55 protein-coding genes (2 of these 55 cut by a window edge) are annotated in these 57,671 nt (G+C 33.7%); 29 read left to right on the top strand and 26 right to left on the bottom strand.

Annotated elements, in window-relative coordinates:
* On the bottom strand, positions 1 to 329 hold the beginning of the coding sequence (locus N4T20_RS20810; protein ID WP_260670976.1) for an MBL fold metallo-hydrolase. The gene continues 1,090 nt to the left of window position 1, outside the view; only the first 329 of its 1,419 coding nucleotides appear in the window; its start codon is at positions 327 to 329; its stop codon lies beyond the left edge, outside the window.
* Positions 330 to 533: 204 nt separating this feature from the next.
* On the opposite strand from N4T20_RS20810, the gene N4T20_RS20805 reads away from it, so the two are divergent.
* The 5 genes from N4T20_RS20805 to N4T20_RS20785 all read left to right on the top strand — a co-directional run bounded on the left by N4T20_RS20805 (position 534) and on the right by N4T20_RS20785 (position 5,267).
* On the top strand, positions 534 to 1,124 hold the full coding sequence (locus N4T20_RS20805; RefSeq protein WP_260670975.1) for an HD domain-containing protein: 591 nt from the start codon (positions 534 to 536) through the stop codon (positions 1,122 to 1,124).
* 164 nt (positions 1,125 to 1,288) lie between these two features.
* Positions 1,289 to 2,635 carry a cytochrome ubiquinol oxidase subunit I gene (locus N4T20_RS20800; protein ID WP_260670974.1) on the top strand — a complete coding sequence of 449 codons (1,347 nt, stop codon included), beginning with the start codon at positions 1,289 to 1,291 and terminating at the stop codon, positions 2,633 to 2,635.
* 2 nt (positions 2,636 to 2,637) lie between these two features.
* On the top strand, positions 2,638 to 3,714 hold the full coding sequence (cydB, locus tag N4T20_RS20795; protein WP_260670973.1) for a cytochrome d ubiquinol oxidase subunit II: 1,077 nt from the start codon (positions 2,638 to 2,640) through the stop codon (positions 3,712 to 3,714).
* A gap of 529 nt (positions 3,715 to 4,243) precedes the next feature.
* Positions 4,244 to 4,648: a hypothetical protein gene (locus N4T20_RS20790; protein WP_260670972.1), complete on the top strand. Its 405-nt coding sequence runs from the start codon at positions 4,244 to 4,246 to the stop codon at positions 4,646 to 4,648.
* Positions 4,649 to 4,880: 232 nt separating this feature from the next.
* A complete protein-coding gene (locus N4T20_RS20785) occupies positions 4,881 to 5,267 on the top strand; it encodes a helix-turn-helix transcriptional regulator (protein WP_260670971.1) in 387 nt (128 codons plus the stop codon).
* 91 nt (positions 5,268 to 5,358) lie between these two features.
* Here N4T20_RS20785 and N4T20_RS20780 read toward each other — a convergent pair whose 3' ends face one another.
* The gene (locus tag N4T20_RS20780) at positions 5,359 to 6,144 is read right to left on the bottom strand and encodes a sulfite exporter TauE/SafE family protein (RefSeq protein ID WP_260670970.1); all 786 of its coding nucleotides are present in this window, start codon (positions 6,142 to 6,144) and stop codon (positions 5,359 to 5,361) included.
* 457 nt (positions 6,145 to 6,601) lie between these two features.
* A complete protein-coding gene (locus N4T20_RS20775; RefSeq protein ID WP_260673128.1) occupies positions 6,602 to 7,228 on the bottom strand; it encodes a Crp/Fnr family transcriptional regulator in 627 nt (208 codons plus the stop codon).
* 371 nt (positions 7,229 to 7,599) lie between these two features.
* Between N4T20_RS20775 and N4T20_RS20770 the strand changes: the two genes are divergently transcribed.
* From N4T20_RS20770 to N4T20_RS20755, 4 genes are all read left to right on the top strand, one after another.
* A complete protein-coding gene (locus tag N4T20_RS20770; protein WP_095929060.1) occupies positions 7,600 to 7,911 on the top strand; it encodes a rhodanese-like domain-containing protein in 312 nt (103 codons plus the stop codon).
* A gap of 74 nt (positions 7,912 to 7,985) precedes the next feature.
* A complete protein-coding gene (locus N4T20_RS20765; protein WP_260670969.1) occupies positions 7,986 to 9,566 on the top strand; it encodes an NADP-dependent glyceraldehyde-3-phosphate dehydrogenase in 1,581 nt (526 codons plus the stop codon).
* A 244-nt stretch (positions 9,567 to 9,810) separates the two neighbouring features.
* The gene (locus N4T20_RS20760; RefSeq protein ID WP_260670968.1) at positions 9,811 to 11,688 is read left to right on the top strand and encodes a M1 family metallopeptidase; all 1,878 of its coding nucleotides are present in this window, start codon (positions 9,811 to 9,813) and stop codon (positions 11,686 to 11,688) included.
* A gap of 164 nt (positions 11,689 to 11,852) precedes the next feature.
* Entirely contained in the window at positions 11,853 to 12,470 is a 618-nt protein-coding gene (locus N4T20_RS20755; protein WP_260670967.1) for a tetratricopeptide repeat protein, read from the top strand.
* A 53-nt stretch (positions 12,471 to 12,523) separates the two neighbouring features.
* On the opposite strand, the gene N4T20_RS20750 is transcribed toward N4T20_RS20755, so the two are convergent.
* On the bottom strand, positions 12,524 to 13,087 hold the full coding sequence (locus N4T20_RS20750; RefSeq protein WP_260670966.1) for a PorT family protein: 564 nt from the start codon (positions 13,085 to 13,087) through the stop codon (positions 12,524 to 12,526).
* Between the two features lie 155 nt (positions 13,088 to 13,242).
* On the opposite strand from N4T20_RS20750, the gene N4T20_RS20745 reads away from it, so the two are divergent.
* The 12 genes from N4T20_RS20745 to N4T20_RS20690 all read left to right on the top strand — a co-directional run bounded on the left by N4T20_RS20745 (position 13,243) and on the right by N4T20_RS20690 (position 26,765).
* Positions 13,243 to 13,647 (top strand): GNAT family N-acetyltransferase, encoded by a 405-nt coding sequence (locus N4T20_RS20745; protein ID WP_260670965.1) that lies wholly within the window; start codon positions 13,243 to 13,245, stop codon positions 13,645 to 13,647.
* Positions 13,648 to 13,831: 184 nt separating this feature from the next.
* On the top strand, positions 13,832 to 14,209 hold the full coding sequence (locus tag N4T20_RS20740) for a hypothetical protein (protein WP_260670964.1): 378 nt from the start codon (positions 13,832 to 13,834) through the stop codon (positions 14,207 to 14,209).
* Between the two features lie 180 nt (positions 14,210 to 14,389).
* On the top strand, positions 14,390 to 15,472 hold the full coding sequence (locus tag N4T20_RS20735) for an efflux RND transporter periplasmic adaptor subunit (RefSeq protein WP_260670963.1): 1,083 nt from the start codon (positions 14,390 to 14,392) through the stop codon (positions 15,470 to 15,472).
* A 107-nt stretch (positions 15,473 to 15,579) separates the two neighbouring features.
* Positions 15,580 to 18,747, top strand: a complete 3,168-nt coding sequence (locus tag N4T20_RS20730) for an efflux RND transporter permease subunit (protein ID WP_260670962.1) — start codon at positions 15,580 to 15,582, stop codon at positions 18,745 to 18,747.
* Entirely contained in the window at positions 18,740 to 20,191 is a 1,452-nt protein-coding gene (locus N4T20_RS20725) for a TolC family protein (RefSeq protein ID WP_260670961.1), read from the top strand. The genes N4T20_RS20730 and N4T20_RS20725 overlap by 8 nt, the downstream gene beginning before the upstream one ends.
* A gap of 257 nt (positions 20,192 to 20,448) precedes the next feature.
* Complete coding sequence (gene tssD, locus N4T20_RS20720; RefSeq protein ID WP_260670960.1) at positions 20,449 to 20,841, top strand: type VI secretion system tube protein TssD; 393 nt, start codon at positions 20,449 to 20,451, stop codon at positions 20,839 to 20,841.
* Positions 20,842 to 20,862: 21 nt separating this feature from the next.
* Positions 20,863 to 22,713: a type VI secretion system Vgr family protein gene (locus N4T20_RS20715; protein ID WP_260670959.1), complete on the top strand. Its 1,851-nt coding sequence runs from the start codon at positions 20,863 to 20,865 to the stop codon at positions 22,711 to 22,713.
* A 2-nt stretch (positions 22,714 to 22,715) separates the two neighbouring features.
* Entirely contained in the window at positions 22,716 to 23,669 is a 954-nt protein-coding gene (locus N4T20_RS20710) for a hypothetical protein (RefSeq protein WP_260670958.1), read from the top strand.
* Positions 23,656 to 24,369: a hypothetical protein gene (locus N4T20_RS20705; protein ID WP_260670957.1), complete on the top strand. Its 714-nt coding sequence runs from the start codon at positions 23,656 to 23,658 to the stop codon at positions 24,367 to 24,369. The genes N4T20_RS20710 and N4T20_RS20705 overlap by 14 nt, the downstream gene beginning before the upstream one ends.
* 58 nt (positions 24,370 to 24,427) lie before the next feature.
* On the top strand, positions 24,428 to 24,814 hold the full coding sequence (locus tag N4T20_RS20700) for a hypothetical protein (protein WP_260670956.1): 387 nt from the start codon (positions 24,428 to 24,430) through the stop codon (positions 24,812 to 24,814).
* A 431-nt stretch (positions 24,815 to 25,245) separates the two neighbouring features.
* Entirely contained in the window at positions 25,246 to 26,028 is a 783-nt protein-coding gene (locus N4T20_RS20695; protein ID WP_260670955.1) for a hypothetical protein, read from the top strand.
* 206 nt (positions 26,029 to 26,234) lie between these two features.
* A complete protein-coding gene (locus N4T20_RS20690) occupies positions 26,235 to 26,765 on the top strand; it encodes a hypothetical protein (protein WP_260670954.1) in 531 nt (176 codons plus the stop codon).
* A 298-nt stretch (positions 26,766 to 27,063) separates the two neighbouring features.
* Here N4T20_RS20690 and N4T20_RS20685 read toward each other — a convergent pair whose 3' ends face one another.
* The 3 genes from N4T20_RS20685 to N4T20_RS20675 all read right to left on the bottom strand — a co-directional run bounded on the left by N4T20_RS20685 (position 27,064) and on the right by N4T20_RS20675 (position 29,283).
* Entirely contained in the window at positions 27,064 to 27,546 is a 483-nt protein-coding gene (locus N4T20_RS20685; RefSeq protein ID WP_260670953.1) for a YybH family protein, read from the bottom strand.
* Positions 27,547 to 27,677: 131 nt separating this feature from the next.
* Complete coding sequence (locus tag N4T20_RS20680) at positions 27,678 to 28,487, bottom strand: helix-turn-helix transcriptional regulator (RefSeq protein WP_260670952.1); 810 nt, start codon at positions 28,485 to 28,487, stop codon at positions 27,678 to 27,680.
* A 46-nt stretch (positions 28,488 to 28,533) separates the two neighbouring features.
* A complete protein-coding gene (locus N4T20_RS20675) occupies positions 28,534 to 29,283 on the bottom strand; it encodes a DeoR/GlpR family DNA-binding transcription regulator (RefSeq protein WP_260670951.1) in 750 nt (249 codons plus the stop codon).
* An 88-nt stretch (positions 29,284 to 29,371) separates the two neighbouring features.
* Here N4T20_RS20675 and N4T20_RS20670 point away from each other — a divergent pair, with 88 nt between their 5' ends.
* The gene (locus N4T20_RS20670) at positions 29,372 to 29,911 is read left to right on the top strand and encodes a 5' nucleotidase, NT5C type (RefSeq protein WP_260670950.1); all 540 of its coding nucleotides are present in this window, start codon (positions 29,372 to 29,374) and stop codon (positions 29,909 to 29,911) included.
* A gap of 69 nt (positions 29,912 to 29,980) precedes the next feature.
* Here N4T20_RS20670 and N4T20_RS20665 read toward each other — a convergent pair whose 3' ends face one another.
* Complete coding sequence (locus N4T20_RS20665; RefSeq protein ID WP_313771882.1) at positions 29,981 to 31,486, bottom strand: ATP-binding protein; 1,506 nt, start codon at positions 31,484 to 31,486, stop codon at positions 29,981 to 29,983.
* Positions 31,487 to 31,784: 298 nt separating this feature from the next.
* Complete coding sequence (locus N4T20_RS20660; protein WP_260670948.1) at positions 31,785 to 31,967, bottom strand: hypothetical protein; 183 nt, start codon at positions 31,965 to 31,967, stop codon at positions 31,785 to 31,787.
* A gap of 544 nt (positions 31,968 to 32,511) precedes the next feature.
* On the opposite strand from N4T20_RS20660, the gene N4T20_RS20655 reads away from it, so the two are divergent.
* Both N4T20_RS20655 and N4T20_RS20650 read left to right on the top strand, forming a co-directional pair.
* Positions 32,512 to 33,141: a hypothetical protein gene (locus N4T20_RS20655; RefSeq protein WP_260670947.1), complete on the top strand. Its 630-nt coding sequence runs from the start codon at positions 32,512 to 32,514 to the stop codon at positions 33,139 to 33,141.
* 353 nt (positions 33,142 to 33,494) lie between these two features.
* Positions 33,495 to 33,857 carry a hypothetical protein gene (locus N4T20_RS20650; RefSeq protein ID WP_260670946.1) on the top strand — a complete coding sequence of 121 codons (363 nt, stop codon included), beginning with the start codon at positions 33,495 to 33,497 and terminating at the stop codon, positions 33,855 to 33,857.
* A gap of 846 nt (positions 33,858 to 34,703) precedes the next feature.
* On the opposite strand, the gene N4T20_RS20645 is transcribed toward N4T20_RS20650, so the two are convergent.
* From N4T20_RS20645 to N4T20_RS20595, 11 genes are all read right to left on the bottom strand, one after another.
* The gene (locus N4T20_RS20645; protein WP_260670945.1) at positions 34,704 to 36,056 is read right to left on the bottom strand and encodes a GH1 family beta-glucosidase; all 1,353 of its coding nucleotides are present in this window, start codon (positions 36,054 to 36,056) and stop codon (positions 34,704 to 34,706) included.
* Between the two features lie 429 nt (positions 36,057 to 36,485).
* Positions 36,486 to 36,899, bottom strand: a complete 414-nt coding sequence (locus N4T20_RS20640) for a hypothetical protein (RefSeq protein WP_260670944.1) — start codon at positions 36,897 to 36,899, stop codon at positions 36,486 to 36,488.
* Positions 36,900 to 37,083: 184 nt separating this feature from the next.
* Entirely contained in the window at positions 37,084 to 37,287 is a 204-nt protein-coding gene (locus N4T20_RS20635) for a hypothetical protein (protein WP_260670943.1), read from the bottom strand.
* Between the two features lie 171 nt (positions 37,288 to 37,458).
* Positions 37,459 to 38,358, bottom strand: coding sequence for a hypothetical protein (locus tag N4T20_RS20630; protein WP_260670942.1), 900 nt, complete (start codon positions 38,356 to 38,358; stop codon positions 37,459 to 37,461).
* 4 nt (positions 38,359 to 38,362) lie between these two features.
* Positions 38,363 to 39,631: an ABC transporter permease gene (locus N4T20_RS20625; protein ID WP_260670941.1), complete on the bottom strand. Its 1,269-nt coding sequence runs from the start codon at positions 39,629 to 39,631 to the stop codon at positions 38,363 to 38,365.
* 3 nt (positions 39,632 to 39,634) lie between these two features.
* The gene (locus tag N4T20_RS20620) at positions 39,635 to 40,030 is read right to left on the bottom strand and encodes a TerB family tellurite resistance protein (protein WP_260670940.1); all 396 of its coding nucleotides are present in this window, start codon (positions 40,028 to 40,030) and stop codon (positions 39,635 to 39,637) included.
* A 15-nt stretch (positions 40,031 to 40,045) separates the two neighbouring features.
* Positions 40,046 to 40,531, bottom strand: a complete 486-nt coding sequence (locus N4T20_RS20615) for a DUF4236 domain-containing protein (protein ID WP_260670939.1) — start codon at positions 40,529 to 40,531, stop codon at positions 40,046 to 40,048.
* 88 nt (positions 40,532 to 40,619) lie between these two features.
* On the bottom strand, positions 40,620 to 40,847 hold the full coding sequence (locus N4T20_RS20610) for a hypothetical protein (RefSeq protein WP_260670938.1): 228 nt from the start codon (positions 40,845 to 40,847) through the stop codon (positions 40,620 to 40,622).
* Between the two features lie 72 nt (positions 40,848 to 40,919).
* Positions 40,920 to 41,588, bottom strand: a complete 669-nt coding sequence (locus tag N4T20_RS20605; protein WP_260670937.1) for a response regulator — start codon at positions 41,586 to 41,588, stop codon at positions 40,920 to 40,922.
* Between the two features lie 6 nt (positions 41,589 to 41,594).
* The gene (locus tag N4T20_RS20600) at positions 41,595 to 43,289 is read right to left on the bottom strand and encodes an ATP-binding protein (RefSeq protein ID WP_260670936.1); all 1,695 of its coding nucleotides are present in this window, start codon (positions 43,287 to 43,289) and stop codon (positions 41,595 to 41,597) included.
* Between the two features lie 65 nt (positions 43,290 to 43,354).
* Positions 43,355 to 43,543 (bottom strand): hypothetical protein, encoded by a 189-nt coding sequence (locus N4T20_RS20595; protein WP_260670935.1) that lies wholly within the window; start codon positions 43,541 to 43,543, stop codon positions 43,355 to 43,357.
* A 379-nt stretch (positions 43,544 to 43,922) separates the two neighbouring features.
* On the opposite strand from N4T20_RS20595, the gene N4T20_RS20590 reads away from it, so the two are divergent.
* Both N4T20_RS20590 and N4T20_RS20585 read left to right on the top strand, forming a co-directional pair.
* A complete protein-coding gene (locus N4T20_RS20590) occupies positions 43,923 to 44,861 on the top strand; it encodes a hypothetical protein (protein ID WP_260670934.1) in 939 nt (312 codons plus the stop codon).
* A 114-nt stretch (positions 44,862 to 44,975) separates the two neighbouring features.
* The gene (locus tag N4T20_RS20585) at positions 44,976 to 45,392 is read left to right on the top strand and encodes a lipocalin family protein (protein ID WP_260670933.1); all 417 of its coding nucleotides are present in this window, start codon (positions 44,976 to 44,978) and stop codon (positions 45,390 to 45,392) included.
* Between the two features lie 96 nt (positions 45,393 to 45,488).
* Here the strand turns inward: N4T20_RS20585 and N4T20_RS20580 are convergent, their stop codons facing one another.
* Both N4T20_RS20580 and N4T20_RS20575 read right to left on the bottom strand, forming a co-directional pair.
* Positions 45,489 to 49,508: a PAS domain S-box protein gene (locus N4T20_RS20580; RefSeq protein ID WP_260670932.1), complete on the bottom strand. Its 4,020-nt coding sequence runs from the start codon at positions 49,506 to 49,508 to the stop codon at positions 45,489 to 45,491.
* Positions 49,509 to 49,517: 9 nt separating this feature from the next.
* Positions 49,518 to 49,964, bottom strand: a complete 447-nt coding sequence (locus tag N4T20_RS20575) for a response regulator (RefSeq protein WP_260670931.1) — start codon at positions 49,962 to 49,964, stop codon at positions 49,518 to 49,520.
* Positions 49,965 to 50,493: 529 nt separating this feature from the next.
* Here N4T20_RS20575 and N4T20_RS20570 point away from each other — a divergent pair.
* Positions 50,494 to 51,936, top strand: a complete 1,443-nt coding sequence (locus N4T20_RS20570; protein WP_260670930.1) for a glycosyltransferase — start codon at positions 50,494 to 50,496, stop codon at positions 51,934 to 51,936.
* Between the two features lie 75 nt (positions 51,937 to 52,011).
* Here N4T20_RS20570 and N4T20_RS20565 read toward each other — a convergent pair whose 3' ends face one another.
* The 3 genes from N4T20_RS20565 to N4T20_RS20555 all read right to left on the bottom strand — a co-directional run bounded on the left by N4T20_RS20565 (position 52,012) and on the right by N4T20_RS20555 (position 55,809).
* Positions 52,012 to 52,716 carry an AAA family ATPase gene (locus tag N4T20_RS20565; RefSeq protein ID WP_260670929.1) on the bottom strand — a complete coding sequence of 235 codons (705 nt, stop codon included), beginning with the start codon at positions 52,714 to 52,716 and terminating at the stop codon, positions 52,012 to 52,014.
* Positions 52,717 to 52,745: 29 nt separating this feature from the next.
* Positions 52,746 to 53,477, bottom strand: a complete 732-nt coding sequence (locus N4T20_RS20560) for a YggS family pyridoxal phosphate-dependent enzyme (RefSeq protein ID WP_260670928.1) — start codon at positions 53,475 to 53,477, stop codon at positions 52,746 to 52,748.
* A gap of 922 nt (positions 53,478 to 54,399) precedes the next feature.
* A complete protein-coding gene (locus tag N4T20_RS20555; RefSeq protein ID WP_260670927.1) occupies positions 54,400 to 55,809 on the bottom strand; it encodes a PLP-dependent aminotransferase family protein in 1,410 nt (469 codons plus the stop codon).
* A gap of 167 nt (positions 55,810 to 55,976) precedes the next feature.
* On the opposite strand from N4T20_RS20555, the gene N4T20_RS20550 reads away from it, so the two are divergent.
* A complete protein-coding gene (locus N4T20_RS20550) occupies positions 55,977 to 56,552 on the top strand; it encodes a Crp/Fnr family transcriptional regulator (RefSeq protein WP_260670926.1) in 576 nt (191 codons plus the stop codon).
* A 38-nt stretch (positions 56,553 to 56,590) separates the two neighbouring features.
* Here the strand turns inward: N4T20_RS20550 and N4T20_RS20545 are convergent, their stop codons facing one another.
* Positions 56,591 to 56,992: a DUF4345 domain-containing protein gene (locus tag N4T20_RS20545; protein ID WP_260670925.1), complete on the bottom strand. Its 402-nt coding sequence runs from the start codon at positions 56,990 to 56,992 to the stop codon at positions 56,591 to 56,593.
* A gap of 359 nt (positions 56,993 to 57,351) precedes the next feature.
* Between N4T20_RS20545 and N4T20_RS20540 the strand changes: the two genes are divergently transcribed.
* A protein-coding gene (locus N4T20_RS20540) for an RNA polymerase sigma factor (protein ID WP_260670924.1) crosses the window boundary here: on the top strand, positions 57,352 to 57,671 show its 5' end (the start). 367 nt of this gene lie beyond the right edge of the window; the window shows 320 of its 687 coding nt (coding positions 1-320); its start codon is at positions 57,352 to 57,354; its stop codon lies off the right edge, out of view.

The following is a 57,671-nucleotide window of genomic DNA, read 5'->3' as shown; positions in this document are numbered from 1 at the left end:
TGGCCAGGAGTGTGCAAAACTTTAATAGTCACTTTTCCGATTTTGAATTCCTGTCCGTCTTTTGCAGAAATGCAGTCAAATTCGCAGGCAGCATTTGGTCCATAAACGATTGGAGCTCCAGTTTCTTTGCTCAAATCGACGTGTCCAGAAACGAAGTCGGCGTGAAAATGCGTTTCAAAAATATATTTCAGCTTCACTCCGTCACGCTCTAAACGATCCAGATAAGGCTGAATTTCTCTAAGCGGATCAATAATGGCCGCTTCGCCATTTGAAGTGATATAATATGCACCTTGAGCGAGACATCCGGTGTAAATTTGTTCTATTTTCATGATTCAGTAATAAAAATAATGGAAGACAAAGGTAGTCTTGTTTTTTAGAAAAATAGGTGACTAATGTTACAGAAATTAGGTTTTTGTGTAAAATAATATGGATTTTGTCATACAGTGCGAGATAAATTAATTTTAGGGAGGGCAATTACGCTTTAAGCTTTAATTTTGCATATGACGAATGTCATTTCAAAACAAAAAAGAAAAATGAACACACAAGACTTATTGGATCAGATTGCTTTTATAAAAGAAATTGATAAAGTAAAATACATTCAGCGCAAGACCAAACTATTCAATAGCGATAGATGCGAAAATGATGCAGAACACAGCTGGCACCTTGCTTTGATGGCAATAGTTTTAGCAGAACATTCAAATGAACCGATTGATGTTCTGAAAGTAGTGAAAATGGTTTTGATACACGATATCGTAGAAATTGATGCGGGAGATGTGTTTATTTATGATACGGTAAAAAATCATTCGAATACAGAGGAAGAACGTTTGGCCGCAAATCGAATTTTTGGACTGCTGCCTAAAAAACAAGCCGAAGAGTTAATTGCTATTTGGGAAGAATTTGAAGCAGGCGAAACCAACGAAGCCAAATTTGCAAAATCGATGGACAGGCTTGAACCTTTATTGCAAAATACATCTAACAATGGCGGAACTTGGAAAGAGTTTGGAGTGAAATACGATAAAGTTTATGAAAAGAAAAGCGTTATTAAAGAAGGGTCAAGCTCAATTTGGAATTACGCTGAAGGTTTGATTAACGAAAGTGTAGAAAAAGGTATTTTGGAGAAATAGATTGAACCATATAAGTTATATAAGTTCATTTTAGTTTTACGCAAAAATTATATTTACTTATGTGACTTATATGGTTTAAAATTTTAAAAAGAAACTGTTGTTTTAAGAGGCAATTCGGGTTCTAATGGTTAAATTTGTGGAACTTCATAAAACAAATACCACTTATGGAAGAAATGCTCTTTTATGACCGAATGCAATTTGCCTTCACCATTACTTTTCATTATCTCTTTCCACAACTTACAATGGGTCTTTCGCTCATCATTGTGTACTTCAAGTGGAAATATCTCAAAACTAAAGAAGAACAATACAATCACGCCACCCATTTCTGGATGAAAATCTTCGCCCTCAATTTTGCAATGGGAGTTGTAACTGGAATACCGATGGAGTTTCAATTTGGAACCAATTGGGCTAAGTTCTCCGAATTAACGGGAGGAATTATTGGGCAAACGCTCGCAATGGAAGGAATGTTTTCTTTCTTTCTCGAATCTTCTTTCCTCGGATTATTTTTATTTGGAGAAAAACTCCTCGGACATAAATGGCATTTTGTAACCGGATTGCTAATTTGCATTGGTTCATGGGCCAGCGGATTTTTAATCATCGCCACGCATTCTTGGATGCAGAATCCTGTTGGCTACGAAATTCTTGAAAACGGAAAATTTGTATTGAACAATTTTCAAGCTTTATTCTTAAATCCTTGGCTTTGGCCTTCGTTTTTGCATAATCAGGCCGCTTCTTTGGTAACCAGTTCTTTTGTTGTAGCTGGAATTGGCGCTTTCTATATTTTAAGCAATAAAAATATTTCTTTCGGGAAATTGTTCTTGAAAACAGGAGTAATCTTCGGATTGATTTCCAGCATTATTGTAGCAGTTCCTACGGGAGATTTATTGGCAAAAAATGTGGTTAAATATCAACCCGTAACTTTTGCTGCGATGGAAGGAATTTTTCATACCGAGAAAAAAGGTTCTGAAATTGTTTTAATCGGGCAGCCCGACGTTAAAGACAAAAAACTGGATAATAAAATAGCCGTTCCAAATATTTTGAGTTTCCTGACGTATGGAAATTGGAATCAGGAAATTCAAGGTTTAGACCAGTTTGAAGAAGATTTGCATCCAACCAATATCTCGGGATTGTATTATGCTTATCATATCATGGTTGGATTGGGAACCGTTTTTATCGGTTTAATGGTGCTTTCTCTCTTTCAATTGATTCGAGGAAAATTGTTTGAAACCAAATGGCTTTTATGGTCGCTCATGTTCATGATGCCATTTCCATATATTGCTAATACTACAGGGTGGTATACGGCCGAATTAGGAAGACAGCCTTGGCTGGTTTATAATTTAATGCGAACAGCATCGGGAGCTTCGCCGACGGTTTCTTCGGGAAATACTTTGTTTACACTCCTTGGTTTTATTGGCTTGTACCTTTTGCTGGGAATGCTGTTTTTGCTTTTGATTGGAAAAATTATCAATATAGGTCCGCGTCATGTGGAACTTTCAACAGAAAAAATATAAATATGGAATTTTTTTGGTACGTAGTTTTAATGGGAATTCTGGCTGTTTATCTGGTTTTAGACGGTTATGATTTTGGTGCAGGAATTATTCATTTGTTTTTTGCCAATACTGAAAGAGATAAAAAAGTAATTGTCAACTCGATTGGACCGTTTTGGGATGCCAATGAAGTTTGGCTTATTGCAGCAGGAGGCGTTTTGTTTTTTGCTTTTCCAACTTTATACGCTTCGTCTTTCAGCGGTTTTTACCTGCCTCTGATTATGATTTTATGGCTATTGATTTTCCGTGCCATTGGACTCGAAATGCGTGGACAGATTCATAACCATATGTGGGAGAGCATTTGGGATAAAGCTTTCGGAATTGCAAGTTTGCTCTTAGCTCTCTTTTTCGGGATTGCTCTAGGAAATATCGTTCGCGGTGTCAATCTCGGAATGGTGCAAAATGGCGTTTCTACGCAAGAAGCGCATTATTTCTTTTTGCCTTTATGGAATCCGACTTTTAGTCCGCAAGCAAATGAATTGGGAATTATCGACTGGTTTACGCTTTTTTTAGGAATTGTAAGTGTCGTGGCATTGACGATTCATGGTGCAAACTGGATTATTTATAAAACAAATTCTGCTTTAAATCCGAAACTGAAAAAAGTGGTTTTTGCCTTGAATATTGTTCTGCTGGTTTTAGTTTGCATTTCATTGCAAATTTGGCATTTTATCGAGCCTAAACCGTTTCATAATTTTGTAGAGAATCCTATTCTTTGGTTTTTTCCTTTAATGACTTTTGTTGGAATTGCTGGATTATTTAAAGTTCGTTCCTTTAAAAAAGACGGTCACGGATTTCTGTTTTCGACTTTGTTTCTAGTAGGAGGATTTGCTTCTACAGCAGTTTCGATTTTTCCAAATGTACTGCCTTCAACTAATAATGTAAATCCGTCTTTGACAATTTACAATACTGCTGCCCACGAATATGGATTAAATGCTGGGTTGAGCTGGTTTTTTATCGCTTTGTTTCTGGTAATTATTTATTTTATCATTCAATATCGAGTTTTCAGCGGCAAAATGGACGATGTTGGGTATGGCGAGCATTGATTTTTTTATAGCCACGAATTCACGAATTTTTATTTTGATTTGAATGAATTCTGAATTTTGCAACTATAAATTACACGAATTTTAATTTCTTCAAGATTGAATCAATTGCCTCCAGCTTTAGCTGGAGGTTTTTGTTTTGGAGCGAATTGGGCTTTAGCCAAATTTTGCGATTTTTGGCTAAAGCCTTTTTTATATGCATTTGCTTACCTCCAGCTAAAGCTGGAGGCAATTCATCAATTTTAAATTAAAAAAAACTCTTTTTAACTTAAGTCTGGAGCAGATAATCCTTTTGTCACGGTGAAAACACCCAAAATGTAAAATTTTATTTTTAAGTATATATTAGCATCTAAAAGTATAGGGCAATTTTTATAAAAGATTTTATTACAACCAACAGTTATATTCTATAAGCTGTATTGTAAGAAAAAAAAGCAGTTAATGCTTAATATTGCGTATCTAAGAATTTTTTCCCCTAAAGAATTTTTAGAAACGATTTTTACTAAAGCTTAAATCTATTTTACCTACTACATTTATGCCCTTAACAATTTTTTCAGACGAGGTTAGGTTTTGTTATAAATCTAAAAACTGGCAGTATCAATTTGATGAAATCAAAGAGCTCGGACTGCTCAAAAAAAAGAAAAACTATTTTCTAGAAAATGGCGCTTTTATGGCCGTAACAGCTGTTGCGTATTATTGTATGCTGTTTTCCAATTTAATGGACTTGTATTACATTATCCCTGCGCTTTTGTGTTATGCATTTATCATAGTCGCCAGGTTTGGCAATAAGACCGAGTTTGTATATTTTGTTTTTGTTAAAGATATTTACCAAAATGAAATAAGAACTAAAATTGCGCCAAAAGACCGCGCATTGATTGGTAAACAGATCGATTATTATTTAGATCTTCAGTTTGAACGCAGTATACAAAGAACTGCTTAAGAAAAAATCAGAGATGTTTGTATTTGATATTTTCCATTATGATGTTTTTTTCATAATGGCAGCATTGATATATGGTTGTTTTATCATCAAAAAGAAAAAATTAACAAAACGCTAATTCATAGTATGTTCATTATGAAGTAGCTTAACGAATACCCAAAAATAAGTATAGTTAAGTCGTTACAAATTAACGGCTGGCTGTTTTAACTATACATGATCCCAAATCAGAAAAATTATGGCCACAACAATTAAAAGCAAGATTAAAAACATTAGAGAGTTAAAAAATTATACTCAAGAATATATGGCAGAAAGATTAGGTGTAACTCAAGCGGGTTACAGTAAAATTGAGAAAGGAAAAACTTCTTTGAGTTATGAAAAATTGGTTGAAATAGGACGGATTTTAGACGTCAGCGTAGAAGACATAATTAGTTTTGATTACGATAAGTACTTTAATAGTTTTAATAAAATAACTGGAAATAATAATGGAAGCATTTTAATTAATGCAGATAATACTTCGATCATAAAAGAACTTTATGAAGATAAAATTCAATTGCTAGAAAAACTGCTTTCTCGAACTGAAATAGAATTGGAACGCTATAAAGATAAATTTGGAGAAATTTAAAAGTTTTTAGCTTCATCTTTGTCAAAGTTTAATGCTTTGACAAAGATTACTCTACAAGTGAAACTAAAATTAACTTTTTTGGAGTGTTATTTTAAAATAGAACTTCTTTGGCGATAATATAAAATCCCATTACGAGAACAAACCATCCGAAAAGAGGTTTTAATTTGGTGCCGTCAATTTTTTTAGAAAGCTGGCTTCCGATAAACATTCCGATTAAAGCCATAGCAGAAACACTCAATAAAAAAGTATAATTTATAGGTGTTCCGATATATAAATCGCCTGCAAAACCTATTGATGAGTTAATTGTAATGATTAGCAAAGAAGTTCCAACGGCTTGTTTCATGGGTAGATTGGCAAAGAAAAGCAAAGCGGGAATAATTAAGAATCCGCCGCCAGCACCCAGAAAACCAGTTACGATTCCGACTAAAAAGCCGATTAAGCTCAGCTGCGAATAATTGGTTTCTGCAGATTTTATTTCAGGCTGATTTTTTTTAATCATTGAAATTGCTGCTGTAATCATTAGAATAGAGAAGATAATCATAATTAGAAAATCTTTCGAGACAGTGTAAGAGGCAACCGAAAATAAAGTAGCTGCAATTTGAGGAAAAATGACTTCGCGGATTATCAAAATCGAAACAACGGAAGGAACTGCAAAATACAGTGCCGATTTTAATTTCAGATTTCCCATTTTATAATGGCTGTAACTGCCAAATAAAGCTGTTAATCCGACAATAAAAAGGGAATAAGAAGTAGCCTGATCAGGATTTACTTTGAATAAATAAACTAAAATTGGAATAGTTAGAATAGAACCGCCTCCGCCAATTAAGCCCAGTGTGATTCCAATTACGATTGAAGCGAAAAATCCTAAATATTCCATTGCATTTGTTTTAATGCAAAGTTGCTTCGGAAATTAGAAATCTACAGTAACATTTATCACAGAAGATTTTTTTTCGCCACGAATTCACGAATTATTCTGTCACATTGAGCGAAGTCGAAATGTTTTGTATGGCTTCGACTACGCTCAGCCTGACAAGAGGGAATATTTTTTTTCGCCGCGAATTCACGAATTATTCTGTCACATTGAGCGAAGTTGAAATGTTTTGTAGGGCTTCGACTTCGCTCAGCCAGACAAGAGGAAATATTTTTTTTTCGCTGCGAATTCACGAATTATTCTGTCACATTGAGCGAAGTCGAAATGTTTTGTAGGGCTTCGACTTTGCTCAGCCTGACAAGAAGGGATGTTTTTTTTCGCCACGAATTCACGAATTTTATTTTTCCCAATCTAGACAGAAACAAATTGGCGCTAATTCGTGAATTCGTGGCAGAAAAAATAACTATTTCAATAACTCAATCTGGTTTCGGTTGAGTTTTACCAGACCGCGCTGTTCCATTTTCTTGAGTAATCTGGAAACTACTTCTCGAGAAGTATTCAATTCGGTTGCAATTTCCTGATGCGATAAATTTACTTCAGAACAGCCACAGGCATCAGAATGTCTTTTTAAGTAGAATTCTAACCTTTCATCCATAGAACGGAAAGCGATATTGTCGACCACCTCCAAAACTTCTTCAAAACGACTTCGATAAGTTTCAATTACAAATTCGTACCAAGAGCGGTGTTCCATCATCCATTTGTCCATCAATTGTAGCGGAATCATCATGACAGTAACATCTTCGACTACTTTTGCCATAATCTGGCTTTTTTCGCTTTTAGCAGTGCAGATCATCGAAATGGCACAGGCTTGTCCAGGCTGTAAGTAATACATTAAAAACTCTCCGCCGTCTTCGCCTTCGCGATATATTTTGATTTTACCTTTAATGATCAAAACGGTATTTTTAATATACTGCCCGGTACGCATTAAAATGGTTCCGGCTTCAAAATCCTGAAGACTTCCGTTTTCTTCAATTGTAGCGATCAGTTCGTTAGAAAAATTAGGAAATATGTTTTTTAATGGATGCTGCATTGTTTTTAATGATTTTGTCATATCGCACTTTTCGAGGCTTCGGGAGAGTTGTTTAGGTTCTCGATTCCGCTCGGACAGACAGATGTCACTTTTATCAAAAAGAGATTAATTGATATGATTTTTTACAAAGATAATGGATTCAGATGGTATTAATTGAAAGAAAACTAGATTTGCATTGTAATCTGTGTAAATGAAGAAATCCTATTTTCTATCGATTTTGTAGGCTGAATTTTTAAAAATAGTAACTAAATTTGTAATTCACTGATTATAATACTTTCTCTAAAACGTTTTCTGAGAATAATAATCGAAATCGCATTTGGTACGTTTTTTATATATAGAAACGTCGTAATTTTACAAAAACACATTTTACTATGAATTTATCACAAGAAGATTGGGTTGCTCAGCTAGAGGCTGACGAAAATGCAGTTATACTTGATGTAAGAACTGAAGACGAATTTAATGACGGCTACATTGAGAATGCTCTAAATATTGATATCAATAAAGGGCAGGCATTTATCTATGAAATAGAAGAATTAGACAAAAATAAAAATTATTATGTATACTGCCGTTCTGGGGCGAGAAGCGCAAAAGCTTGCCAGATTATGAACGAGTTAGGTATAGAAAACGCCTACAATCTGCTTGGAGGAATCCTAGATTGGGAAGGTGAGACAGTACAACCATAAAAGAAGAAGAGGCAATAAAAAAGCCTCTTTTTTCTTTTGATAATAGAATTACCAGACCATTAAATAACCAAATTATGAGTTTTATACCAGAAGAATATCAGATTAATGCGCTGATAAATCAAGATACTTATCTTGTAAATGGAGAATTGAAACAATGGACAGGGCAAACCACACCTGTGTTTTCGACTATTTCTTCAACCGAAAAGTATTCGCCGACTTTATTAGGATCTATTCCTTTTATGGGAGAAAAAGAAGCAGCAGAAGTTGTCGAAGCTGCTACTAATGCATACGATATGGGACAAGGGTTATGGCCAACTATGAAAGTAGTGGATCGTATCAAATGCATGGAAAAATTTGTGAAGCAGATGAAAGAAACCCGCGAAGAAGTGGTAAAATACTTAATGTGGGAAATTGGAAAATCATTGGGAGATTCGCAAAAAGAGTTTGACAGAACAGTAGAATATATTTACGATACTATTGCAAGCTACAAAGAATTAAACGGACGCAGTTCGCACTTTGAAAAAGTTCAGGGAGTAAACGCCATGATTCGTCGTGGACCTCTTGGAGTTGTATTGTGTCTTGGACCTTACAATTATCCTTTGAATGAAACTTTCTCCTTGCTGATTCCAGCTCTTATTATGGGAAATACGGTAATCTTCAAGCCAGCTAAACATGGTGTTTTATTTATTTCGCCATTGTTAGAAGCTTTCAGAAGCAGTTTTCCAAAAGGAGTAATCAATATTGTTTACGGTAGAGGACGCGAGGTGGCTTCTCCGATTATGAAATCTGGAAAAATTGATGTTTTAGCATTAATTGGAAACAGCAAATCGGCGATTGCTTTACAAGATCAGCACCCGAACAAAAACAGATTGCGTCTGATTTTAGGTTTAGAAGCTAAAAATCCAGCGATTATTCTTCCAGATGCCGATTTAGATTTGGCTATTCAGGAATGTATTACAGGAAGTTTATCTTTTAACGGACAGCGTTGTACAGCTTTAAAAGTATTATACGTTCACGAATCGATTAGAGAAGAGTTCAACAAACGTTTTGCTGAAAAAGTAGACAGCTTGGTTTTTGGAAATCCTTGGGAAAAAGGAGTGTCTTTAACGCCGCTTCCAGAAACAGATAAGCCAAAATATATTCAGGGGTTAATTGATGATGCGGTTCATAAAGGAGCTAAAGTGATAAATGAAAAAGGAGGAAAACATACTGAAAACTATATTTTTCCAGCGGTTCTGTATCCAGTAAACAAAGAAATGCGAGTGTATCACGAAGAACAGTTTGGACCAGTTGTTCCTGTGCTTTCTTTCAAAGATATTAAAGAACCATTGAAAGATATGGCAGAATCAAACTACGGACAGCAAGTAAGTTTGTTTGGCAAAGACATCAAAACTCTGGCGCCACTAATTGACGCTTTGGTAAACTTAGTTTGTCGAGTAAACTTAAACAGTTCTTGCCAAAGAGGACCAGACGCTTTCCCTTTCACAGGAAGAAAAGATTCAGCTGTGGGAACTTTAAGTATTCCAGATGCTTTGCGTTCATTTTCAATCCGTACGTTTGTAGCGTCAAAAGATATCGATTATAATAATGAGATTTTGCAGGAATTGCTTAACAGCAAGGAATCTAATTTTATTAATACAGATTATATTTTGTAGTTATCAAGGTTATATATTAATTGTAGATGCCGTCTGTTTCTTTTTGCAACAGACGGTTTTTTCTTTTTTTGTGAAAAGTAAATTGTGAAAAGTGAAAATTGAAAGGCAAGATCTAAAAGTAGTTTTTCACATCTAACATTTCACATTTCACAATTCTCCATTAACAATTAATAGTTAAATTTGTAACATTGCTTTAAAAGAGCAGTCTTATATACAAAACAATTTAAAGTCCTAAGAATTATTTATGAAAAAGAAATTTTTGCAATTTGCCTTAATAGCATTTGTTCTTTTTGCTCAAGATACCATTGCCCAAGAGCTTTATATGCCAAGAAATATAAAAAAAGCCTTCGAGAACGGAACGCGTTCTAAAGACGGGAAACCGGGCGTAAACTATTGGCAAAACCGCGGAAATTATAATATGGAAATTTCTGTTGACCCTAAAACCAGATTAGTTAGCGGGACAGAAACGATCATTTACGAAAACAATAGCAAAGATACGCTCAGAAATCTTGTTATTCGTTTTGTAAACAATCTTCATAAACCATCATCGTCTCGCGGAAGCGATGTAAGTAACGATTTTTTAAGCGATGGATTAACGATTACTTCATTGAAAGTAGAAAATGAATTGTATAAAGAAGACGCTAGAAATTGGGGAACAGTTGGAAACGTAAAATTGCAAAAACCGATTTTGCCCAATTCAAAAACGACTATAAATATTCAGTGGAATTATCCATTGTCTAAAGAAAGCGGTAGAGAAGGACAGATTGACGAGACAACTTTCTTTGTAGCATACAGTTATCCTCGCGTTTCAGTTTATGACGATTATAATGGCTGGGACAGATTGCCGCACACAGACCGTCAGGAATTTTACAACGATTTTAATGACTATGTTTTTTCTGTAAAAGCGCCAAAAAATTATGTCGTTTATGCAACAGGCGATTTGCTAAATCCAGATGAGGTTTTACAGCCAGAATTTGCTTCACGTTTGAAGAAATCTTATTCAACTGATGAAATTCTGCATATTGCAAACGAACAAGAAATGAAAAGCGGAATCGTAACCAAGCAATATGATTGGAACGTCTGGAAATTTGAAGCTAAAAATATTTCAGATGTATGTTTTGGTCTAAGTGATCATTATTTATGGGATGCCAGCAGTGTTGTGGTTGATAAGAAAACAAACCGTCGCGCGAGTGTTCAGGCAGCTTACAATGTTACAGGAACCGATTTTGTAAATTCAGTAAAAAATAATCAATACGCTTTAGATTGGTTTTCTAACAATTGGCCAGGAGTTCCGTATCCATTTTCCAAAATGACCGCTTTTCAAGGTTTTGCAGATATGGAGTATCCAATGATGTGTAACGATTCTGAAACAGGAGATCCTATTTTTGCGCAATTGGTTCAAGATCATGAAGTAGCGCATACTTATTTTCCTTTTTATATGGGAATCAATGAAACGCGTTATGCTTTTATGGATGAAGGATGGGCAACAACTTTTGAATATTTAATTGGAATTGCAGAGCACGGAAAAGAGGCTGCTGATAAATTTTATAAAGAATTCAGAGTTAAACATTATATAAACGACCGTTCTGCCGAACAGGATCAGCCTATTATAACCATGTCGACACAAGTTTCTGGAGCAGGTTACGGAAATAATTCGTACGGCAAAGCATCTCTTTCTTACCTGGCTTTAAAAGATATGCTGGGAGATGACTTGTTTAAAAAGGCATTGCACGCGTATATGGATACTTGGAACGGTAAACATCCAATTCCGTGGGATTATTTTAATTCATTTAGCACTGCGACAGGAAAGAATTTAAATTGGTTTTTTAACAACTGGTTCTTTACCAACAATTATTTGGATATAGCCGTAAAAGGACTCTCTGCCGATAAGAAAACTATTACAGTAGAAAATATAGGAGGTTTTGCAATTCCGTTTGATGTTGTGATTACCTACGCTGATAAATCTAAAGCAATAGTGCATCAGACGCCATTAATTTGGGAGAAAAATCAAAAAACAGCCAAAATAATTTTGAAAAGCGCAAAAAAGATAGAAAAAATTGAGCTTGATGGCGGTATTTTTATGGATGCAACCCCTGAAAATAATATTCTACTTGTTAAATAGAATGAGTTATTTTTAATGAATTTGTTAATAATGCTGTTTTGTTTTTAATGATATAACGTTAATTGTTTAGAATAATTAATAATAATCAAAAATACGGAAAACCGTAAAGATAATTATCGAAAAAAGATTAGGTTTGCAAAATAATAAAAAACCTACATTTTTTAATGAAAAATACATTTGTGCTGATTGTATTGCTAAGTACATTTCAGTTCTTTGGACAAACTGATCAAAAAACAGCTTTTCAAAAAAGCAAATATGAATTAGCTGTTTCTTATTACAAAAAATCCGATTTTGTAAAAGCAATCGATTTATTCTCTTTAGCGGCTAAGATTAAACCAGATAATGAAATTGGAAAAGATGCCTTTAGCAAAGTAGATACTTTACGCGAGGTTTTGAGAAAACAAATTTTAGATCGTGCTGTTGGAACTTGGAAAAGAACAGGAAATCAGCCAGTTTGGTCTGCAGCTTCATCAAACACCAATAATGGATCGAGCACTGATGAGTTGGTAGAAATTAAAGAAAACGAAATACTGTTTTATGAAGTAGACAAAAAAACGAAAGTAAAAAAACTGCTAAAAACAGAAAATTTAGTCTATAATAATTCAAACTGCACCGTATCTGTATTTTCAGAAATTATCCTTTCAGACGGAACAATCTGGAACTGCAGCCTTAATGAAAAATCGGATGTGCTGCACGTTATTAATATAGCAGTTAAAACAGATGCCGGGATACAGAAGATAAATGCTGATAACGAAGAAAGTTATTATGTAAAGATCCAATAAAAGGTCATAAAAAAAGGGAATCAATTGATTCCCTTTTTTTATGGTTTTATCTATTATAAAAATTTGAATCCAAGTGAGAGGTTAGTTACTCCAGTTTTAATTTCACGGTCAGAAGCATCTATATCGCTTAGTCCTGCAAGGTATCTTACATCAAAAGTGAGCCTCCAAACATCAACTCCGACACCTCCAAGCACACTGTGATTGTTTCTTTCAAATGCTATGGAGTTAAGATTATTGCTGCTGCTGATGTCTGAATAATTCTTCCAATTGTAACCCACAAAAAGCCTAATATTTCCAGCTTTTCCTAGCGGAATGAGTTTGTAACCTGCAATTAATGTAGCATCAGTTCCGGCCAGTTTAAATTCGGTTTCACCCACGCCGTCTTGATAAACGCTAAAACTATTTTTGGCATACCCAAATTCGCCCTGAGCATAAAAAAGCAGGAGATTTACTCGCGCAAATGCGGCAAAACCAACTCCAGTATTAGTATGATCGGAGCTAAAATTTTTTGTATCGACAGAAGTAATATTAGTCGAAAACTGCGGTCCAATTTGTATCAGCTGCGCAAAGCCATTAGCACAAATGCATAAAAAAGCTGCTAAAAAGAATTTTTTCATAGGGATTTGTTTTTTGGTCCCATAAAAATAAGCATAATGAATTAGAAATGAGCGATTTGTCTGATTTATTTTTTGTAAAGATTTGAAGATTAGCCTGTTTTGATTTTGGCTTTCTTTTTTAATGCGCTATTTTTGAGCAGATTTAATAAGTAGCAATGGAAATTAAAGCAATAAAAGCCTCTGATACCTGGCAGATAAGACATGAAGTAATGTGGCCAAATATGCCTTTTGAATTTGTACAGTTAGAAGAAGACGATTCAGGATTTCATTTTGGAGTTTTTGAAGGAGATAAATTAGTTTCTATAGTTTCTTGTTTTATTGAGGGAAAAGAAATGCAGTTTAGAAAACTGGCTACTTTAGAGGAGTATCAGGGAAAAGGAATTGCCAGTTATCTTTTAAAATACATTTTGGAGTTTGCAAAAAGCAGAGATTTGCAAAATGTTTGGTGTAATGCCAGAAGCAATAAAAAGTCTTTTTATGAAAAAATAGGGCTTGCAGATACTCATAAAACATTTGTAAAAGCAGGGCAGGAATTTACAATAATGCAACTTAAACTTTAAAAGTAATTTTTTGTAAATAATTGTAATGTAGTTATTTATTTTGTTGTTTATTTAGCAAAAAAATGCTTTTCTTCATCTAATCTTCATATAAAAAATTACCGAAAACGTTTTAATTTTATGTAACTGTTAAAGCTTGTTAAAAAATCTTTTTTTGTTTTAATTCTTTTATTACTTTCGCACCGAAATGAGAAAGTTAATAGTATTTTTAGTATTCATGAATATGCTTCTGTTTGGCGGAGGCCAATATTTGAATGCAAATACTTTTGGTCCTCATAATCACCATCATCTGCAAAAACATAGAGTTAAATTTACCAATCAGGAACGAGGCAGTTCAGTAATTGAAGATGCTGATATTGATCTTGAAGAGGATCTTCTTGGCGGTGATGATACTAATTTACTAACGAACAAGTATTTTACGGCTTCGTATAGTTTGGTAGACGCTTTGTATCTGGCACTTTCAGATCAGTCTGCAACGAATGATTCTAATCGTTTAAAATTTTCTACGCCTGTCTTCGGGCATTCAAATCCTATCTATATTACTCAAAGAGTATTAAGAATTTGATTTTACAGTATACATCGGTTACCTGAGTTTTGATCTCTGCGTATCATGCTGTTGTATATTTTTCTACTGCTGCTTATATGAAAGTTAAGGTCTGGACTAAGGCTGACTGATGCATTTTAACATCCAAAAGGAGTTTTCAATTCCAAAAAGCATTCAATCGCTTAAATTCCAAACTAAATCATGAAAAAAATCATTGTGTTCACAGGCTTAATTGCCTTGGTGTGCTTAACGAGCTGTACATCTAAAAAAGAAGAAAAAGAAGAAGTTGAAAAATTTACGGTTACTAACCCGGTTAGAATTGACACTTCATTTACTAAAGAATATGTTTCGCAAATAAAATCAGTTCGAAATATCGAACTTCGTGCCCAAGAAAAAGGATTTTTACAAAATATTTATGTTGACGAGGGACAGTTTGTAAAAAAAGGGCAATTGCTATTTAAAATTATGCCGAATATGTATCAGGCAGAATTATTAAAAGCGCAGTCAGAACAAAAATCGGCAGAAATCGAATTGCAGAATTCTAAACTGCTGGCAGATAAAAATATCGTTTCTAAAAACGAATTGAGCGTAGCGCAGGCAAAACTGCAATCTGCAAAAGCTGAAGTATCATTAGCAAAACTTCATTTATCATTTACAGAAATTAGAGCTCCGTTTGACGGGACAATCGACCGTATCCCTTTAAAATTGGGAAGTTTGATCGATGAAGGAGAATTGTTGACTAGTCTTTCAGATAACAGCCAGATGTTTGCTTATTTCAACGTTTCTGAGCCAGAATACATTAGTTATGAAACGCATATTAAAGACCGTGCAGATAACAAAGTGAATTTGGTTTTGGCTAACGGAGAGCTTTTTAAAGAAAAAGGAAATGTTGAGGTTATTGAAAGTGAATTCAACAACGAAACAGGAAATATCGCTTTTAGAGCAAGATTCCCTAATTCTGGAAAATTACTTAGAAACGGAGAAACAGGACAGGTTCAAATGAATGTTCCTCTTAAAAACGCTGTTGTAATTCCGCAGAAAGCAACTTACGAAATTCAAGATAAAAAATATGTTTTTGTAGTCGGTAAAGACAACAAAGTGAGCTCTAGAGAAATTACAATTACAGGTGAAATCCCTGATTTGTATGTAATCAAAAGAGGTCTTACAGAAAATGATAAAATCTTACTTGAAGGTGTTCAGAAAGTAAAAGAAAACGACAAAATCAAATTTGAGTACGAATCTCCAAAAGAGGTTATGAATCATTTACGTTTAAAAGCAGAATAAAGGAAGTATTCAGTAAATCAGTTTTAAGCATTCAGTAAACGCTGCACTTAAAATTGTATTGGCTGTGTATTGATTCTATTTAATTTAATCATTTAAAATATATTAAAATGTTTAATAAATTTATTCAAAGACCTGTTCTGTCGATAGTAATATCGTTGATTATTGTCTTTTTAGGGGTGTTGTCGGTTTTAAATTTACCAATTACGCAATTCCCTACAATTTCACCTCCGATGGTGAACGTTACCGCAGATTATCCGGGATCTAACGGTGAATTGATGATTAAGGCGGTTGTTATTCCTTTGGAAAGAGCCTTAAATGGGGTTCCTGGGATGAAATATATGGCTTCTGATGCAGGAAACGATGGAGAAGCTACAATTAAAGTTGTTTTTAATTTAGGAACAGATCCTAACCAAGCAGCGATTAACGTGCAGAACCGTGTGGCTTCTGTTACCAATAAACTTCCTCCTTTAGTAATTAGAGAGGGTATCAAAATCACTCGCGAGGTGCCGAGTATGTTGATGTACGTGAACCTTTACAGTACAGACAAAAATACCGACATGAAGTTCTTATATAACTATGCCGATATCAACGTACTTTCAGAATTAAAAAGGGTAAACGGTATTGGTTCTGGAGATATCTTAGGAACACGTGAATATGCAATGCGTATTTGGCTGAAACCAGATCGTATGTTGGCTTATAAAATTTCTGCTGATGAAATAATGGAAGCGTTATCAAGTCAGAGTTTGGAGGCCTCTCCTGGAAAAACTGGTGAGAGTTCTGGTAAACGTTCTCAAGCATTTGAGTATGTATTGAAATATTCTGGACGTTTTACAACAAAAGAACAATACGAGAACATTGTAGTAAAAGCAAATCCAAACGGAGAGCTTTTAAGATTAAAAGATGTTGCTAAAGTTGAATTTGGAAGCTCGATGTACGATATCTATTCTAATTTGAATGGAAGGCCATCTGCAGCGATTGTATTAAAACAGTCTTTCGGAAGTAACGCGAATCAAGTTATTGAAGAAGTTAAAGCTAAGCTCGAAAAAATCAAGCAAAGATTTCCTAAAGGAATGGACTATGAAATTTCGTATGACGTTTCTAAATTCCTTGATGCTTCTATCGAAAAAGTAATTCATACCTTGGTTGAAGCCTTTATTCTGGTAGGTTTAGTTGTATTTCTTTTCTTAGGAGACTGGCGTTCGACAGTTATTCCTGCAATTGCAGTGCCAGTATCGTTGGTAGGAACTTTTGTGTTCATGACATTCTTCGATATTTCGTTAAACTTAATTACATTATTTGCTTTGGTGTTGGCAATTGGGGTCGTGGTCGATGATGCGATTGTGGTTATTGAGGCCGTCCATGCCAAGATGGAAGAAGAACATCTCTCGCCATTTAAAGCAACTAAAAAAGCAATGCACGAAATCGCGGGAGCAATTGTAGCTATTACATTCTTGATGGCCGCGGTATTTATTCCTGTCGCATTTATGTCTGGTCCTGTTGGGGTATTCTATAGACAGTTTTCTGTAACTATGGCAACTGCAATTATCCTTTCGGGTATTGTAGCTTTGACATTGACACCTGCACTTTGTGCGATGATGTTGAAAAACAATCACGGTGTTCCTAAAAAGAAAACACCAGCAAATAGATTTATTGACGCTTTTAACGAAAAATTCAATTTAGCGCAAGGAAAATACCAAAATCTATTAGGTAAAATTGTTGATAGAAGAGTGGTTACCATTGTAGCGCTTCTTGGTTTCTGTGCTGGAACATGGCTGATAAGCAGTTCGGTTCCTTCAGGATTTATTCCGAATGAGGATCAGGGAATGTTCTATGCTGTAATTCAAACACCTCCGGGATCATCATTAGAAAGAACAAATAATATTGCTGAGAGAGTTCAAAAAATTGCAGAAGATATCGATGGAGTAAAATCAGTTTCGTCATTGGCTGGTTACGAAATCTTATCTGAAGGTACAGGAGCCAACTCAGGAACGTGTTTGGTTAACTTGAAAGATTGGAGCGACAGAAAAGAATCTGTTCTAGAGATTATGCACGAAATGGAGGAAAAATGTAAAGATATTACAGGAGCTAATATCGAGTTTTTCCAACCGCCAGCTGTACCAGGATATGGTGCTGCCGGAGGATTTGAGCTTCGTTTGTTAGATAAAACCGGTTCTGTAGATTACAAGAGAATGGAACAGGTAAATAACGAATTTGTGGCTGAATTAAACAAACAGCCAGAATTATCAAACGTATTTAGTTTCTACAGCTCTAGTTTCCCTCAATACATGATGAAAGTAGACAACGACTTGGCACAGCAAAAAGGAGTTTCTATCGAAAATGCTATGAATACGCTGTCAACTCTTGTGGGAAGTAACTACGAAATCAGTTTTATCAAATTTGGTATCAACTATAAAGTTATTGTTCAGGCTTCGCCAGAATATCGCGCGCAGCCAGATGATATCTTAAAGCTATACGTAAAAAATGATCGTGACGAAATGGTGCCATACTCTGCTTTTATGAGATTGGAAAAAGTGTACGGACTTTCAGAAATCACACGCCATAATATGTATACCTCAACACAAATCAGTGGTTCGCCTGCTCCAGGCTATAGCTCTGGTACAGCAATTAAAGTTATTCAGAAAGTGGCTGCCGAAAAATTGCCACGAGGATACGATATTGACTGGGCAGGTATTTCTGCCGATGAGGTGGCTCAAGGAAATCAGGCTATTTGGGTATTCTTAATCTGTTTAGGATTCGTTTACTTGGTACTGGCGGCGCAATACGAAAGTTTTATTTTGCCATTATCTGTAATCCTTTCTTTGCCAGCTGGTATTTTTGGAGCTTTCCTATTATTGAAACTAACAGGTTTAGAAAACAATATTTACGCTCAGGTTGCAATGGTAATGTTGATTGGTTTATTAGGAAAAAATGCCGTACTTATTGTAGAGTTCGCAATACAAAGGCACGCTGCAGGATTATCAGTTTTACAATCAGCAATGGAAGGAGCAAAAGCAAGGTTCCGTCCAATTTTGATGACATCATTTGCCTTTATTGCAGGTTTATTGCCACTTGCTTTTGCAACAGGACCGGGTAAAATCGGTAACCGAACAATTGGTACTGCCGCTGCAGGGGGTATGCTTATCGGAACCATTTGCGGTGTATTTGTAATTCCGGGCTTGTATTTCATTTTTGCCATAATTGCTGAAAAACACAAACTGGTAAAACATGAAGAAGAAAATCCATTAACAGAAGAAATTGATAACAATCATGTATAAAGTTAAATCATATCAATATAGTATTGCATTAGCTGTATGTCTAGCAGTTGCAGGGTGTAAAACCCCTGCTCCTGAGGCAGCAGTTACAACCAGTACGCCAGTTCCCGAATCGTTTGGAGCGACAGCTCAAACGCAGGATGCAAACAATAATACAGGAGCTTTGGCTTGGCGAGATTATTTTAAAGATCAGAATCTTATAGATCTAATTGATGTTGCGCTTAAAAATAATCAGGAACTAAATATCACTTTGCAAGAAATTGAAATTGCAAAGAATGATATTCGAGTAAAAAAAGGACTTTTATTGCCAACAGCAGGCTTACGCGCAGGGGCAGGAGTAGAAAAAGTGGGTAGATATACCAGCCAAGGTGCGGGTGATGCTACAACAGAGATTAAACCTGGTAAAGAAATGCCAGATCCGCTAGGAGATTTTACAATTGCTGCTTATGCAAATTGGGAAGTCGATATCTGGAAAAAACTGCGTAATTCTAAAAAAGCTGCTTTAAACCGATATTTGGCTACAGTAGAAGGTAAAAATTTTGTTATTACAAACCTCATCGCTGAAATTGCAGATTCTTATTATGAATTAATGGCTTTAGACAATCAATTGGATATTGTAAAACAGACCATTAAATTGCAGAGCAACGCTTTAGAAATCGTAAAAGTTCAAAAACAAGCGGCAAGAGCTACAGAATTAGGGGTTAAGAAATTTGAAGCAGAGGTTTTGACTTCGCAAAGCATGGAATTTGATATTTTGCAGCAGATAAAGGAAAACGAAAACAAAATCAACTTTTTGCTAGGTAGATATCCTCAAGAAATAAAAAGAACCAGCAGCACTAACTTCTTAAGTTTATTGCCAGCTGCTGTAAGTTCTGGAATTCCTTCTCAATTGCTGGCAAATCGTCCAGATGTTAAGCAGGCAGAATTAGAATTGGTTGCAGCAAAACTAGATGTGAAAGTAGCTCGTGCAGAGTTTTATCCTTCGTTGGATATCACGGCTGCAATTGGGGTAAATGCTTTCAAACCTTCTTATTTGTTCACCATGCCAGAATCGCTTTTATATTCATTGGCAGGAGATCTTGTTGCGCCATTGATTAATAGAAATGCAATTAAAGCGGAGTTTGCAAGTGCAAACGCTAGACAGCTTCAGGCGTTGTACAATTACGATCGCACAGTTTTGAACGCTTATTTAGAAGTATCAAATCAAATGTCTAAGATCGAGAATCTTCAAAAAGGATATGATCTCAAATCGAAACAAGTAGACGCTTTAAATACTTCTATTGATGTTTCAAATGATTTGTTTAAATCAGCTAGAGTAGATTATTTTGAAGTTTTGATGACGCAGAGAGATGCATTAGAAGCTAAACTGGAATTAATTGATACTAAAAAAGAGCAATTAAATGCTGCAGTTCATGTTTACAGAGACTTAGGCGGCGGATGGAAATAATTTTGCCTATTAATTTGTAGAGAAAAAGCCTTTCGGAAGTAAAATTCTGAAAGGCTTTTTTTTATGTATAATTTTTTTGAAGATTTTTTTTAAAATTAAAAAAAAGATTATTTTTCTTACAAAATACAGAAATTGTGCTAAATTTACTGATTATTAAGTGTAATACTTTATTTGCTTAAATACCACTTCTCATATTATTGATTAAGGTTATAAACATTACTACTTCAACCTTATACTATAATCAATAATTTATATATATGAGTTTTTTAGCAAAATTAGAATTAAACAATCAGATTTTTAATGTGTTAGAATTTGATATCACTTTTACTCAGAGTACAGACAATAATGGAAAGCCTGCTAATAAAGCGAAAGGAGGACAAATACGATTAGTGGTCGAGAGCACAAGTATTGATTTGTTCTCAGACTGGATGGTTTCTTATACCAGTACCAAAGATGGCAAAATTATTTTCTACCGTCGAGATGCCATGAGTACGATGAAAAATGTAATTTTTAAAAAAGGCTATTGTATTTTTTTTCATGAAAGTTTTCGAAGTGAAGGTATTGCTCCCATGACAACCGAAATTCTTATTACTTCTAACGAAATAAAAGTTGGAAACACCTTATTTGAGAATAACTGGAAGAATTCTTAAAAAACTTAAAATTACTGCATCATGGCATTACAAACTATAACTACCATAAAAATTGGTGAAATAATTATTACCAATTTCAGCCATTTAAAAGTGAATCAAAAAATTCACGATCATCATACTTTTTCTATAGAAGTTCGTCAAGACTTATTAGTAAGCGAATTTCAAAGTGTTATGCCTGTTTCACAGCAACTTTACGGCGAAAGGATAAGTATCGAAATAAAACCTCTGCCAGGTCTAGAAGATGTTATGATCATCAATAATCCTAAAGACTATCTTTTTCAGTTTTATGGAATTGTAACGGAGGTATCGCTTAAAAAATCCCGAACAGATGATATGGAAGAAACCATATTGATAGAGGGATGCAGCAGGTCTTTGGTTTTGGACAATGGCCCGCAATCCAACTCCTTTACCAATATGACAATGAAAGATATTGTCGATAAAGTAATAGCAGGATATGATATTGATATGGAAGTAGTTCCTTTTTTTAAAGATATACTGGCTTACACGGTTCAATATAACGAAAGCGATTTTGATTTCCTGAATAGATTGGCAAAACGTTATGGACAATGGTTTTATGACAATGGGCGCGTGCTGGTTTTGGGAGATCCGCACGGAGTGGTTTTACCAGAATTGGTTTATGGAGGCAATATGTATGAATTTAATTATCGCATGAAACTGATTCCGTCTTTATTTAAAGTGCTTGAAAATGACAACAAAAATGGAGAAGTCTATACTGATAGTCCTATAAAGTACAGAAAAGAAACAGACGGGACACATCAAAACTACCTCAATAAATCGAATGAGGTTTTTAGTAAAGAAACCATCATACAACTTAATCAAAATGCGGTTGGCGGTCACGGCGGAAGCAGTGTCGAGGAATATTCAAAAAACAAAATGCGTTCCTCAATGGGTAAAATGATGGAAATAAGGGGTTCAAGCGAAGTTCCCGGTATTGCCGTGGGAAGCTGGGTGAATATTAAAGGAGTTGATAAATGGCTGGAAACCACTTACACGATTACCCAAATAACGCATACTTGCGACGACGGAGGCGATTATATGAATCATTTTACAGCAGTAAACTTAAGTGGTTCCGTATTTTCGCCAGAGACCGATCCTGATTTGGTGCCAACCTGTAAAAGCCAAACCGCTATTGTAACGGCAAACGCAGACCCCGACGGACTCAGCGGTGTAAAAGTTCAGATGCCGTGGCAGGAAGCCAAAGGCGAAACCACGCCTTATATACCGTTATTGCAAAAATATGGAGGACAGGCGAGAGGACAGCATATACTTCCCGAAATAGGCGACACTGTTTTTGTAGATTTTCAAGGAGGAAATGCTGAACTGCCTATTGTAACGGGAACGATGACGAGCAGGAAAGAGAAATCGGGTTTCTCTACTCCAGACAATCGAGTAAAAGCTTGGAAGTTTAGGTTTGGACAATTGCTCAAGTTTGTCGAGAAAATTGGTATTTGGCTTTCTGACCCGAGCGGGAATGAGATTCATTTGGATGAACAGGGCAAAAATATAAATGCCACAACGCCAGAAACTTTTACCATACGCGCAAAGAATATTATTTTTGAAGCAACTGAAAGTATTACTTATACGGCAGGAATGAATATTTCTGAAAATGCAGGGGTCAATAAATCGACAGTTGTAAGCGGGATTTTAAGTACTCACGTTACGGGTGATAATTTTTTGCATGTTGGAGGTAATCATGATGAAAACATTGAAGGAGATTTAAAATCGCACACCGAAAAAGAACGATATGAGACTGGTTTAAATGGTATTCAAAACAATAGTGAAAAGAATGTCAGCAAGCATGCAAAAAACAATATTGAGAATAACAGTGGAGAAAACACAACGCATAATTAATTATGAGAAGAAGATTTGTAAAAGGAACTATAATAAAAACTACTGGAGGAAGCCATTATATGTTTTCTAACGGTAGTATTATTACTAATGCCATGGGAAAAATAATAGAAACCGCTGATGGCGAAATTATTTACGGTGAACCTATGGATGCACCTCCAAAAAGACTTGATGACAGAATAGTGTATGTAAATGGGCATTTTTATAATAAAGATGGAACTTTTGAAGGAAAAATAAATGAACCCGATTTTGAAGGAAGTGTTGATGATGTGTATATATGTGATGGGAAATCTACTCAAAAAAATAAAAATGGGGATGATTTTGTTACATATAACAATGCTAAGGCACTAAAAGAAAACAATGTGAATATAACACATGAAAAGTTTATCAGTTTAAGCTCAACTGTTTATGGAGAAAGTTCAGCTTATAAAAACAATATTGGTTTCATAACAGAACTATCAATGGAAATGTTTGCGATAGCAAGTGTTCATAGGATTAATAAGATTGCTTATGGCAGTGATAGTGATCAAGCAAAATTGTTTAGAAAAACAGAAATTGAGAAAAGAAATGGTACCAAAATGCAGTTAGCTGTTGGCGCTTTAATATATTCTCTTGCATCTGAAAATGATGCGAGTAATGGAGCAACTATGTGGGATGGGGCTGAACAAGCACAATTTTTAGAAAGTGACGATAGATTTTCTACTGGTAAATTTGAAATTCATATGAACACGATGGGATGGACCATTTCAGATGAACATTACAAAAAATGGAAAGAGGGTGTTGAAAAATTGGGAGGGAATTTTAATGCCCCACAAGAAAAATATACCCCTGGAAAAAATCCTAATAATAAATTTTCTACTTCTGGAACTATAGCACTTGAATCAACAGCAGTTTATTTAGGAACTATTTTTTGGAAAGAATTAAAATCAAGAAAAAAGAAAGTAAATGAAAAAAAATAAACTAATTATAGTTTTTGTTTTACTATTGGTAATTTCTTGTAAAAATCATAATAAAGGTTATATAATAATTCATTCTAATAATAAAGATATGAAAATTCTTCATTATTTTAATGCAAATAATGAAGAATACGCACGAGTTTATGGCGATAGTAAGGAGGACGATTCAATTAAATTTACAATAGATAAAAATGATCTTTTGGTCAGTGAATTTGTCTACAATCAAGAACTCAGAAAGCGCATTGTTAGAGGAACTATTCGATATGTAAATTACACTACTTCAATTACGGATATTAAATATTCTTTAAATGTGGATGGATTTATGAATATAAAACCTATTATGAATTTAGATTTTTTGGAAAAAGATAAAGAAATTGAAAAAATTATAAAAGAAAACTGCAAAACAAGTATGAGTAATAAAGAAAAAAAAATCTTTAGTGATTGTAATTTCATCTTTCCTCAATTAAATAAAATTGATTATTTACCTGATAATTCTAAGATTGTTTCTATTGAAATTGTGAAAAACAAAAGAAAACAATTTCAAAAAATTAATTTACAAGCCAATTATTTTAATATTAAAATTGATTATGAAAGATGTTATTACTATGACGGTAAAAATATTCAAAAGATAAAAACATTCATTAAGGATAGTATTTCAACAGATATCATCATGGATTATTATTCGAGAATTAATTTAGATTAGTTTGTGTAATTATATTTTGGAAAGAAGTTAATATTTCAAAACCTAAAGAAAATACCAAATGATAAAGAACTTATTACTTTTAATGATACTTCAAATTAATATTTGTTCATCACAAAATAAAAACTGCTTTTGTGATGAAAATAAATTGATGAATGAAAGTAGTATAAATTGCGATACAATCAAATTAAAGAATAATTATAATCTTTATTGGCAATTTAATTGTGATAGAATATGGTTAACCATAGAAAAACCAAATAAATCTAAAATTGTAATAAATGAAGTAGATGTAAATCTATATCCATATACATATAGATTAGGTTATCAACTAATCAAAGATTACTCAAATAAGTCGCTATTTCGCAGTGGTTGTTCAGCAAACGGGCTCTGTAAGTTTATATTAATTAATAAAAAGAATGGAAAAAAAATAAAAGAATATTTTGACTAAATTCTGTAATACTATTTTTAATTATTGAAAAGATGTTAAGATGTAAATGTTTGTAAGTTAGTGTGTTTTATCTTTAAAGTAATGTTTTGACTTGCTGCGTAATAAATGTTTTGACAGATGGTCAAGACTATAGTAATGGAGCACGTTATTGGGATGGTAAAGAATTTGGAATAAGTATAACGTTACAAAAGCACTAAGTGGAGATATCTGTTTAATTTTTGATAAAGATAGTGTTCGCGTAAAAGCAAGTAAGGATAGGAAAATGATAATAAAAATGGTGAAAAATTAAGTGTAAATATGCAAACTTTTACAGGACGAGACTAAGCTAATATGGGTGATGTAATTGATAAAACATTTTACAGAATAGCCAGAGGAGACGAGAAACAGTATATAAATTATAAAGGGTGGCAACCAGGTGAAAATATTACTTTATGAAAAAAATAATTTATTTAAATATAATTATTTTTAGTTTTTTTTCATGTACTAAAAAGCAAAAAGATCTAAAAATAGAATTGTTAACCAATGAAATTGTTTGTGTAGATAATTTAAAAAGCTTTGATTATATTGAAACTCGATATCAACCAAACAAAGAATATGATAGTTTATCAAAAAATATACTTCATTATAGGATAATTAATAATTCTGATAAAAAATATTTTATAATGTTTAATGAGAATTCAATTGGAACATTAGAAAGGGATCTTTATAATGAAGCTATAGGGAAAAAGGATCTTTCTCCATTAAATTCGTTAGATTTTAGTTTGTATAAAAATAATTCTGTCCTAGATGGTTGTTCTACCAAAATTGAAAATGCATGCGGTACTATGGTAGACTTTGAAATCAAAAGAGGAGAATTTCTTATTAACAAATATCTTGAAGAAAATAAACTTGAACGAATGTATGCCTTAAAACGAGTTGATCTTCCTAATGAATTATTACAAAGTTTTGTTCTTCATCCAGGAGAAATAAAATATTTCACTTCAATAGTCAATTTGCCATATCGAAATGATAAAAAATGGTTTTCAAATGTAGGTAAGCTAAAACCAAATGAAGGGTCAATTTCTTTAAAAAACGATTCCATATTTACAAAATCAAAAATAACTGACGATCAAAAAAAGGAAATCAAAGAAAATGGATATGTTTTATTCAATGATAAAATATATTCAAATAGAGTTCCTGTCAAACTAATTTATTTAAGAGCTAAGAAAAAATAATTATAGAGTAGGATTTGCCCCTCGCTAGCGCTAGCGCGAGCGTCTCGCTCGTGAATGCAATCTAAATCAATTTTAAAACTATACGGGCATGAGCGAGACGCTGGCAGGGGAATAAAAGAGTATCCTCAAAGATACTTAGATAATTAGTAGTTATGCGTCAGTTTTGAATTGACTAAAAAAGATTAAACCATTTAAAATTATAAAATATGCAAATTAACACGTTTTGGAAAATACTACTTAAGATTATTGGACTTTGGTTACTGTTTAGTTGTATTTCAATAATTCCCCAATTTTATTCAACGTTATCTTTTACAAACGGAAATTTAAATACCGAAAGTTTATTAATGATTTGGTTGATGTTAATTGTTTCGATTATAATTTACATTTTAATTATTAGATTGTTTCTTTTTAAAACAGAATGGCTAGTTGAAAAATTAAAACTTGAAAAGAATTTTAACGAGGACAGAATTGATTTAAATATTAAAAGCTCGACAGTTTTGACTATCGCAATAATCGTAATTGGTGGCTTAATGATAGCAGAAAGTTTTCCTAATTTTTGTTCAAGATTATTTAATTTTTTACAGCAAAAAGCATTGATTAAGGATTATCCAGATTCACATTGGCTAGTTTATCATTTCTTGAAAATTATCATTGGTTATTTGCTTTTGACGAATGGAAAAAGATTGGCGAAATATATTGAGAAAGAAAGTTCGGAAGAAAAAAAACCGAACGCATAACAGCTACTACAACAGATTTGGGCAATAAGCTTAATAGAAATATGGCTTTGTATTTGGGATGATTTGGTAAATCCCAAGAATGGGCTTAATTTAGTCCCAAACCCGCTGTAGTACCAGAACGTAATAGCAATTTAACTTAGAAAACTAATGATAGCTAAGTTAATCCCCTCGCTAATGCAAGCATCTCACTCGTGAACGCAATCTGTACAGGTACAAGCGAGACGTTAATGTTAGTAAAAAGAAAGCCTTTCAGAAGTAAAATTCTGAAAGGCTTTTTTAGTGTTAGAAAAATGTTTTTTTATTTGGCTTCGCGATTGCTGCTGAAAGAATCTCTAAACATTTTCCAGCCTTTAGGCGTTTTTTTCCAAAGAACAAGAAATTTGCCATCGTCCATAAGTTCGCCTTTCGAATTTAAGGATTGCCATAAACCTTCTTCGGTAACGTATTCTACACCATCGCCGTATACAGCTGTGGTAATAAATTTGCCGCCTCTTAAGCCATACTCATCATAGGCTTTTCTAAAAAATTTGGCAGCGCCTTCTTTTCCATAAATTTGCGGCGCATTTGGAAGTAATATTGAAGCATCATCGGCATAACGATCTATGAAAATGGATGGATCATTATTTTTAAAGGAATTAAAATAAATCGCATTACTTTCCTGAATTGCTTTTTTTGCTTCGTCTAAATTTGCTGTTTCGTTTTTTGATGCCGAATTACAGCTGTTTAATAATATGGTAAATACAATTAATGTTGAAATTGTACAAAGAGCATAATTTTTCATAACAATAGTTTTTAATTAAAAGAATAGATTGATATTATTTTAATCAAAGGTATGGCGTCTAAAAACGTTTAAATTGTACAAATCGGAACTGTTTTTTCTGAAATGCTAAAGAAGTAGTGTCGAATATAGATTTAGATGATTAAATTATTTATTGGAGATAGATTTTCTAAGTATGAAGTAGGCGTAGTCCCTGTAAAAGCTTTAAAATCTCTTATAAAATGCGATTGGTCAAAGTAGCCAGAGTCGTAAGCAACTGAAGTTAAAAGCGAGTCGCTGTTCACAATAAGTTTGAGACTGCGCTGAAAACGGATGATCTTATTAAACGATTTTGGAGCAAGACCTGTATGCTGAAAAACAAGTTTATGCAGATAACGCGGCGTCATTCCGTATTTGGCTGCAATAGTATTGATGTCATTAACTGAAGGATTTTGGACTAAACTAGATAGAATATGAGCCACTTTCTGAATTTTTTGAGACTTATTGTCATTCGTTATCAGTTTCTTTATTAAGAAAGATTCAATAAGTTCAATTCGTTTTTTTATATCTGGCGTTTCCAAAAGCTGCAAATGAAGCGTTGTTATGGGTTTGCCAATAACATCCTCTAAATCTAAAATCTGATCATTAAAGATTCCGACTTCATCATTAAAAAAATAAGCTGCAGAATGTGTGTAAAACCGAATGCCAAGCATGGTATGTCTGCCTTTTGATTGTATGGCAAGCGGTTTTGTGATTTGTCCCCACAATTCGATTTTGGGTGTTCTGTGAAATTTTTCATCAATCAAGGATTCCCAAATGCCATCGCCGAGGTTAAAAATCATTTCCATTTCGCCACTCGGAAATACAGTGTCCTGAAATTCTATATCAGAATCTGACTCAAAAATATAATAATGTTTTATATAAAGTTTCAGAATTTCTGATGGCAGAAAATATTGGAATTTCATTGTTCTAGATTAATGTTAATTCATTGTCTAGACCAAAGTTATGAAATTAAAGAATAGTCAAACCAGTATTTTTGTACGGCTTTAAAATTTCATCTTCGGGAGAAACGTTCGTTACCAAAACATCAATATCATTTATCGGGCAGACAAAATACGATTCGGCAGTTTCGACTTTTTCAATAGAACTGAGAGCGATGACAAAATTGGAGTTCTTAATCATATTTTTTTTGAGCACAGAATCGTCGTATAAGATTCCCGTAATACCGCGTTCGTGATGAATACTGCAGATTCCTAAAATGAAAATGTCTGCCCTGAAATTCCTAAAAAAGTCTATTGTTTCAATGCTCGAAGTTGCAAAAGAAGTTTTGCACATTTTGCCTCCTGCAAAAATGAGATCAATATTGGGTAAATCTTCAATCAATGAAGCGACGGGAAAACTGTTGGTAATAACCGTCAGTTTTAAATCGTAAGGAAAGCTGGCAACCAAAGCCAAAGAAGTGGTTCCTCCGTCAATAAAAACAACTTGTCCGTCTTTTAAATAGGAGATAGCCTTCTGGGCAATAATCTTTTTGTTTTCGATGTCGTGTTTTTCTCTTTTTCTATAATGAAGCGGAATTGGAGAAGGAGCGACGGCACCTCCGCGAACAGCTTTTAAAAGTCCCTGATCTGAAAGTTCCTTTAAATCGCGACGGATGGTATCTTCCGAAACGTTCAAATAATCACTTAATTCTGCCGATGAAACGCGATGTTCTTTAGATAAATATTCTAAAATTGCCTTTTGACGTTCTTCCTTTTTCATTTATGTTGCGGTTTTATATTGCAAAAATAAGTTAAAAATTGCAATATTTTGCAATTTTTGCATAATTTTACCGCAAAATAAAATTATCATGAGAAAGAAAACCATTGCAGTTGATATGGATGGGGTACTAGCCGATATAGAGTCCCAATTGATAGAAGAATATAATAAAGAATACGGAATGAACCTTTCGAAAGAGGGAATTCAAGGATTAAGTGAAGAAGAAGCTTTTAAAGAAAGAGAACTTTTACACGGAATTTTGAATAAAGGCAACTTTTTTAGAAATCTGCCTGTAATGCCAGATGCAGTCGAAAGTTTGCAGGAACTCCAAAAGAATTTTGAGATTTTTATTGTTTCGGCAGCAACAGAATTTCCAATTTCTCTTGCTGAAAAAGTGGCTTGGCTCGGCGAACATTTCCCTTTTATAAAGTGGGAAAACATTGTTTTATGCGGAAGCAAAAGAATCATCAATACCGATTATCTGATAGATGATCACTGTAAAAATTTAGATTACTGCATGGGCAAGCCTATTATGTTTACTGCCTTTCACAATATAAACAAGACACACCATTTGAGAGTAAATAACTGGAAAGAGGCTGTGGCTGTTTTAAACGAAACATTAGAAGCCTAAATCAGGTTATAACATTTATTGTTTTTGAAGAAAAAAGTCTTTCGGATTAATTCTGAAAGGCTTTTTAAATTAATAAGCGAATTTTTCTTTTACTTTAATCTGAGTTTGCTCTGGCATCACGATTTTTACTTTAAAACCTTTATTGGGTTCAGTATCAATGTCAAATGTGCCGTTTACAGCTAGAATGCGATTGGACATATTTTGAAGGCCATTTTTTACAATAATGCTTTTTTCGCAGCCTATGCCATTGTCCATATAACTTATTGAAATTGATTTTTGGTCACTTTCAAATCGAATTACAACAATGCTTGCTTGGCTATGTTTTTTCATGTTTACCATTAGTTCCTGCAAAATTCGGCTGATGGTAATCTTTTTGATATCGTCAATGCTTTCCCAATTTATATTCTCTAAATTGGTTACCATAATGTTTCGCTCCCTTGTGTTATAAGCAGAAAGCATTTCTTTTATGCTGCGCGTGAAATTCGCGCCTGTATCAATGCTATTGTTTTCTCTTGAAATTCCTCTTACGCGGCTGTAAATATCATCTAGTTTTTGAAGCAGATTTTCTTTGGTGTTTTCTGTAGATAAGGGTTGAGATTCTGCAAAAGCAATTACTTGAAAAACATCGTTTGCCAGCTCATCATGGATTTTTTTAGCAATACGGGTTTCAGTGTTATATGAAGTTTTAAATTCGATGGCCTTGTTTTTATTCTTATAATAGCGGATCAAAATGAATATTAAAACAACTAAAAAAGCAAAAACGATCCCAAATACAATTTTTAAGTATTTGGCTCTTTGAAGCGATAATTGATTTTTAGCGCTTTCTAAACGAAGTTTTTCATTCTCATCTTTTTCTTTTTTGGCGTCGTATTTAATTTTGGCAGATTTGTTTTTGAAATTATTTCGAACTTTAATAATACTGTCATTTAGAGTAAAATACTTTTGGGTGTATTTGGCAGTATTAGGATTATTGTCGTTTGAAATTATTATTTGCAGGGCTTCGAGTCTTTCGTCAATACTGTTTAGTGCTGTAGCAACTTTGTAAGCTAAAAAAGCATTCTCATCCGATTTTTTTAAGTCTTTTTTAGAATAATAGTCGGCTAAGTGAAGATAGCTTTCAATGCTTCCATAAGTATCTTTAGTATTAATTCTAATTTTTAGACCTTCTGTCATTAACTGTAATCCTTTTTTATCTAATCCTTTTTTAAAGTAAGCATATCCTAAGTTATCTTTTATTAAGGATTCATTATAACTTTCATTTTTTTCTTTTAATATGCTATTGTTTAGCAGAGAATCTAAAAGAAAAATGGCATCATCGTATTTTTTTTGTTGAATGTATACAGCGGCAATGTTATTTAAAGGGATTTGTTTTTCAATAGGACTTTTATAATTGTTTACGGATTTTTTGTAATAAATTATTGCGTCATCATATAGAGAAAGTTCCTTGTCCGCAATACCTAATATATTATTTATGCAGGCTAAATGGGGTTTGCTTTTTTCCACATAAGATAATGCATCAGTTACCGTCTCTTTACTGCCATAATAATCTCCATTGATCTGTTGAATAGATGACATTTGTATAAGTGTATACGAAATATTGGCACTGTCTTTTAAGGTTTCAAAAAGTATTTTTGATTTATTGAATTGGTAGAAAGCAGTACCTAAATTTTGCTTTGCAAAATTTTCATCTGCTTTGTCTCTTAGATTTAAAGCTTCTTTTCGTATTGATTCTGTTCCAAGATTATTACTCTTTTTTTTATTACAGGAAAAGAGAAAAAATAGTACGAAAAAATATAAAAACGGGGACCGTAACATATAAAATTTACTTTCCCCGAAAGTAGTAATTAATTAGATACTAAAAATATATTTTAACTTATGGTTTTGTTGGTGGGTTAGTCTTCCCATCACCAGGACCATCAGGATTAGCATCTCCAGCGTATGAAGGCTGGATAGTTTTTTCAGTTTTCTTAACTGTTGGTGTCTCATACTCGTCAGGAGTGCAAGAAAATATCGTGAACAATAACGCAAAAGCGATAAATAGTATTAGTTTTTTCATTTTAATTTAATTTAGAAATTAGACATAGGTATGGCTGTCCGGAGTTGATCCAGATCTTGGAATGCGATACCAAAATTGTTTTAGGAAGTAGATCGTGTAGAACTGTAAGACGTAATTTATACTTCCCGAATAAACTCGGTCTTACGGTTTTCCACAATGTTAATTAGAACTAGTTTTATATTTTTGTTTTAGTCTGCAGACAAAACTTGAACTAATTTCTTGATGCAAAGTAAAGGCGCTTTTAGATCACTGTTGATAAGGGATTCCCGGAATTCCTGCGTATTCCTGAGATTCCCATAAATTCCCGATGAGATGAAAATGCAAAGCCTATTAATTCTAAACAAATCTTTATTATAATAGATGCAATAAGTCCGTCAAAAGTTGGTTGCGAACAATTAAAAAAAATATAGAAATAATATAGAATTGGAACAAAAATTGAAATGCTGAAAAGGATTTAATTGTAGAAGTCGAAAATAAAAGCATAGAAAAAAAATTGGTGAAAAATGAAAATAAAGAGTCTAAATCAGTTCCTAAAAAAGGCAAGATGAATAACACATTAGAAGCATATAAAAAGGCAATTAAGATTAAATACGAAATCGAAAAAGAGGGAGAATATTTTGATTTTTTAGACCATCCTTCCCGCGGAAAACTTCGCGATTTGTGCTGGCTTATCTTTGAAGATAACCCGACTAAAGATGATTTAAACGTTTTTAGGAATTTATTATGTTTGGATTTTGACCATACTCAAAAGCATAAGTTTAAGGATCAGAAAGATAAATTTAGGCCTATTGAAACTTTCTTTAAAGGCGAAACAGATCCTTCAAATATTGATGCCATAAATCTTGCCGCAGTGCTAGTCGATTTTCAGCCGCGCCCTTTTAAAAAATTCAACGAAAAATGTAGAATTGAAGAAGCCAAACAAATTAAAAGTGTCGAGAATAAGATAACTGCTGAAATCGATAATACTGGCATAGAAAAATTGGTTTTGGTAAAAAATGAAAATGAGGAGTCAAAAGAAATTCCCGAAAAGAGAAGTCTTTTATTGAATTTTAAAGGCTTATTTTCTAAAAAAATAGTTCAGAAAATATATCCTCGCAAAATAATTACGATTGCGGTTGGAGCAGTTGCTCTTGTTTCTTCTGCGTGTTTATATATTGTGCAGAAAAAAGATTAAAGGGAATAATTTCGGAAGCATTTTGAAAAATAAAATGCTCAAAGAGATAAAAAGAATAATTTTTTGAAGTGAAATTTTGGCGTTTAAAAAGTGTGTTTTTCGGCATATATTTACTGTTATTTACATAATAAAGATAAGAAAAAAATCTCGATAAACCTAGTGAAATCCAGGAAAATAACAGATTTTTTTGTTCTTTTTTTTAGATTTTTTTTCAACTTTGTTGCCTTCGTTTTTTATTACAGAAAATTCTAAAATCTTTTTTTTTAGCGGGATTGAAATAAAATTATTTTATATTTATAAAAGACTAAAAACAGTTTTGATTTTTAATAACAATCAGTTTAAAATACCCCTTTATGAAAAAGCTCTTAGTACTATTTATTGTTTTATGCACTGTCAGTTGTAAAAAGTATGTTGTATCGTTTGAACAGCCAACCAATATGAAACTGGATAACTTGAAACTAGAAGTATTTCTAGATAAAGAAAAAGTGCAGGAAATTAATTTAAAGGCGACAGAGGCATTGCCTACTTATGAAACTGTTGGACTGTCGGTATCTGGAGAAGGGAAACACCTGCTACAGGTTAAAGCAAAAGATACGACCTTCAATTTTGAGGTAAAATATCCGGAAGAGAAATATGTCAGAATTATAACTAACTTAAAAACCAATGGAAAAATCCATGTCGGAATTTTAAAGCAGAATTATAAATACAAATCGTAATGATTATTTGGCTCTAAATAGAGTTTTTTAACCGCAAAGAGCACAAAGATCAACGCAAAGTTCGCAAAGCTATTTATACATAGCCTTGCGAACTTTTTCAAATGAAGTTGTCTCAAAAAACTTAGCGGCCTTTGCGAAAACTCTTTGCGTGCTTAGCGTTAAACTTACAACAAAGACAAAGATAGACGCAACAAAGTTCGCAAAGCAATTTATAACAGCCTTGCGAACTTTTTGAATTGAAGATTGTCTCAAAAAGACTTAGCGTCCTTTGCGAAAATTCTTTGCGTGCTTAGCGTTAAACTTACAACAAAGACAAAGATAGACGCAACAAAGTTCGCAAAGCAATTTATAACAGCCTTGCGAACTTTTTCAATTGAAGATTGTCTCAAAAAACTTAGCGCACTTTGCGAAAACTCTTTGCGTGCTTAGCGTTAAAATTAGAACAAAACAGAAAGATAGAAACAACAAAGTTCTTAAAGCAATTTATAACAGCCTTGCGAACTTTTTCAAATGAAGTAGTCTCAAAAAGACTTAGCGCACTTTGCGAAAGTTCTTTGCGTGCTTAGCGTTAAAATTACAACAAAGAGAAAGATAGAAACAACAAAGTTCGCAAAGCAATTTATAACAGCCTTGCGAACTTTTTCAAATGAAGTAGTCTCAAAAAGACTTAGCGCACTTTGCGAAAGTTCTTTGCGTGCTTAGCGTTAAACTTACAACAAAACAGAAAGATAGACGCAACAAAGTTCGCAAAGCAATTTATAACAGCCTTGCGAACTTTTTCAAATAAAGTTGTCTAAAAAAACTTAGTGCCCTTTGCGAAAATTCTTTGCGCTCTTTGCGTTAAAATTAAGATAGGAAATCTTTAAACCACAAACCTGAGTTTTTAATAGTTCTTTTTTGCGTATCAAAATCCACATGAATTAATCCAAATCGGGCATTATAGCCTTCAGCCCATTCAAAATTATCGGTCAGACTCCATACAAAATAGCCTTCGACATTTAAGCCTTCTCGTTTGGCTTTTAATATCTGCTCTAAATTATCTTGAATAAAATGGGTGCGTTTAATATCATGGACTTTTCCGTTTTGGACCGTATCTGGAAAAGCGGCTCCGTTTTCGGTAATAATTATTTTTTTGATTCCGTCATACTCATTAAACTTTTTAAGAATATGGTACATGGCGGGCGGATAAACTTCCCAGCCCATTTCGGTTGAGATTACATTTCTTTTCTCGGCACTTACCAATTCGGCACCTATGTACGGAATTAAGATAGACGATTTTACCACTTCTCGCGTGTAACACTGTAATCCGATGAAATCGAAATCAAAATCTAGATTGCTCAAATCGTTTTCGAGAATGTAATTATTGAGTTTTTTAAGAACCGGAAGATCTTTCTGCGGATAGCCTAATCCTAAAATTGGCTCAATAAAAGTTCTGTTTAATAAAGTATCAACACGTTTTGCGGCTTCAATATCTTTTGTGCTTTCAGTTGCAGGTTCGATATGCGTACAGGAGAATGTGGTTCCGATATTGGCATCTGGAACACGTTCGCGAATTATTTTGGCTCCAGCAGCTGTTGCCAGAGTAACATGATGCATTGCTTTTAAGTAATTGGTAATTCCTTTTTTTCCAGGCGCATGAATGCCTAGAAAGTAACCCGCTCCAGTAAATACAGAAGGTTCGTTAATTACCATCCAGTTTTTGACACGATCGCCAAAATACTGCACACAGACTTCGACATACTCTTTAAACCAAGCAACCGATTCACGATTAGTCCAACCTCCTTTCACTTCTAGTTCATGAGGCAAGTCCCAATGATAAAGCGTGATCCAAGGCTCAATTCCAGAGGCTCGAAGCGAATCTATAATTTTGTTGTAATAATCAATGCCTGCTGGATTTATAGGGTGGATGCCAGTTGGCATAATTCTCGGCCAGCTGATAGAGAATCTGAAATTCGGAATATTTAACTCCTTGATTAAATTAATATCATCCTCATATGAGTTGTAAAAATCACAAGCAGTTATGGCATGATGTCCGTTTTTGATTTTTCCTTTTTGAGAAGTAAAAACATCCCAAATAGAAGAACCTTTTCCGTCGGCATCATGTGCCCCTTCAATTTGGAAAGCAGCGGTAGAAACACCCCACAAGAAATCTTCACCAAATTGGTTTCTGTTCAAAAATGAGCTTTCAATTTTATTCATTCAATAATGCTTTCCTTTATTTATAATGGTTTATTAATGCAGGAAAGAAGATTGCATTGCTCTTAAAAAAAGCCACTCTTTGAATGATACTAGGAATTTTAGATTAAAGAATTTCATAGCGATTAGTTTTATATCAAATTAAAAAAACTAATGTGAAATTATTGTAAAGTGATTATTATCAAATGATTAAATATGTAAATGGAAAGATGCTAATCTTCCCATCCGCATAGTGTCAAGCCTAAACCTTGAGCTTTTTTAAGCGATGTCTTAACTGTTCCATGACTGCAAGAACTTAAACCGCGACAATTTTCATTATAGTGATATTTTTTTGCGCCAGTAGGACCACAAATAAAAACGTTGTTTTCGGGTGGTCGAAATGAAGTTGCAAAAACAAAAAGTAATAGTAGCGTATATTTCATTCGATATTTTTTATTTAACAATTAAATGGTATTCGTTTCCTTGTTTGTCGATAGCTTTTAATTTCCCGTAAGAAATCCATTCGGTATTAATTTCAATTTCAGTAATCGTATCGTTCGTTAAAATTCCAGCACCGTATTTTCCTTGAACGTTAATATTCCCACAAACCGAATCGCCTCTGTTATTTATTCCTTTTACATCATAATTATATTCGTAATTTCCGGGATTTCCTGTTCGGTATTCGTATTGATACGTTTTATTAACATGATACGTTCGGGCTTCTTCAGGTGTAATTGTCTTTCTGTCATCTGCCGTAATTGCCGATTTATAAAATGAATTTGTCGGCGGTAATGGAGGTGGAGCAGAAGCCTTTTTGCAGGAATAAAAACCAAGTAAAAAAAGTAAGATGAGGTAGTTTTTTCGCATAGGCGATACACTGTCTAGTTAGGTGTGATAAATCTAATTAGAATTAAATTCTTTAAAATGAGTACTTATACGGGATTGCATTTTTTATAGTTTTTAATTGTTTAAACTTGGAGAAATTATGAATTTTACTAAAGTTCATTTTAGGTCTTTCTCCAGGTTATCTTTAAAGAATAAAAAAATATTTCTAACTAGTATGACAACTTGGAGAACATATTTTACATCCATTTGCTTTAGAATAAGTTTTTTTTGCTTCATCCACAGCAGGTTTACAACTAGAAAAATCACCTAAGTATTTTCTATTTGCAATAGACGGCAAATATTGACAATTTTCTGTGTGAACTTCATGGTCTCCATTTTTCTGTGCATTTTGGTTTACGTAATACTTCATAATGTTTTAGATTTTAATTAAATTAATATATCAAATGTAAAACCAATTAAAGTCAGTGTATTATGGTAATCCGTAATGGGGTAAAAATTTTAGAGGAGTTTTTTTGGAAGGGATTTAACGGGGAAAAAGAGGACAATGAAGTTCCTCTTTAAAAAACATTAGTTTGCTTTGTTATTCTTTTTCTAAAATAAAATCTTTTATAATTTTGTCCATGTTTGAAGGTAAGTCGGCATTTTTAATTTCGAAATGCTTTATTTTCATTTCAGAAAGCCATTTCGTCCAATATGCCTTTATAACTTTTTCTTCAAACGGATTATTTTTGCTTGGATTTATTCCTAAGACTAAAACTTCAAGATTTGATAAATCGGTATCAATTTTAATGAAGCCAAAATTTTCGGAATCAAATTTTTTCTGCCAGTTGTTTGTATTTAATCCATTTTGTTTAATTAGCTGAGGTGTTAAATAACTGGATAAATTTCCGTCTTTAATTTCCGTTCCTTCATAAAACAAATATCCATCTGTTAAAATAATTAAGATATTTCTAAAATCTTTGTCAATGCATTGATCCTGAACTTTGCTGTCAAAAAAGTTCCAAATGTCTGAACCAATATATTTATCATCTTTAATCGCCGATTCATATATTTTTGATGTTTTTGAAGAATAAGTATCATTGATAGAATTAAGGAATTTCTTGGAAGCATTATCTTTATTTACCATAATTCTCAATTCTTTAGAAATAGAATTGATTTCATGATTTTCGGGTTCTGGATTAAAAAACAATTGCATTTTGTCATCAATCTGTCTCATTCTTTTTGATTTCAGATGATCTGTAAAAGCTTCAGAAACTGATTTGATGTATCCTAAATCTCTTTGATAAATTTCCATTGTTGGGTTTGGATTTTTTTTGAGACTAATTCGGTCTGATAAATCTACCAAAATACTAATGTTATAATTCTCTGAAACATAACTTTTAGTTGGGGTTTCTTTGTTTTCTGTTTTGTTTTCTTCTTTACATGAAAAGAATAAAATAAACAACAATGACATTGAAATTTTAAGTAAAGTGTTTTTCATAATCTTAATTTTTAAAATACACTAAATGTTGAAAATCAGGATCAATTAAATTTAATCTTCCAAGGTGTTCTTCAGATAAATTTTCACAGTTTTCCAGTAATTCTACTTTTTCTTTATGAGGCAAGGCAATTTCTGTATTGATAGCTTGAAACCACCCTTCTTTATATTGGTGATGATAGTGCAAATACTCTTTTACAGGAAAAACAAAACCGTCAATTTTGGCTTGTAATTCTGAAATTTTTCCATTGACAGTAACAATTTGTTGTTTAAAATCATTGATTTTATTAATGTAATCAGCTTTTAGTTTCTCAAGATTTAATAGATTTTCTTTTCGTCCTCTTATAAAAGCTCGAATTTTATCAATGTTTTCAAATTCTTTCATTACAAAATCAAATACCAATCCCCAGATAATATACACTACGAAACCAGCAAATATGATCATCCAGAATTCTGGCTCGCCCAAAGCGATATTTAAATTGTACGGAGAAGATTCTGGTGTTTTATTAAACTCATATATTTTTTTCTCAATGATGTAAGCTAAAAGACCATCAAATAGAAATGTAATAGTAAAAAGTGCGACAAGTCTAAATATATTTTTAATTCCTTTTCCTTTTTGCACCATGTGAATAACATAACCCAATCCCATAAAAACAAACGGGATAGTAGTAACCAAAACGCCTTCGAGCCAACTCGCTTTGAAAGCATTTGTAAAAGCATCAGCATCAAAAATGGCTGCAGTTAAACTATCATTTGAAAACTCTTTGAAAAAAGCAGAATAAGAAGCCGAAATATAAAACACCAAGACATAAAGCGTGATAGGCAGTAAAAGAATCAAACCAATATAAAATTGAGCTTTAAGTCCTTTTCCTTCTTCGATTCCGTATTTGTCAGGATTTCGTTTTACTTCAATAATTTCGTTTTTTATCTGATCGATATTATCATTGATATCCTGTTCTTTTTTCTCATAAATACCAATTGCGGCTTCAGATTTTTTTAGTTCAGTTCTATTTTTTTCCTGTTCTTCACGGTAAGGCTGTTTTAGTTTATCCTGTTCCATTTTTTGTTTTCGGCATTGATCTTCAAAACTCATATACAAATTTTGCAAGCACGCCTTTAGAACAATTGGTTTTCCTGTTGCTTTGACTGATGCTGCAAAACCGCTTTGATAATACGTAATTCTGATTTGTTCTCTGTCTGCTTCATTTTCTTCTAAAACTCTAAAAGGAGAATCTTCAGATTTTTTTAAACTAAATAATTGTGAAAGTGGTTTCATAACTTAAGCGTTTAGTTGACTAATAATTTCTTCTTTGCCAATTTTTTTCTGAACACAATCAATCAGATAATCAGATAAATCATTGATGTTTTCTTCGATAAAATCAAATTTTCTACAATACTTTCTCAGCATATTTAATTCGTCGTCGGTTATTTTTCCGTCAGCCCAAATAATTCGGGTAAGATCGTATAAATATTCAATTTTTGTATGCAAAGCTTCGGGAACAATAAATTCAGCATTAATCGGATTCAGAAAGAGTTTATCGAGTTCTTCTTTTGGAATTCCTCTTTCGTCTGCAAAATGATATAGCATTTGAAGTTCTAAAACATCAAATTGATCATCAGACAATGCCATTTGATATAATCTTAAAAAATGGCTTTTTAGTTCTAGTGTTATCATGGTTTTTTGGTTTGTTTATTTCATATTTTCACATACAATTCCGTCTCCATCCGCATCAAGGTTTTTGTAACAACTTTTGTTACTATTATATGCTGCTTGTGCCTGAGCTCTAGTTGAAAAATCACCACAGGTTTTTGTCGGACAATTTGAATTTGAACCAGAATTCGAACTTGTTTCTCCCGAATCTCCCGAATCTCCTGAATCTGAACAAGAAATTATAATGCCTGTAAGTATTAATAAGGAAATAGAAATTGTTATGATTTTTTTATACTTCATGATTAGATTATTTAAATTGATAAATGCAAGAATTCCTGTGAAGGCAAATATTATAAGGCATCCGCTATTTTGATATCTCACGCCAGGGATGCCAGTTTTTGTAGAATAACCATTCTTGCTGAAAGTTCCTATTTTTGTTCTAAAACTTGGAGAGATTCCGGATTTGCTAATGTTCAAACCAAGTCCTCCTCCAAGCTTTATTCTTTTTTGAAATCGAAAGCCCATCTTTTAAGATTTAGTTAATTAAAGTTTTTGTGACTGAGAAACTTCTTTTGACTTAATCTTGATTTAATGTCAATCGAAGTTTTAAGTATTATTTTCTTTTTTTGTAGTGATTATTGGTACTTGAGTTTTTGTACTTTCCTCCTTTATGAGAACTTCCTTTTCCTCCTTTGTAATGTCCACTTTGAGCTTCAATGCTTCCTCCAAGAACTAAGAAGAATAAACTAAATAAAATAGCTAATTTTTTCATGTTTTTAATTTTTAAATTATTTAATCCAAAAGTAAAACCAATAAAAACCAGTATTTTACGGAAATCCATAATGCGATATTTTAATTTTTGGAAATAAAAAAAAGCTCCGAAAGGAGCTTTAAATAAGGAGAAAATTGGAATTTAAATTATCCCCATATCTTTTGTAATCGAAACTAAGTGAATGGTATTATTAGCCTTGAAAAAGTCTTTTAGTTTTGCTAATCTTTTTTCCATAGCACTTTTGCTATTTGGTTTTATATCATTGCTCTTAAAGATTTCTATAATTTCATCCTGAGACGTTCCGTCAGATAAATATTTTAAGATTTTTATGTCGACATCGTCTATTTCGTAGTTGCCTTTTTCCTGAAGCGCAGAAGCAACTTCGGGCGAAATAAATTTTTGTTCGGAAGATGAAATTAAGGTAAGCGCTTTTTTAAGATCGTCAATGCTATTGCGGCCTTTTAGAACAAAAGCATTAATTTCAGAATCCTCAAAAAGTGATTTTATACGAACGCTTTTATCCTCAATAGAGTAGGCAATGATTTTAATATCAGGCTGCAGTTCGCGTACTTTTTGAATGAGTTCGTCGCCACTGCCAATTTTTACTTCGCGATGGTCTTTTTTAAACGAAAGGTCACTGATCAATAAATCGTACGGCTCCTTATCCTGAATCGCTTTTCTAACTTTAAGAAAAGCATCATCACAATATTTTGCGTGCTGAAAATTGTCAATATTGAAATCATTCAAAGTTTGTTTTATGGCTAAATTGAATTCTTCAAAATCCTCAGCTATAATTACTTTTTTAAACATAGGCTCTTATTTAGGCATTGTTATTTTTACTTTAAAACCTTTATTTGGTTCAGTGTCAAAAGTAATAGTTCCTTTATTAGACAAAATACGGTTTTCCATATTTTGAAGACCATTTTTTACAATTTTTGATTTTTCGCAGCCTTTTCCGTTATCGCTATAATCAATGAGCAGCGCATTTGCGTTAGCATCAAATTTAATAGATACAACAGGAGCTTCACTGTGTTTTTTCATATTGACCATTAATTCATGTAAAACTCTCTGAATGGCAATCTTTTTTAAATCTTCAACCGAATCCCAATTTATTTTTTCAACACCATTAATAATAACGTTTGTCTGAGTGCTATTATAAGTAGAGAGCATTTCTTTTAAATTACTAGCGAAATTTGAGCCCGTATCAATATCATTATTTTCTCTTGAAATTCCGCGAACGCGTGAGTAGATGTTATCGAGTTTTTGAAGTAAATTTTCCTTATTGCTTTCGTTTGCTAAAGGTTGAGTCTGCGTGTATGTGATAGCATGGAAAACGTCATTTGCTAATCCGTCATGGATATCTTTTGCGATTCGGGTTTCGATATCGTATGCAGTTTTCATTTTTTCAATGCGGTTTCGGTTATCATATTGTTTTTTTAAGTAAACCAATAGGAAAAAGAAAACAGCAAAGCACGCAATAAAAATGTTTCTCTCATTTTCGGCGTCTTTAAGGGCAATTAGATTTTCAGCTTTTTCTAGCCTCAGTTTTTGGTTTTCGTCCTTTTCTTTTTTTGAATCGTATTTTATTCGGGCAAACTTATTTTTAAAATTGTTTCGAACTTTTATTATGCTGTCGTTTAAAAAAATGAATTTTTGCGCATAAGCGTTTTGAGCCTTCGAATCGTTTGAGATAAGAAAAGATAATGCTTTTAAACGCTCGTCGATACTATTAAGTTTTGTGGCAATTTCGTATGCATTTACGGCATACGCATTAGATTTCTGAATATTGGTTTTTGAGTAGTACTGAACCAGATGAAGATTGCTCCCAATAATTCCGTATAAATCTTGAATTTCATTTCTAATTTTAAGGCCTTCATGCATTAACGCAAGCCCTTTGTCAGTATTGCCAATTTTAAAATAGGCAAAACCAAGGTTATCTAAAACACGCGCTTTACTTTGTTTTGAAATTTGGCTTTCATTTAAAATCGATTCTAAAATCTGAATTGCTTTTTCGTATTTTTTTTGCTCAATGTAAATAACAGCAATATTATTTAGAGGAGAGAATTTAGAAACATTGTTTTCGGCATCTTTTATCGCTTCCTTATAATAATAAATGGCATCATCATAAAGAGCGAGCTCCTTGTCTGCAATTCCGAAAAAATTATTTATGGAAACCGAGTAAATGTCTTTCTTTTTCACGTACGGAAGTGCTTCTGTAAGTGTTTCTTTGCTTCCGTAATAATCTCCATTTATCTGCTGGATAGAAGCCATCTGAATTAAATTGTAGACAATATTGGCACTGTCCTTTAAAATTTCAAAATCTAATTTTGATTTATTAAAATTATAAAAAGCGCCATTGTAGTTTTTGCTTTGGAGATTTTCGATGCCAAGATCTCTTAGTTTTAAGGCTTTCTCGCGATTGAGATCTACCTTAGCAGGTGCAATTGTCTTCTCTTTGCAAGAAAAGAAAAAGAGAAAAGTTAGCAAATAAAAAAACGGGGATCGTAACATAAATCTTACTTTCCCCGAAAATAGTAATTTATTATAAATTACAGATTTTTTTCATAAATTTTAAATTATTTCTTTGGCGGTGGCGGTACCACAACCGGATCGTCGTCTGGTCCGGTGGCCTGCATATTTTTCGCCGGAATTGTATTGGTTTTTACCTCTGTTTTGCCTTTAGCTGTTTCAAATTCATCAGCTGTACAAGAAAATAATGTAGTTGACAATAGGATGTACGCTCCCCATAAATATAATGTTTTCATTTTTTTAAAATTTAAAAGTTGAACAAGGGTATTGCTGCCCGAAATCTTTTTCCAGGTTGGCTTTTAAATGGCAATACCAAATTTTGATTGGGAAGTGAAGTGTGTAGAACCGCAAGATTTTCATCTATACTTCCCGGATAAAATCCGTCTTACGGTTTTCCACACTTTGTAAATAAACTAGTTTTGTACATTTGCTTTTTGACCTGCAGATCAAAGCGATAACTAATTTTGTTGAGGCAAAGTTATATTGGGTTTAGGGCTGTAAGGAGCGTAAAGTCAGGAAAGTCGAATATATTTTCTTAAAGTCAGGATAAGTTCCAGAAAGTCATAAAAAGTCGAGTAAAGTACTTTAGGAAAGTTTTAAAAAGTTCAAATGCCTATGTCAACCATTACTTTTGAAGATTATAAAAATGCGATTAAAGCAAAGTATGAAGAGGAAAAAAACGGGGAATATTCACATAATTTAAATTCTCCGACAGCGGCAAATCTTAGAAATTTGTGCATCAAAAGATTTAATGCAAATACTAAAAAGGAAGACCTGCTTATGTTTGAATCTTTTTTTGAATTTCCATTTGATAAGAATAAAAAAAACTTGTTTGGAGATGATGAGCTGAACAAATTAGAATCGGTTAAGAGATTCTTTTTGGGTAAAACTGAAAACCCAGCTGAAGATACTATTCAATTGGCAGCAATACTGGTTGATTTACAGCCTAGACCTTTTAATGAATATAGAAAACAGCTTAGTGCAGAAGAAAAGAAATTAATAGATGAGTTAAGAGATACCGCGCCGCCACCTAAGAAAGAAGTTTCTCTAGATGTTTTTGCGGATAAGATAATAGACAATGCCAATTCAAAAAATGATGAATTAGAGCAAATTCAATCTCCAGCAGAAATGGCGCCAATTCCTATAGCAACTTTTGTTGCGGCAGGAGAGCCAATAAAATCTAGGATAATTAGATATTCATTAGTTGCAGCTTTTTCTGCCGGGCTAGCGATAATGATTTATCTCGCTTTCTTTCAAAAACAATGTATGCAATGGTCGGGCGATCACTATGAAAAAGTAAGCTGTGATTTGGAAGTGAAAGGTTTAGGAAGCTTTAATGTTGTGGAGCCTTTTGACAAAACCGTTTTTGATTTAAAAAAAATAAAGGTATGCGATACAACGGCTTTCTTTAATAAAAATGGTGATGCTATTGTCTGGTATGGCAAAACAGCAAACGGAATCGATTTTTTTAACGGACATGGAAGACATCCTGAAAGCAATAGTCCTTTAAAACCTGTAACAAGATATATTTTGAATAAATATGTAAAAAAGTAAAAAATCTATTAAAATGCGATTTATGTAAAATATCCGCAAAATCATGAAATTATTTGTAAGTATTTACTTTTAATTTAGCATTATTGAATTAAATTAATAAAAAACAAATAAATCATGAAAAATAGAAACTTTTTATTCGTATTAGCCTTAAGCGCGGGAATGTTCGTAACCTCTTGTAGTAACGACGATAATGAAGGAGAAACAATAGTTCCAATTCAAGGGAAATATAATCTAAGCCAAACAGGAACAATTGTTAATGGACAGGAAGTATTGGTTGATGCCCCTCAAAATGCAGCTGGGTGTAATAGAGATTATTTAGACTTAAGACTAAGTAATGCTGCGGTCATTGGCGATTATAATGGAAGCGATTGCGCATTGACAGAAACTACTGGAACCTATGTAAGATCTCATAATGATTTGACTATTACTGTTGGAAATGTAAGTTCAACTAGTGATATTATGAATCTTACTAACAAAGAGCTAAAAATTAAAGACAAAACAACCGGTGTAATTACTGTTTATACCAGATAAAAAATGTTTTGAGATAATTTCAATTTGTTTTGAAATGGAAAAACGGAAACTGCAATTAAGAAGTTTCCGTTTTTTTTATCTTTTTAGTGATAAATTTTATCCTACAGGAATATAGATGTCAAAAGAAGCGCCTTGGTTCTGAATACCCGATGCGGTGATGATTCCGTTGTGGTTTTCAATAATTTTTTTCACAATCGCCAATCCGATTCCAGTTCCGTTATAGCGGTCCCTGCCGTGAAGACGCTGGAAAACTTCGAATATCTTTTTGTTGTATTGCGCTTCAAAACCAATTCCGTTATCAGAAACTGCTATATGGCAATATTTCTTGGCGGGAATCAGTTTTTCATTTTCTAAATCTTTTCCTAAAGCAACTTTGCTTTTAATTTTAATTACAATTGGAATATCAGGATTAGAAAATTTTAATGAATTACTAATCAAGTTGTAAAGCAATTGCTTGAATTGAAACGGAATAATGTCAACTTCACAGGTTTGCTCAATTTCGATTACGGCACTTTTTTGTTCCAGTTCTTCAGTTAAATCTTCTTTTACTTCATTGATAATCTGGGCTAGATCTGTTTTTATGAAAATGCGTTCTTGGGCATTTGTTCTCGAATAGGCTAATAAATCATTAATTAAAGTCTGCATTCGTTGCGCGGCGTTCTGCATTCTTTTAAATTTATCTTTTCCGTTTTCTGATAAATGTTCTGCTTCTTTTTCTATAATCTGCGAAGCAAAAGTCTGTATTTTTCGGAGCGGTTCCTGCAAATCATGGCTTGAGATATAGGCAAAAGATTGGAGTTCTTTGTTCATTTCTTCCAGTTCATTGTTTTTTTGCTCAAGCTCCAATGCATTCATTTTCAATTTGTCATCGGCTTTTTTTCTTTCCGTTAAATCATGCGTCACTTTTGAAAAACCAATAACATCGCCTTTTTTATTATGAACAGCGGTAATAACTACACTTGCCCAAAACAAACTTCCGTCTTTGCGTGCGCGCCAGCCTTCATGTACAACTTTTCCCTTTTCTTTAGCGAGTTCCAAAAGTTTCTCGGGCAGTTTGGCTTTCTGATCTTCTTCGGTATAAAAAACAGCAAAATATTTTCCGACAATTTCGTCTGCTTTATAGCCTTTAATCTTTTCAGCTCCAACATTCCAATTCTCTACAATGCCATTTGGATTTAAATATAGAATGGAATATTCTTGAACTTCTTCGACCATCAGATGGTAGCGTTCTTCGCTTTTTCGAAGCGATTCGTTGATCTGTATTAATTCTCGAGTTCTGGCTGTAACCTGTTGCTCAAGCTCGTGCGTAAAAGCTTTTTCGGTATGAATATCGGTAAAAGCGCCGACCCATTTTACAATTTTGTTGTCGGGGCCAAAAACAGGTTCGCCAATAACCGTATGCCATCTGTACGAGCCGTCTTTTCTGCGCATTCTTACATCGCAGCGATACATCTCGCCCGTCGCGAGTGAATGCTGCCAAATTTTGACGTTTTCTTCAAAATCGTCAGGATGAATCATTTTTTGCCACGAGCCTTCTACTCCTGGCTCAATTCCTGTATATTCAAACCATTTGCCCGAAGTGAAAAGGGCATTTCCTTCGGCATCGGTTTCCCAAATTAACTGCGGAATACTTTCTGTAAGGGAGCGGAATCTTTTTTCGCTTTCTTCTATTTTTTTTCTGGTTTCGACTTTTTCTGTAACGTCAATAAGCGTCATTCTAATTCCAGAAATCGAATTATCGCTTTCGCGAAGCGGAGCAAATTCAAAATCTACATAAAACTGATTGCCGTTTTTTTCATTATCAATAAAAAGTAAAGATTCAGATTCTGAATATACATTTCCAGATTCGTAAACTTCTTTAAGCAATTTGGCGTATTTCTGTCTGTTGAGTTCCGGAAACAATTCTAGTATTTTTTTTCCTTGAACTTCAGTTTCTTCTTTTTTCCAAATATTATTCAAAAGCACAAAATTGGCCATTTCAATTACAAAATCATTTCCTTTCAAAATGGCTTTCGGAACAGGCGACTGCATGATAAGATTGCGAAGTTTTTTTTCGCTTTCTTCTATTTTCTGCTGGTATTTTTTTTCTTCTGTAATATCTCGAATCGTTCCAATAAGTTTTTCAGGTTCATGGTTTTCATCATAAAAAACTTTTCCTTTTCCTTCAATCCAATGTATAGATTGGTCTTTCCAGATTACGCGGACTTCATAATTTAGAAAACCTGTATTTAAAGCTTCTTTAAAACCTTTATTTCGAATATGCATATCATCAGGATGAAGATGTTCCAGCAATTCATCATGTGTTAAAGTGACCTCTTCGGTATAGCCGCCAATAATTTCAAGATATCTTTGAGAGTAAGTTGGAATTCTGGTTTTAACATTCAATTCCCAAGTGCCCAATTCGCTGGCTTCAACTACAATTCTAAGGCGCTCTTCGTTCAGTTCGATTTTTTTTCTGGCTTCGACTTTTTCGCTTACTTCGGTAACGGTTACCAAAATTCCCGAAATGGAGCCGTTTTCTTCTTTTAGCGGATGATAAAGAAAATCAAAATAAGAAGTTTCAATTTTTCCATATCGGTTTAGGGGAACTGGAACCTCAATTCCATGAAAGGGAATCCCGGTATTTAAAACATTGTCTAATAATGTGCTTACGGTTTCTTTTACTTCGGGAAGCGAATCGTACAATGGCCTTCCAACAAAAGTTTCTTCTTCTCTGGCTACAAGTTTGAGATAAGCTTCGTTGGCCATTTCTACAATATATTCTGGTCCGCGAAGAATTGTAATGCCAACAGGAGCCTGTCTTACCGTATTACGGAATCGCTTATCGCTTTCTTCAATTTTTTGTTTGGCTAGGTATAAGTCGGTAATATCTACAGCGGTATTCATTACGGCGTACACTTTGCCATTTAGGTCGTATAGAGGTGTAAAGCTGTAATTAAAATAAGATGTTTTTAAGGCATTGTCTACTACGAGATCAATTCGTGTGTTTTGAGAATGAAAGGACTTTCCTGTTTCGTAAACCGTTTCGACTTGTTTAAAAATGGGTTCGCCCTTTAATTCGGGAAGAATTTCGGTATAGGTTTTCCCAATCACATCGGGGCCTTTTCCCCAAACTTTAATTATGGAGTCGTTTGCCAATTCAATGCGCATTTCTTTACCGACATAAACCGCAATCGGAAAAGGAGCATTTTCAACCAGCTGTCTTATTTTCTGTTCACTTTCTTCTACTTTTGAACGTGCCAAAACTTGAGCCGTAACTTCGGTGGCAATCGCAGCAACTCCAGAGATAGTGCCGTCAGTTTCTCTTAAAGCTTCGTAAACAAAATTGATATAGGTGTTTTCGGTTTGCCCATTTCTGCTTAATTGGACAAAAAGTTCATCTGTTGTAATTTTTTTGCCGTTTGTAAAAACATGGTGCAGAATTTCATCAAACCCCTGTTTTTTTAATCCTGGCAGCGCTTCAAAAATGGGTTTGTTAATTACATTTTCGGCTTTAGTTCCCCAAAGCTGCAGCATTTGTTCGTTGGCGATTTCTACAATATGATTTTCACCCTTAAAAATGCACATGGCAACAGGAGCCTGCATAATATTATTCATAAACCGCGCATTGCTTTCCTGCAAGGCGTCTGCGACAATTTTCTTTTCGGTGGTTTCAATAACCGTAACCAAAATTCCGCCAATAGAACCGTCTTCTATTTTTATCGGACTGTACGAAAAGTCAAAAAAGCAATCTTCTGTGTAGCCGTTTCGATGAAGAGGCACTTTAAAATCAGGGAAACTTACGGCACGTCCTTTCATAACATCGGCAAACATAGGGCCTATGGTATCCCATATTTCGCTAAATGTTTCTCTAGAACTTCTGCCCAATGCTTCTGGATGTTTAGAAACTCCAAGAATAGGACGGAAAGCATCATTATACAATTGCGTATAATTTTCTCCCCATGCTATGTACATTCCAAACGGATTGCCAAGCATCATGGCTGTCATTGTTTTTAAACTTTGCGGCCAATTTTCGGGATTGCCCAAAGAGGTTTTGCTCCAATCTGCAGAACGAATTAAATTCCCCATTTCACCTTCTTGAGATAGAAAATAATGTTCGTTTTTTTTGTGGTCCATTTCCAATGATTAAGGTTGCAGAATGAAATTGGCTCTTTCAGGCTGTGTGAAATTTTTTTCTGATGCTATTGTAAGCGCTTTATTGATGACAGTTTTTAATTTAGAAAACTCGCCAGGTTTTCGGATATAGTAAGAAGCGCCTTTTTGATACAGCTTATTTACTATTTCACTGTCTAGTGAAGTAGAAAAAATAATAATGGGCAGATTTTCTAATCTTTCGTCATTTTTTATTTCATCTAAACATTCCAGACCATTTTTTCGTGGCATATTCAAATCCAAGAAAAGAACTTCTGGAAGATTTAAAATATTGTTTTTTAAATAGTCCATTAATTGTACACCGTCGTGAACCGTCAAAAGATCAGTGCTGACAGCTATTTCATCGAGAGCTTCTTTAAAGAAAAGGCAGTCGTCTTCGTCGTCGTCAGCCAATAAAAGATGGTAATGCTCTTTACTCATTTTATAGTCTCTTTAATTTTAGGGTTAAGTTTGTTTGGTTAAATTTAACTTTTTTAAGTAAGATTTCCCGATTTTTTATGAAGAATGTTTTTTAAAAGGACAAAAAAAGCTTTTCAAATCTGTTTTCTTTTTTCGGACAATTTTATTTAAATAACAGCGTTCTATTAAATCTTACTGTTTTTTCGCCAGAAAAATTATTTTACAGGCAATGCTTCTTTAGAGAGCAAGAAGCTCAAAAATGCTCTGAAGCCCTTATAAATCTCACTTTTTTGATTCCAAATTTTGCGTTTTTTGTGTATACCGTATCCAAAAAGTGTAAAATAATTACACACTCTTTTTTCTGCTTCTTTTTCTAAATGGCTCTATACCAGTTTAGAATCGTGTTGGCACGCCGCTTGTAAAAAGTGTTTATGTCAAAATCTTTGATGCGTTTGTTTTTTTATTGTTTCTCAGAAAGAGCCGCAAATAAATTAGAAAGGAAAGATTTTACTAAAAGCCAAATTAAGAAAATTAAAAAAGGAGTATAAGCATGGAAAGCGAAACAATTATCTCAGAACAATTTTATGCGAACGGCAGTTCGGCAATCAGCGAAAAAACATTAAACGGTTCTTTTTTTAGAACCAATCAAAATTCAAAAGTCCACGTAGAAAGACCATCAAGCCCTTTCGGATTGGCGGTTCTGGTGGCAACATTTTTATTATTAATTGCAGGTGTAATCTCAGTATTTCTATTGCAGGATGATTTTGAGCAATTTCATTTTGAAAGAATAGCTTCGACTTGGGGATTGCCATTTTTAGTTATCACGACCGTTTTGTTTTTTTATCAAACAGGAGTTTTCTTGTACAGCTCTTACTTGTATTTAAGATATAAAGCAATTCCATCTGTATCAGATGATTTATTGCCAACTTGTACGATTATTGTTCCAGCTTACAATGAAGGAAAATTGGTTTGGGATACTTTATTGAGTCTTGCAGACAGCGATTATCCAGCAGAAAAATTACAGCTTCTTGCAATTGATGATGGAAGTAAAGACGATACTTGGTACTGGATGCAGGAAGCAAAAGCAAAATTGGGAGATCGTGTTACGATTTTTCAGCAGCCAAAAAATCAAGGGAAACGTCAGGCATTATACAGAGGATTTAAATTGGGAATAGGAGAAATTTTTGTAACAGTAGACAGCGATTCTATTGTGAAAAAAGATACTTTAAGAAACTTGGTAAGTCCGTTTGTGGTAAACAAAAAATGTGGTGCAGTGGCTGGAAACGTTCAGGTTTTGAACAACAAAAAAGCGATTTTGCCAAAAATGCTGAATGTAAGTTTTGTAATGAGTTTTGAATTTCAGCGTTCTGCAGAAAGCGAGCTAGGGTCTGTATTATGTACGCCAGGCGCTTTGGCAGGTTACAGAAGAGATGCCGTTTTTAACTGTCTTCCAGAATGGATCAACCAAACTTTTATGGGGCAGCCTTCAGATATTGGAGAAGATCGTGCTTTAACCAATATGATTTTGAAACAAGGTTTTGAAGTGAAGTTTCAAAGAAATGCAGTTGTGTTGACAAATGTTCCTGAAGAATACAAAGGGCTGTACAAAATGTTCATCAGATGGGCAAGAAGCAACGTTCGTGAGAATCTTATGATGGCAAAATTTGTTTTCAAAGATTTTAGAAAAGAATCAAAATTTGGACCGAGAATGCTGTTTCTAAATCAGTTTTTCAAAATAGCAATGACCTATCCATTCTTATTGTTCATGTTCTACTTTATTGCAGTTCATCCAATATTATTCGTTAGTTCAACATTGGTAGCTATTTTAATGTTTTCTACATTTTCAATGGCATTTTATGCAAAACGATATACGCTTGCAGAATCTTTCTGGGCCTATTCTTACAGCGTTTTTTACACTTTCAGTTTATTCTGGATTGCACCTTATGCCATTGCAACAGCCAATAAAAAAGGCTGGCTGACAAGAGGATTATAATTTAGTACACTATTCATTCTATATAAAACTCCGCCAAATGAAAACCCGCTGTATTTTGCAGCGGGTTTTCTCATTTTATTTTGAATCCAAGGCAGCAATAATCTGCCTTTTCATTGTTGTATTGATGTAATCTAAAGCCTCAGCATAAGAAATAGAATAACGTCTTTCGATGTTCTGAAAATGTTCTGGAAAACTGTTCAGAATCTTATCGTAGTAAATATTAAGCTGTTTTTCTGATGGCATTTCATATTTCAGGCGCAATTGAAATCTTCGCAATAAAGCGCTGTCTATTATTTCGTAATGATTGGTGGCGCAGATCAGCAAACTATCAGCAGGGAAATAATCAAAAAGCTGAATGATGGTATTGACCAAACGTCTCATTTCACCGACATCTTTATCATCGCTGTCTCGACTTTTTCCGATCTGGTCAAATTCATCCAAAAATAAAACGGCTCTTTCTCTAATTGCTTTATCAAAAATCGCTTTTAGATTTTTAGAAGTTTCGCCAATTCTCGAATCTATAACAGTGCTGAGGTTGACAATGATAATTTTTTTGTCTAATGTATTGGCAATTGCTTTTGCCGTTGTCGTTTTTCCGCAGCCAGAACTTCCGTGCAGTAAAATTTTATTATCGACTTTAAGATTGTACTTTTTTAACTCTTCGATATATTGATGTTCTTTGATAATTTGAAGCAAAGCGGCTTTATTTTCATCGCTAAAAAATAAATCGTCTAAAGCAATTTTTTCGTTATCAATTACAGTAAGATCATTCAGGTTCATCTGCTTATTATTTGCTGCAAAATTAAGTTTTATTCTGCAATGTTTTCGTTCCAGATTTCTTTTCCTAAAAAGCGGTTTCCAAATATCGAAGTGCCAATTCGTACCATATTAGAACCTTCAGCAATAGCCAGTTCCAAATCCTGAGACATTCCCATAGAGAGCTTCAAATTGGTTAAGCCGTCAATTCCTTCCGTATAAATTTCATCTCGAATCGTTCTTAAAAGCCTTAGAGACGGAATCATTTTTTCCTTTTCAACATCTAAAAGTCCGATTGTCATTAAACCTTTAATATTTAAGGTATCGTAGGTTTTTATTTTTTTGATGAATGATAAAACGTCTTCTGGCGCTAGGCCGAATTTGCTTTCTTCGTAGGAAGTATTGATTTGCACAAAAACATCTAGTTTTCGGTTTTGGTTTTGAAGCTGTTTGTGCAGTTCATCAGCCAGATTTATCCGATCCAAAGATTGAATGCAGGTCACATACTTCAGCACATCTTTTACTTTATTGGTTTGAAGATGCCCAATAAAGTGGCGTTCGACTGGAAGATTTTTCAAAACATCATTTTTATCCCGCAATTCCTGCATTTTATTTTCTCCCATTAAAGTTTCGCCAGCCTCAATTGCAATACGTATTTTTTCTGCCGGAACTGTTTTGGTTGCCAATAAAAGCCGAACATCAGCAGGGTTTCTTCCTGAAGTTCTGCACGCATTTTCGATGCGCTGATGCACCTTGATTAAATTAAAAATAATATCGTTTTTCATACTGCAAAACTATGTCCAAACGGCAAAATTCTGCTGGACCAGTATTTTTTAAAAAAGGAAAAAACTGGATGATTTTCAACTTCTAAATCGAACGTAAATTGAAAAGTAAAACTGCAATAAATAAATCGAACGCGGATCAAACAGATTCGCTATCGCGAAAGCGCAGATTTACGCAGATTTTAAAATCAGTTTTTTCCGCGTCTTTGCGATAGCAAATCGGTAAAATCTGCGTCTAAAGTATAAATTAAATTTTGGGAAAACTGAAAATAAAAAAGGCTTCGACTTCGCTCAGCCAGACAGTAATTATGTCACTCTGAGCAAAGTCGAAGGCATTACAGCAACTTAGCAAGCGCCTTAAATCCTTTCATCTGTTTTCTGCAAAAGAAGCGTAAATTGAAAAGTAAAACTGCAATAAATAAATCGAACGTGGATCAAACAGATTCGCTATCGCAAAAGCGGAGATTTACGCAGATTTTAAAATCAGTTTTTTCCGCGTCTTTGCGATAGCAAATCAGTAAAATCTGCGTCTAAGTATAAATTAAATTTTAGGAAGGCTGAAAATAAAAAAGGCTTCGACTTCGCTCAGCTAGACAGCAATTATGTCACTCTGAGCAAAGTCGAAGGCATTACAGCAACTTAGCAAGCGCCTTAAATCCTTTCATCTGTTTTCTGCAAAAGAAGCGTAAATTGAAAAGTAAAACTGCAATAAATAAATCGAACGCGGACAAAACAGATTCGCTATCGCGAAAACGCAGATTTACGCAGATTTTAAAATCCGTTTTTTTCCGCGTCTTTGCGATAGCAAATCGGTAAAATCTGCGTCTAAGTATAAATTAAATTTTAGGGAAACTGAAAATAAAAAAGGCTTCTACTTCGCTCAGCCAGACAGATTTTATGTCACTCTGAGCAAAGTCGAAGGGCATTACAGCAATTTAGCAAGCGCCTTAATTCCTTCTTCCATTTGTTTTTCTGAAAGAGAGGCATAGCCTAAACGAAATCCTTTAATGGTCTCATCAAAACTAAATCGGTGAGGGGACATGATTTGTATTCCTTGCGCTTTTAGTTTTTCAAAAATTTCAAGAACATCAATTTCTGCTTGGGGAACAATCCAAAATGCAAGTCCGCCTTCTGGTTTTGTGAAAGAGATTTTATCTTGTAGATATTGATTTTGCAGACTTTCAAAATAATCTCTTTTGGATTTATAAATCAAATTGGCTTTTTTAAGATGGCGCTTTATTTTGCCTTCGTTGATGAGGTTCAAAATTGCTTCTTCCATAATATTATCTCCCTGAACGTCTATGATTTTTCTGTGATTTCCAATTTTTTGAATGTTTTCATGCGAACTGGCCAAGTATCCTATACGTAGCGCAGGAGCAACAATTTTGCTGAAAGTGCCAATATAGATATAGTTTTTTAAAGCCGAATAACTGGAAATCGGAAGTATCGGCCGCTGACCAAAATGAAATTCATTATCGTAATCGTCTTCTATAATCGTAAAATTATATTGATTGGAAAGTTCAATCAGTTTTAATCGTTTTTTTAAAGATAACGTTACCGTGGTCGGAAATTGATGATGCGGTGTAACGTAAATTGCTTTTATGGTTTTATGATGCAGGTATGTCTCAACCTGATCGACGTCTAGTCCATCAGATTCTACATTTACCGGAAGCAATATTGCGCCTGCATTTTCAAATGCTTCCCAAGCAGGTTTATAGCCTGGATTTTCGACCAAAATAAAATCACCCGATTTTAAAATGCAATGCGATGCAAGGTACATAGCCATTTGGCTTCCGCGAGTAATGCAGATTTGATCGTGAGCAATGCTCATGCCGCGTTTAAAATTCAGCATTTGAGCAATTGATTTTCTAAATTCTAAATTCCCCAATTCGTTGCTGTAGCCCATAATCTGCCAGCGTGATTTTCGACTGAACAATTCGCGGTAAGCTCTTGCCAAATCATCCATTGGTGCAAGACGGCTATCAGGAAGCCCGTCGTCAAAAACTAAAAAACTTTTGTGTTCTTCGACGGCAATTTTTTGGTCTTTTTTGTTTTCTATGGAATGATTTATCTGCGGAAGTGAATCGGTTACAAAAGTTCCTTTTCGATCAATAGAGACCAGCCATCCTTCGGCAATTAAAACATCTAAAGCCTCTACAACTGTGTTTCGGTTAACTTTTAATAATTCTGCCAATTGTCTGCTTCCAGGCAGTGCGTTGCCACTGATCAATTTCCCTGTTTTAACCGCTTGAATTATAGCATCGGCAATTTGAAGATAAATGGCTTTGTCTGATTTTTTATCAAGCTGAATTTCTAATGGCCACGGTCGAAGCATCTGGACTGTTTTATGTTGTGTAAATAAATGTATTTTGCTAGTCCAAAAATACAATAATTATCATTAGAGTATTTTTAATAGTATAGTGACGAAAAAAATAAGCCTCAAATTCAGTACTTTAAAATAGCTTTTGTTATTTTTAAAAATAAAAATTTAAAACCATAACAATGAATGATCTGCTTCGGAAATTTTTAGAACAATTCAATAGATTTAAGCCTTCAGATATTGATCTAATTATTGAAAACACAACAATCGAATTTTTTAAAAAAGGCGATTTTGTAGTTACAGAAGGACAGATTAGCGATAAATGTTATTTGATTTTAAAAGGCTGTTTAAGACAATTCAAAATGATTGATGGAGTCGAAAAGACCTCGGGTTTTTTTATAGAAGAAATGCCTTTAGTGATTTATTCAAGCTACTTAGACGGAAAACCTTCTGAATTTAACATCCAATGTCTCGAAGACACCATTTTAGTTAGTGGCACTCGAGAAAAAGAATTAGAAATGCAGTTAAAAAGCCCAATATTGGAGCATATAACTTCGTTGATTATGGTTTCAGATTATCGAAAAGCAGAACGTTATATTGCTTTGCTAAACAATTACAATCCAGAAGAACGTTATCTGAAATTCATGAAATCGAATCCTAATTTTTTAAATCGAATACCGCTCGTTCATATTGCCAGTTACTTAAGTATTACACCCGAATCATTGAGCAGAATTAGAAAAAGGATAGTTCAGAAATGAGTTTTTTTTACAGCCAAAATAATTATCGCGAATCAGTTTTATCCGAGTTCGCTTTTATATTTAAAATAAAATCCAGTGCAAATAACTCCGATCGCAATTTCTGAAATCGCCGCATTTAGAATTGTTGGACTCGGAATTCCATCAACAATTATGGCATATAAGCGAGAAAATCCGTAAGCGAAATACAGTAAAATTGCCGTTTGCAGAGAAATTTTTGCAAATGAAGATTTGAATGCTCCGGTAACAATTACAATTCCAAATACAATCAGCGTTCCGCCCGAAGAACGAATTTCGCTCAACAAACTAAAATCATTTTCGTTAAGATAAATACCTGCCGAAGCTTCAAAAGTAATCGGAAAAAATAAAAGCGCAATCCCAATCGAAAAACCAATAAGGCCGACAATAAAAAGTAAAATTTTAAGATAGATTGATGATTTCATAAAAATGTATTTTGAGTTTTAGGTTAATAATTCTCAAAAGTAATGGCTATGAAAAAGTTAAGACCTTGACTTAAGATAAGAAAAGAAGAAAAAGCAATTTTTTTATTTAAGAAATTTTGAGTTAAAAAATACAGCCTGAAAAAGCTCAATTTTAGATTTAAAGAAATTGGCTACGGTATTTTTTTGAAATTTAATAAAAATACAATTTTAACGTAACACGAATTTGTATTTAGGATTTTGAAAAATTCATTTAATTTTTATTGTGAATCTTACTTATGTTTAAAAAACTAACTGATTTTATGGACGAAATTAGAATTTCTTTAAAGTTAAGGTACTGTTAAAATTAAAATTTATTGTAAGTGCAAGTCTCTGAGGTTAAGGGTAAATTAGGATTATTAACGGAATTTATTAAGTTTGTTACGAATTATTCAATCTCCATAAACAGCCATCCATTGCCAAATTCCATCTTAAATCAGGATCAGATTTTAATCGATCGTCTTCGCGGCGGCGATGAATTGGCATTGACAGAATTGTACAATAAATTTTGGCAGGCGCTTTTTATGTCTGCTTACAATGTGATTAAAGACAAAGAATTGTGCGAAGACATAATTCAGGATATTTTCATGAATATCTGGCATAATCGAGAAAAAATCGAAATTCATATTTCGTTAAAAGGGTA

The organism is Flavobacterium sp. TR2, assembly GCF_025252405.1.
Lineage (GTDB): Bacteria > Bacteroidota > Bacteroidia > Flavobacteriales > Flavobacteriaceae > Flavobacterium.
This window is presented reverse-complemented; position numbering and strand designations above follow the sequence as displayed.

Excerpts from the sequence above, each read along its gene's own strand:
- N4T20_RS20775 (WP_260673128.1), bottom strand. The coding sequence starts at position 7,228 with ATGCAGCATCCATTAAAAAACATATTTCCTAATTTTTCTAACGAACTG.
- cydB (WP_260670973.1), top strand. The coding sequence starts at position 2,638 with ATGGAATTTTTTTGGTACGTAGTTTTAATGGGAATTCTGGCTGTTTAT.
- N4T20_RS20685 (WP_260670953.1), bottom strand. The coding sequence starts at position 27,546 with ATGAAAAATTATGCTCTTTGTACAATTTCAACATTAATTGTATTTACC.
- N4T20_RS20640 (WP_260670944.1), bottom strand. The coding sequence starts at position 36,899 with ATGCGAAAAAACTACCTCATCTTACTTTTTTTACTTGGTTTTTATTCC.
- N4T20_RS20645 (WP_260670945.1), bottom strand. The coding sequence starts at position 36,056 with ATGAATAAAATTGAAAGCTCATTTTTGAACAGAAACCAATTTGGTGAA.
- N4T20_RS20660 (WP_260670948.1), bottom strand. The coding sequence starts at position 31,967 with ATGAAAAAACTAATACTATTTATCGCTTTTGCGTTATTGTTCACGATA.
- tssD (WP_260670960.1), top strand. The coding sequence starts at position 20,449 with ATGAGTTTTTTAGCAAAATTAGAATTAAACAATCAGATTTTTAATGTG.
- N4T20_RS20610 (WP_260670938.1), bottom strand. The coding sequence starts at position 40,847 with ATGGATTTCCGTAAAATACTGGTTTTTATTGGTTTTACTTTTGGATTA.
- N4T20_RS20725 (WP_260670961.1), top strand. The coding sequence starts at position 18,740 with ATGTATAAAGTTAAATCATATCAATATAGTATTGCATTAGCTGTATGT.
- N4T20_RS20800 (WP_260670974.1), top strand. The coding sequence starts at position 1,289 with ATGGAAGAAATGCTCTTTTATGACCGAATGCAATTTGCCTTCACCATT.
- N4T20_RS20700 (WP_260670956.1), top strand. The coding sequence starts at position 24,428 with ATGATAAAGAACTTATTACTTTTAATGATACTTCAAATTAATATTTGT.
- N4T20_RS20715 (WP_260670959.1), top strand. The coding sequence starts at position 20,863 with ATGGCATTACAAACTATAACTACCATAAAAATTGGTGAAATAATTATT.
- N4T20_RS20790 (WP_260670972.1), top strand. The coding sequence starts at position 4,244 with ATGCCCTTAACAATTTTTTCAGACGAGGTTAGGTTTTGTTATAAATCT.
- N4T20_RS20615 (WP_260670939.1), bottom strand. The coding sequence starts at position 40,531 with ATGGGCTTTCGATTTCAAAAAAGAATAAAGCTTGGAGGAGGACTTGGT.
- N4T20_RS20545 (WP_260670925.1), bottom strand. The coding sequence starts at position 56,992 with ATGAAATCATCAATCTATCTTAAAATTTTACTTTTTATTGTCGGCCTT.
- N4T20_RS20555 (WP_260670927.1), bottom strand. The coding sequence starts at position 55,809 with ATGCTTCGACCGTGGCCATTAGAAATTCAGCTTGATAAAAAATCAGAC.
- N4T20_RS20625 (WP_260670941.1), bottom strand. The coding sequence starts at position 39,631 with ATGAAACCACTTTCACAATTATTTAGTTTAAAAAAATCTGAAGATTCT.
- N4T20_RS20690 (WP_260670954.1), top strand. The coding sequence starts at position 26,235 with ATGCAAATTAACACGTTTTGGAAAATACTACTTAAGATTATTGGACTT.
- N4T20_RS20760 (WP_260670968.1), top strand. The coding sequence starts at position 9,811 with ATGAAAAAGAAATTTTTGCAATTTGCCTTAATAGCATTTGTTCTTTTT.
- N4T20_RS20650 (WP_260670946.1), top strand. The coding sequence starts at position 33,495 with ATGAAAAAGCTCTTAGTACTATTTATTGTTTTATGCACTGTCAGTTGT.
- N4T20_RS20750 (WP_260670966.1), bottom strand. The coding sequence starts at position 13,087 with ATGAAAAAATTCTTTTTAGCAGCTTTTTTATGCATTTGTGCTAATGGC.
- N4T20_RS20770 (WP_095929060.1), top strand. The coding sequence starts at position 7,600 with ATGAATTTATCACAAGAAGATTGGGTTGCTCAGCTAGAGGCTGACGAA.
- N4T20_RS20740 (WP_260670964.1), top strand. The coding sequence starts at position 13,832 with ATGAGAAAGTTAATAGTATTTTTAGTATTCATGAATATGCTTCTGTTT.
- N4T20_RS20680 (WP_260670952.1), bottom strand. The coding sequence starts at position 28,487 with ATGAAATTCCAATATTTTCTGCCATCAGAAATTCTGAAACTTTATATA.
- N4T20_RS20620 (WP_260670940.1), bottom strand. The coding sequence starts at position 40,030 with ATGATAACACTAGAACTAAAAAGCCATTTTTTAAGATTATATCAAATG.
- N4T20_RS20565 (WP_260670929.1), bottom strand. The coding sequence starts at position 52,716 with ATGAACCTGAATGATCTTACTGTAATTGATAACGAAAAAATTGCTTTA.
- N4T20_RS20585 (WP_260670933.1), top strand. The coding sequence starts at position 44,976 with ATGAAAAATAGAAACTTTTTATTCGTATTAGCCTTAAGCGCGGGAATG.
- N4T20_RS20570 (WP_260670930.1), top strand. The coding sequence starts at position 50,494 with ATGGAAAGCGAAACAATTATCTCAGAACAATTTTATGCGAACGGCAGT.
- N4T20_RS20635 (WP_260670943.1), bottom strand. The coding sequence starts at position 37,287 with ATGAAGTATTACGTAAACCAAAATGCACAGAAAAATGGAGACCATGAA.
- N4T20_RS20780 (WP_260670970.1), bottom strand. The coding sequence starts at position 6,144 with ATGGAATATTTAGGATTTTTCGCTTCAATCGTAATTGGAATCACACTG.
- N4T20_RS20665 (WP_313771882.1), bottom strand. The coding sequence starts at position 31,486 with ATGTCATCTATTCAACAGATCAATGGAGATTATTATGGCAGTAAAGAG.
- N4T20_RS20630 (WP_260670942.1), bottom strand. The coding sequence starts at position 38,358 with ATGAAAAACACTTTACTTAAAATTTCAATGTCATTGTTGTTTATTTTA.
- N4T20_RS20655 (WP_260670947.1), top strand. The coding sequence starts at position 32,512 with ATGAATAACACATTAGAAGCATATAAAAAGGCAATTAAGATTAAATAC.
- N4T20_RS20755 (WP_260670967.1), top strand. The coding sequence starts at position 11,853 with ATGAAAAATACATTTGTGCTGATTGTATTGCTAAGTACATTTCAGTTC.
- N4T20_RS20705 (WP_260670957.1), top strand. The coding sequence starts at position 23,656 with ATGAAAAAAAATAAACTAATTATAGTTTTTGTTTTACTATTGGTAATT.
- N4T20_RS20745 (WP_260670965.1), top strand. The coding sequence starts at position 13,243 with ATGGAAATTAAAGCAATAAAAGCCTCTGATACCTGGCAGATAAGACAT.
- N4T20_RS20695 (WP_260670955.1), top strand. The coding sequence starts at position 25,246 with ATGAAAAAAATAATTTATTTAAATATAATTATTTTTAGTTTTTTTTCA.
- N4T20_RS20590 (WP_260670934.1), top strand. The coding sequence starts at position 43,923 with ATGTCAACCATTACTTTTGAAGATTATAAAAATGCGATTAAAGCAAAG.
- N4T20_RS20735 (WP_260670963.1), top strand. The coding sequence starts at position 14,390 with ATGAAAAAAATCATTGTGTTCACAGGCTTAATTGCCTTGGTGTGCTTA.
- N4T20_RS20710 (WP_260670958.1), top strand. The coding sequence starts at position 22,716 with ATGAGAAGAAGATTTGTAAAAGGAACTATAATAAAAACTACTGGAGGA.
- N4T20_RS20670 (WP_260670950.1), top strand. The coding sequence starts at position 29,372 with ATGAGAAAGAAAACCATTGCAGTTGATATGGATGGGGTACTAGCCGAT.
- N4T20_RS20765 (WP_260670969.1), top strand. The coding sequence starts at position 7,986 with ATGAGTTTTATACCAGAAGAATATCAGATTAATGCGCTGATAAATCAA.
- N4T20_RS20730 (WP_260670962.1), top strand. The coding sequence starts at position 15,580 with ATGTTTAATAAATTTATTCAAAGACCTGTTCTGTCGATAGTAATATCG.
- N4T20_RS20600 (WP_260670936.1), bottom strand. The coding sequence starts at position 43,289 with ATGTTACGATCCCCGTTTTTTTATTTGCTAACTTTTCTCTTTTTCTTT.
- N4T20_RS20595 (WP_260670935.1), bottom strand. The coding sequence starts at position 43,543 with ATGAAAACATTATATTTATGGGGAGCGTACATCCTATTGTCAACTACA.
- N4T20_RS20580 (WP_260670932.1), bottom strand. The coding sequence starts at position 49,508 with ATGGACCACAAAAAAAACGAACATTATTTTCTATCTCAAGAAGGTGAA.
- N4T20_RS20675 (WP_260670951.1), bottom strand. The coding sequence starts at position 29,283 with ATGAAAAAGGAAGAACGTCAAAAGGCAATTTTAGAATATTTATCTAAA.
- N4T20_RS20550 (WP_260670926.1), top strand. The coding sequence starts at position 55,977 with ATGAATGATCTGCTTCGGAAATTTTTAGAACAATTCAATAGATTTAAG.
- N4T20_RS20575 (WP_260670931.1), bottom strand. The coding sequence starts at position 49,964 with ATGAGTAAAGAGCATTACCATCTTTTATTGGCTGACGACGACGAAGAC.
- N4T20_RS20785 (WP_260670971.1), top strand. The coding sequence starts at position 4,881 with ATGGCCACAACAATTAAAAGCAAGATTAAAAACATTAGAGAGTTAAAA.
- N4T20_RS20605 (WP_260670937.1), bottom strand. The coding sequence starts at position 41,588 with ATGTTTAAAAAAGTAATTATAGCTGAGGATTTTGAAGAATTCAATTTA.
- N4T20_RS20560 (WP_260670928.1), bottom strand. The coding sequence starts at position 53,477 with ATGAAAAACGATATTATTTTTAATTTAATCAAGGTGCATCAGCGCATC.
- N4T20_RS20805 (WP_260670975.1), top strand. The coding sequence starts at position 534 with ATGAACACACAAGACTTATTGGATCAGATTGCTTTTATAAAAGAAATT.